Genomic DNA, 57,671 nt, shown 5'->3' with positions numbered 1-57,671 from the left:
TATCAGCCGGAATAAGCTTCAAAAAGATGCACAAACGCAGGAATTTCATGATTGGGGCTATTCCAAGCCTCCAAAAGATGCACAATTGCAGGAATTTCATGATTGAGGTCAAAAAGATGCACAATTCGGGGGTATACCAGTATCACTAGAGCAGGATAACATCAAGCCAATGAGCAAGGTGACGGAAAACGAGCGCCAACATGAGCTTTGAAGGCGGTTTTCTTGCACATAGAAAAAGGAGCTGCCCTCAAGTAGGTTTACCTACTTATAGGACAACTCCTTTTTGAATTTTCATCTGCAAATCAAAGGCCGATTTAGTGAATATCTTTCTTCTTGAATCTTCCGCCCTTGACATCATGGATGTTCCCGATAGCCAGGAATGCCCGCGGATCCAGTTCGTCAACGATGGATTTTAATTTGGCTTCTTCAAGGCGGGTGATGACGCTGAAGATTACTTTTTTGTCATCGCCGGTAAAAGCGCCTTCGCCTTTCAGGTAGGTAACGCCGCGGCCCAAACGGTACGTGATGGCTTCTCCGATGGTTTCGTATTCATCGCTGATAATCCACACGGATTTGGATTGGTCCAGTCCTTCAATGACGATGTCAATCATTTTGAAAGCGATGAAGTAAGCAATCAGCGAGTACATGGCATGATCCCAGCCAAATACGAAGCCTGCGCTTCCTAGGATGAAGAAGTTGAAGAACATGACGATTTCACCAACAGAGAATGGTGACTTTTTGCTGATCAAGATCGCGACAATTTCGGTTCCATCCAAGGAACCGCCTGATCGAATGACAAGCCCGACACCAATACCTAAGATGATACCTCCGAAAACAGCGGCTAATAACGGATCAATCGTTATGGCTTGAACGGGGTGCAGCAAGTAAGTGCCAACCGACATCAGTATGACCGAAAATAAAGTGGATAAGGCGAATGTCTTACCGATTTGTTTGTAGCCCAAAAGCAAGAAAGGCAAGTTCAGCAAAATTAAAAATATACCTAGCGGGAAATGCGTTAAATGAGCGAGGATAATGGATATCCCGACAATTCCGCCGTCGATGATGTTGTTGGGGACCAGGAAAATTTCCAGTCCAACAGATACTAAGCCAGATCCGAGAATCATGAATAGGATTCTTCGCAGAAATTTGGAGCGAGTTAATTTGCGATGTTGGGAGCTTGCGTGTTCTGCTCCGGATAATGTGTTTGACATGTAGGTTCCTCTTTCCCTAATTCAATTCTTTTTCTAGGTCGAAAAATAATGAATGAGGCCCGTATAACCCGAAACGAATTTGAGAAAGGCGAGGAGTATTTCTTTTAGTCGCAGCCATATTTTGGATAAGATATAAACAATAAAAATGACAAAAACGGTGATATCATATTGGGCGAAAAAATCGTTCAGCCATCGAATTTTATCGATATGCTGGAAAAATGTTTTTTTGGTTAGTGAATGTTCTTGTATGCTCAAGACTTGAGTCGTATTCGCCAGTACAAGTATCTCGTTATCCGATGAGAAATGATGGGAAATCGGTGGTGTCAACGGAAAAATAAATAAACCGAGGATGATCCAAACCAAGATTTGCCACTGATACTTTCGTAGAAAAAGACGCAAGGAGTATCCCCTCCTGATCCTAACTTTGAACCAAATTTGCTTGAATTGTAGCATTTCAACTTGTCAGAGTCAAACCTTGCAAAAGGTTTTTTCACTCTTGACCGTTCTTTATTTCATCGCTTGACCTTAACGTAAGGTTAAGGTTTATCGTTAGGGAATAACAAAGGAGGTCATGAAGATGTCAAGAGAAACTGAAATTTATCAAGATAATACGCATACGTACGATGAATTAATTAGCAAGCAGCCAACTTTAGATAAGGTAGTCAACGGTATAAGACCTTATCATCAACTGGATGTTGTGGATTTGGGAGCAGGAACGGGAAGATTCGCTTTATTTCTGGTGGAGCAAGTCAATTCACTACTGTGCTTGGATAATGCGCAGCCAATGTTGGCAGTATTAGAAGAAAAGCTAAGCCAAACCGCTTATACGAACTGGCAAACGATGGTTTCAGACCACAGAAAGCTGCCGATTGCGGATAACAGCAAGGACTTGGTTCTAGCCGGGTGGACATTAAGTTATTTAGCTAGCTCGAGTCTGGACAACTGGGAGCATAATTTGGAGCAAATGATGGCGGAGATGACAAGAATTCTTCGTCCGGATGGCACTGTCATCATCTTTGAAACGTTGGGTACTGCCGTTACAAGTCCAACCAAACATGATTATTTAACTTCTTATTATGATCTGTTGGAAAGCAAATATGGTTTTGAACATTCGTTTATTCGTACTGACTATACCTTCCATGATATGGATGAAGCTGTTCGGCTTACTTCGTACTTCTTTGGGGCAGAAATAGCGAAGCGAGTAGAAGAAAATGGTTGGCATATCGTACCAGAATTTGCCGGTATTTGGGTTAAACATAAGGGGTTGGAAGTAAAAATGGATTAATCATTTTTTTGAGAGGAATTTGTGTTAGCAATCACCAAATAATATCGTAATAACGTATAATAGACAATTTCATAAGAGTATAGTCCAATTGAACTATAGCCATACTTATGATTTCGTTTATTCATCAAATCAATGGTCCAGCAGCTTTGGGGGGAGATTGCTTGTATGTGGACTTTCATACAAAAAAATACGTGGTTTCGATATGTGATTGCTGGCATGGTCTCTTTTGGATTATTCCTAGGTTTATATCACATCATGACGGTTGAAGGGGCAGATAACAATCCGCGGTTCATGATGATTCGGTTGGAAGACATCGGACCTGGCGGTTATTATAGTACGCTCGAAGGCATCGGCAAGTTGAGAGCGGTCCTCTCCTATTTAAATGAGCAGAACGTGCATTACAGTCTGGCTGTCATCCCAAGGTGGAAGAATATAATGCCCGACGGGACCCGGTATGATCGCTCGATTGATCAGTTGGATAATAGCTATATTCAGTCGTTTGACAAGGTTCTTGGAGAAGCCGCTCAGTCCAACGGTACAATCGGCATGCATGGCTATACGCACCAAGTCGGGGATGAGCGCCGTGAAGATGGACATCAAGCTTCTGGCATTGGCAACGAGTTCAATGTTCCTGATGTGCCGGAGACGATGACGGCTGCATTCGCGCTGAACCGAGTCAAGGAAGGGCTGTTGCGCTTCCAAGCTGCCGGATTTACGCCTCATTTCTGGGAAGCGCCTCATTATCATACAACACCAGAGCAGGATAAGGTATTCCGATCTTATTTTGGGCTCCAGTATCAGCCGGATACGAATATCAACTCGAATCCGCCGTTTGCCCAATATGAGAATGTGATCAATACGAGCAATGGAATTCCATCTTTTGGGAATGTATACGTGCCAACTACGCTTTCTTATATCCCGAGCGGTAAGGATGAGAAATTTATTTTGAATCAGTTAGGTAAAATAGAGCGAATCAACTCTTTTTTCTATCATCCTTTTTTGGAATTTAGTCATTTGGAGCCTGTATTGGATGAATGGGGAAGCCCAGTTGTCAAAGACGGTATTCCCGCATATCAGTACATGCATGATAACAAAAGTGTCTTGCAAAAGTTGATCACACAACTGCATCAAAAGGGCTATCCATTTTACTCGATTCACGATTATATTCCTTTTACGCCTGCTCAGCGACTGAAGATAGGAAGTGCCAAGTCGACGTTGGTTCAGGTCGGTCATGTAACGGGAAGAAGTGAAGCTGATATTGTATCTTGGGATAAGAAAACCGGTAATATCGCGGTAACACAAGGGAAGTTTTCGGCTATCCGCAATGAAAGCCAACCAACACCGCAGACAGCCGCCACAATTCCTTATGTCGATGGCTCGGCTTTTGCCTTAAACAGTCGCGACAATAAGCGTAAAGAAGGGCTTTGGGTAGTTACACCAACTGGGAAGCTTGAAGCGTATTCATCATCGGCCAATGGGTTTACGAAAAAGCAAAGCTGGAAAATTCCTGCCAACCGTTGGTATGATCTATATGAGCTGCGCCAGCCAAATGGAGATTGTATCCTTGCCGGACAGTCTATAGACCGCAGTCAGCTTCTTGGCGTTTATGTGCACGGGAATGAAGTGAAGGCTATCAAGCCCTATACGTTCCGAACCAGCTCTTCCCGAGATCTGATCGTTAGAAATGTCAAGAAGCAAGATCGGCAAAGCTTATTATTATTTAAAGAAAATACGTCGCAAGGCGTGGAGTTTGAGCTGGATAAAACAGCTATGCAGTGGAATCTAAATAAAGTGTTCTTAGATATTCCTGAGGAGCTTGGCAATATCCGATTTGGTGATTTTAACGGCGATGGCAAAGAAGATGTTTTACGCTATGATGCGAAAAATATGACCAGCCGCGTGTACCAAGCAACAGCGGAGAATGAGTATCAACTGCTGTCCGTGTTTGGACCGTGGGGCAAAGCGAATGGACGTATAGTTGTCGCGGATTTCGATGGCAATGGGAAAGATGATATGGCCAGGTTTCCCAGCGATGATGCTTTTCTCGATGTTGCGTTGTCGTTTCAAAGCCAGAATGCCAAGGAATAGGATTTTCAAGTGGAAAGGGCACTCAGTCAGGGAGGAAGAAAGTGAGAGCACCGATTTTGTATGGGTCCGTCCATGTGTTATTTTATCGGGACGAAGAGGTTTTATTGTTAAAACGGCAAAACACCGGTTTCCAAGACGGGATGTGGAGTGTTGTGGCCGGCCGAATGGATGGCAATGAAGAGGTCGTATCAGCTGCGATCAGGGAAGCCAGAGAAGAAGCGGGTGTGGTCATCCAACCAACGGAAATTGAAGTCATCGGCGTAATGCACCGAAAAAACACATCCTCCGAATGGGTAGATTTCTTCCTAATCGCTCATCGCTGGCAAGGAGAAATAAGGAATGAAGAGCCTGAAAAATGTGAGCAGTTGAAGTGGTTTCCTGTGAATGAGCTGCCAAGTGAGATGATTCCTTACATTCGTATTGCTCTGGAGAAGGAATCACGAGGCGTTTGGTTTGAGAGTATAGGGTGGTAATAGAGCTATTTGCGATGAAAAGGACTGCATCCGTGCAGTTCTTTTCTCATTTCATTCGGACCAGGAGGACTGCGACTGCATACAGTGATAAAGATGATCCTATTTGGTGAAGGTGATAACGTGCGTAATGTGGTCGGCATTCTTCTGGATCGAAAGACGTACTTAGGTATTCCCAGTCAGCAAACTGGCTATGAACGCATCGATCTTTACAATAAAGCAGCTAAGAAACTAGGGATGACGCCCTTTTACATGTGTTTGCCGCAGATAAGCGGGAAGTCCTCGCTAGGTTTCCTCTATGAGAATAAAAAATATCGGCTGGTTCGAATGTCGCTGCCCAAAGTAACGCATAATCGTGCTATGTCGCTGACGTCTTATTTGACAAAAAAGTTATCTATGCTTTCAAGAAGCAGCAAGGTGTTCAACGAGCAAAATCGATACGATAAAATGCGCATTTACAAGCTGCTCGAAGCACAAGAGTCTGTCAGAGCGTATTTGCCTCTCTCGATGGCTTACGCCCCCAAACGGTTAGTGAAGGCGATGAGTCACTACTCATCTCTGTTCATTAAGCCGACGAATAGCAGTATTGGCAAAGGGGTTATTCAACTAACACGCAAAGACGATGAGAATTGGCAGCTTTGTTGGAGCAATAAGAAGCCAGCAGTAGTCAGCGAGACGAAGGCGATCGCTTTTATTCGTGAAAAGGTGGGCTCCCAAAGGTATATGATTCAAAAAGCGATCGCTCTTGCCAAGTATCGTGGAAGACCTTATGATCTTCGGGTGTCGGTCCAGCGCGGAGACGAAGGGAAATGGCAAGTGAACGGCATTGCAGGAAAAGTAGCCGCAGCAGGACGTCACGTCACGAACTTGGCTAAAGGCGGAGCAGCGAGAAATTGTGAGGATTTATTTCGAAGCAGCGGATTCGATCCCGCTCGGATGAAGAAATCGATTGAACAAGCTTCGCTGCTTATAGTAGAAAGCTTAGCGCGGCGAATTCCTCAAGTGGCTGATGTGGGCTTAGACATTGGTGTTGACGAACAAGGCCGTATCGGATTAATTGAGGTCAATTGCAGGGATCAGAGGTATGAATTTAAAGAGCTGAAAATGAATGAATCATTTTATAAAACGTATGAAACCCCTATGAAATATGCCAAATATCTGATGAAGAAATGAACTTATGGAAGATCAGCCCTAAGACACTAGGGCTTTCTACATAGTAAAAGCCGGAGAAATGGGGCGTACCCCTATTTTAATTAGCTTATTCATCTAGGTCACAAGATGCCTGACGCGAATATACTTAACTATGGCGTTGTAAAGGTGGTATTTGATAGTGAAAAGAGTATTAGTGATCAAAATGAATTTATTGCCCTGGTACAATGAGTTAGATGATTATTTAGAAATCGAACATCCGGCGTTCCCAGAGCTTGTCCGTGAACGGATTACGAAGTTCGGACTTTATACGATTGTTAGCATTAGCCGTTATGAAACTCGGTTAAGAGAGGTAAGCTCTGAATCTTAATAAGAGGCTGTCTACTAAGTGAGACAGCCTTACCTATTTGGATTGCCTAGAATAGGCCCGATATTCTTTGTACCATTGAAACAGCCAAACGGCTAAGGTGAAGCAGAACCCGCTTGCCAAATATCCGCCAAATATATCACTAGGATAATGCACGCCTAGGTAAATTCTACTTGTCCCAATACAGAGAATCATTAAGCTGCTTAGGATGATTAAGCTGATTCTGCCTGTGCGGGTAGCAATATGACGCCATAGGAGAAAGGCAAGTGAAGCGTAGAGCGCGAAGGCTGCCATCGAGTGTCCGCTCGGGAAACTATAGCCCGTTACTTCGATAAGCCGATGCAGATCTGGTCTTTGCCGAACAAAATATTGCTTAAGCAGTTGATTGATAATGCCGGTCGCGCTCATCATGACCAGAAGGAAAATCAGTTCCAACCGGTGATGAAGCACAAAGTACAGGAAAAGAGCGGCCGCAAGTGTAATGACGACCACCATCGTAGTAGAGCCAATGAAGGTGAAAATTTTCATAAACGATGTAATTCCCGGAGATTCTAAACCTTGAATGAATGAGATGATGGATTGATCGAACTGGGCGATCCAATGTCCTTTGATCATAGATGCAACTAAGATGAAGCAGCAAAGCGATAAAAGGCTAAGCAGAAGGACAATTGTAAATTTTAGTTTTGGGCTCATGTTTGTTCACCTATCCATATGATTATTTACAATAATTTAACATATCAATAGTATAACAATCCCTAGCTTCATTCAAATTGTGTTGGGTTTAGGAAATATTATTTTAGAGATGAAACCTCTCGATCTGCTGCCATTGATTTTCAATTTGCATAATTTTCTTCTGTACAGGCCCAAACAGATCATAGTGCGGATATGAGGGGCTGTGATGAATATACTGCGGGTTAAGCCCATGAGAAAGACACCACTCTGTCAATTTATCTAAATCCGCGCAACCCACTTTGGTAACGGTCCGGATATCTGGAAAACGAGCATCTTGCCAATAATGGGTTAGGAATGCAATGTCGCCGCGGCTTACAGCAGCTTTCCAGGCTTGTAGTTCTTCTCTTTTTATGCCGAATGCCATAGGGGATTCCTTCCTTACGCAATTTTATCAATATAAAAGGCTTAGAATAAACAAAAGTGTGTTATAATTATACAATAACCAACAAAAAGAGGCAGGAAATGACCTGCTTTTTTTTATTTTCAAAATGAATTTCGCTTTTGTATTGCTTCATACGTATGAAAACAAGTAAAATAGAAGAGAAGCATTTCTATGTACGATGTTTAGCCGACTAGTGGATTGAATCCTTTTCAATGAAAAGAACCTTGCAAACTCAACAAGTTCAATACCCACAAGAAAATAAACGGTTTAATGGAAAAGGGGCATTTAAAGGTGAACGTTCATTTGAATTTTACGAACAAAGGCAAATTGGTGATTGAAAATTTTAATAATGAGGAGCTTATTGAGATTTTCAGCCGATACATCAACACGTTAACGAAGAAATATGCTGTTGATATCAAAGTACCTGTAGATGCAAATCAGAATATTGTAGAGGATGGCTCTTTTAAGGTTGTTCTATCCAATGTACAATGTGATGTTGAAACTTTTTTCAAAGAACTCGGCAGAGATATTAAAGTGCCTTTGAAGAAAAGGACAGACGGTAAACTGGAGAACGTGTTTAAAATTCAAGTGATTGAGTAAGTTACGGAGGCTTGTATGCTTAGTTTGGAAGAGAAGTTAGCAATCGTGGAATCATTCCCCGAGTTGCAACGCAAGGATGTTTCACTGGGGCGCATTAATTTTCATTATGAAGACAGCGTCTATGATAAAAAGTCGGTTGTTTATCATCTGCATCCTAATGGGAATGGCTATGTGTATGCCGAATTTATTAAAGGTTACGCAACGGATAACAAGGGTTTAGTCAACATTCGGGATTTCAACGAGGAGGAGCTGCGCTCCATCATCGAGAAATCGATCCTTTCTTTATCAGGAAAATCTTCCAAGAAAGCAGTCCAATCTGATCCGGTGACGGAAGAGAAATGGGTGGATGAAGAAGGCCACCAGCTTGCCGTTACATTCGTTGAGGATTTATGGTATGTCTATGCAGGAAGCAACTTGGATTGTGCTTTTGAAACCTATGAAGAGGTAGAAGAGTACATGGGAGAAGAAGGATTTACGAAAAAATAGACCGCAGCTGCAATTGGAGAACCTCATCGTCAGATGAGGTTTCTTTCTTATGTAACGGCAAGCTATAGCTGACTAATCAGGGAGGCCGTAGTGCTCAAATAACGGATTGTGCTATAATAAATGGAAAATGCCAGCTAAGTCTACTAGAGAGTATCGGAGGATGTCATGAAATTTCGGCCTTGCATCGATTTACATAATGGGAAAGTGAAACAAATCGTAGGTGAGTCGCTAGGTACGGAGGGCAAAGCGGTCATTGAGAACTTTGTATCTTCGTATGATTCAACCTATTACGCCGAAATGTTCAAACAGGATCGCTTAACAGGCGGCCATGTGATTATGTTAGGTGGGGGGAACAAAGAAGAAGCCGTGGCGGCGCTGCAAGCTTATTCAGGCGGCTTGCAAATTGGCGGCGGTATTACTGCTGAGAATGCGACTGAATACTTGGAGCATGGCGCTTCCCATGTGGTAGTGACCTCATATATATTCCGTGACGGACAGCTTCATCAGGATCACCTGCACAAGATTGTTTCGGAAGTTGGGAAGAATAGATTAGTGATTGATCTCAGCTGCAAAGAGAAAGACGGCAAATGGTTTGTCGCTACGAATCAATGGAAGCAATTAAGTGATTTTGAAGTCAATGAGCAATCCATTCGTTATTTGGAGCAGTTTTGTGATGAGTTTCTCATTCATGCTGTCGATGTAGAAGGCAAACAAAGCGGTATCCAGCAAAGTCTGGTCAGCTCTTTGGCGCAGTGGGTGACCATTCCTACGACGTATGCTGGCGGAGCCCGCTCTTTTGCAGATATAGAGCTGTTCCAGGGATTATCGCAAAGTAAGCTGGATATCACGATTGGCAGCGCATTAGACATATTTGGCGGGAAGCTTTCTTACAAGGAAGTTGTAACGTATATGAATGAGCTTGCCACTAGAAAGTAATCAGGCCAAAAGTAGCGGATGCTCTAGAGCTTAGAGTGTCGGCTGCTTTTTTGGCAAGAGGGGACGTACAGATCATGAGTCTTTGGCAAAGACTTTATTATGCGGGCATGGTGCTAACCCTGTTATTAGCAATTCTGGGTGAGTTAATCTGGCTGCCTGATCCTTTGCGAATCGGAACGAGCATTTATTGGATTGATCTCATTGATTTACTAATCTATGTGTTGGCTTTGGTGCCGTGTCTCTGGCTGGCTGCCGCGCTATTGCAGCTTGCCTCAAATAAACGGACCTGGGTGCGAATGAGATGCCTGGCAATCGCAATTGCCGCACTGGCATGTATAGCTATTTTGCTGACGATTCCGAAGCGAATTGAGTATTCGGCAACTGTTTTCGTTGCAACCTTGCTGCTTGTTTTTGTTGATTTGATCTTCCATGAGCGGTTGTATCGAAAGCTGCCTATCCGAAGTATTGTGGGATTCATCACCACGTTATGTCTGCTTGTCGTGTTGTTCTGGCCTACGAAGTACTTGGTGACGTATCCAGGTTTGACGCTTAATATGAACCGATACGCACAAGCGCCAAGCGGACAAACGCATGGAGAGATTTCCGGGGTCCTTGTGTTTGAACGTCCGGCTTTCCCCATTGACTGGCTGTATGCGAAGCTTTTTCCTAAGTATTCGTTTGAAGTCGAGGACTTGGGTATGTCACTGGGGGAATACAATCAAGAAGTTCGCATCATGAAGACGGACGCGAATACGGCCGGAAGTGCAATTGCCTTTCAGAAGATAGGTATGGGCAAAGGAATAACATCGCATGGCGTTCGAGTTACTGCTATTGTGAAGGACAGTCCGGCCGTGAATGTGCTACAGCCAAGCGATGTGATCGTGCAAGTCAGCGGTCAGGCCGTTACGATGATTCAAGAACTGACGGATGTCATGAAAACGACAAAACCAGGTGCTTCCGTTTCCGTTACGTTGCTGCGCGGCGGGCAATCGACCGTGCTTTCGGTGAATACGCGGGCTAATCCGGATGATCCCAGTCGAGCAGCTTTCGGCATCCAAGTTGCCAATGAGCTGCAATATGATGTTCCCGAAACGGTGAACTACCATAACTATTTATTGCACGAAGGCGGTCCCTCGCATGGAGCTATGCTGGCTCTTACGCTCATTGATCAACTTACCCCTTGTGGTGTTACTTATGGCCATCATGTCGCTGGCACCGGGACTATAGAACCTGATGGTTCAATTGGCCCTGTGGGCGGATTAGAGCAGAAAGCCTATACGGTGAGCCGAACAGACGCTGATGTTTTCTTCGTGCCGGCTTCGAATGAATCCGAGGCGAGAAAAGGGGCAGACAACTTATTGATTGTCCCTGTACAAACCCTGGATGATGTCTTAAATTGGTTGAAAAGCCATCCGAAAACGGCAAGCAGCGCTTCTTGTTCTTAATCTCTTGCCGCTTCATAAAGCTTGCGTGCAATTCGTTTGGGATCGTATTGGACGGTGGACATATGATCGCCATTCGTTTGAATAAGTCGGAACAAACCCAAACGACTAGACATATGCGGATGCCAGCCATAATCGGGACTGCCCAAAGGCAAGACCGTGTCATCGGTTAGGAATAGATAGCTTCTTGGTACGGTCAAACTGTAAAATTTCTTCAGATCCAGTTTCTCATAGAATGGTCCTGCCGGTTCGGGTGTAATGGCTTTATACAGATGCTGGACCTGCTCCATGCTTGCCAAATTGGCAAAGGATTCTCTATACAGCGGGAACGGAAGCATAATGGTATTGTCTTTGGTGCTTTTGCGGAGCTGTTCAAACACGGATTTAACAGGTGGGGGAAATTCATCCGCGAGCATTTCTCCGTCTTTCAGAACAAAGGCATTAAGGAAAACGAGCCGTTTCAAACGATCGGGTACCTGCTGCGCCACCGTTTGCACGAGCGACCCTCCGAAGCTATGTCCGACAAGAATGATGTTGTTCAGTTGGTTAGATACGATATAGTCAGCAATGGATTTGGTTATCATCGCATGTGTAACAGCTTTGTTAGGGTCTGCCCCATGTCCTGGATACTCAGGCACATAGACGGTATGGCCCTTTTTGCGCAGCTCAGCAGCGAGTCCCGCCCAGTAGCTGGTATCTGCCCAGGAGCCGTGGATGAGAACAAAGGTAAGCGGCTGCTCGCGTTCACGAAGGTCGAACTCATCGTCGGGAGCCCAGGGAGCCGGTGTTCGAAAAGGCCAACTCGAAGTTGGGTAAGGCGATTGCCCTGGTTGAGGAAACGGCCAAGCTTGAGGCTGAAAGTCAAAGTTGCGAAACATAGTGTACTTCCTTTCAAATAAGATGTAACACTATATGCCCAGTTTCCTTCATTTGCTCTTAGAAACAGAAAAGACGTCCGAGTTGGACGTCAACGTTAGTGCACGCGTCCAGTGAAATTATCACCTTTTCGTGCGGCAGGCAGGTGAATCGTCTTTACATGTTCACTATGAATAATTGACTTTCCGGTTGCTGTATGAACTTCTAAAAATGGATGCTCAGAGGGAGAGAGAACGCCGATCTTGTTCGGATTTTCACCGAGATCAAAGACAACAAACATATTCTCAAGCTTCTTCAACTGCTGCTCAAAAGTCCGTGAGAAGGTAACTTGCGCGGGTTGTACAAGAAAATGTTCTAATTTCATGGCGTATGGGGTTGTATTGGGTTGATAAGGAACGACATATTTCACATGCTTCATGGATATAAAAATGGTATGGAAAATCGGAGAATGAAAGGCAAAATAATCATTCATGATATGGGTTAAATAGCCATGTATACTTTGGTTGCCTGTAATATAGACCTCAACGAACATTCCTTTGGCGCTCATTAGCATTTTGCGATAGGAGATGGCGGAGGATTCAAGATCAAACGGATATTCCGTAGGAGGATCTATGAATTTGCTTGGATTCGGATCGGGCCGAACATATTGCAAATGGATCGTTGGAATATAGTAAAAATTCAATTCGTCATAAATAACAATAAGATCACTGCTAACCTCCAGTAAAACTCCTCTAATAGGCTTCTGTCCCCCGGAAAAGGTAAGCTCTATTTGTTTATCTATCATCGTATTCAACGTTTCCATAGTTTCATTCCTCCTCTCAATCTAGTAGAAAGTCTAAACTGTATGAAGTGTAAGTAAATACCCCAAAAGGCGCGTTGGTTGCCGAAGCAATCAACGCGCCTGCGACGAGATTGGGGTTATTCGATATAGGAGGAGCTTATCGCGTGCGATATTTTTTTAATAATAGTTTGATAGCTACGATTTGAGCTGCTGTGGCTTTATTGCTTTTGTGGGACTTATTGGATTTATTGGATTTGTTGCCGCCGCTGCTGTTATTTTTATTGATCGCATTAATGCTTTTGATATGGAAGATAGGAATTCGAACGATCTCATTGTTAACGACAAGCAACAAGTTGTTATCCCAAGTTTCTACGACGACACCTTCAATTTTCTCAGGGCCACCCCGATTGATTTGGACAAATGTATATTTAAATTGAGACAAAACACCTTCAAAGCTGTGAGCTTGATCAACACGTGCTGTAGATCTATAAGATCTGCTTACGTTTCCATTCGTTGCGCTAAGGCTTTTGATGTGTTGCAATTGGATGTAAACAATTGTGCCATCTTTCAACTGAAGGACAAGGTAATCGTGATGAACAACGACTAATCTACCGACGATGGAATCAGGACCTCCACGATTGACTTTAACCTCAGTACCAATTAATGTACCCAAATAGTTTAAACTCATTTTGTCATTTCCCCTCTCAGGATTGTTTAGTTTGTACTCTCTAATAAGCAGCAGTTACTAGTGTCTGTTCACCTCCTATACGTTCGTCATTGCTGCTCATTTGTAATATAAGTATATGTATCCTTGAAAGATTGGTACTAGATTTCAATCTATTTTTGAGTTGATTGCGAGATATTCCACATTGAACTAGAACGCATTGAAATGAGATATTCTAATTATTTTTGTCTATATCAACCAATATCTCTATCCGATTTAAGCCTCCTATCATACACTACACTATTAAACTATAAGGAGGTTTTTCATATGTTGGTTAGTGTTTCTAACAAATGTGATTGTGACAAATCAAAAGGCAACCGAACGCAAGGCGGCAAATCGAAAGGGAACAAAACACAAGGTCAAAGGTCAAAAGGCAACAAATCCGAGCACCACAAAACACAAGGCCAGAAAAGCAGAGGCAACAAATCCAATAGATCCAATAAATCCAATAAATCTAACAGATCAGACAATCACAAAACACAAGGCGGCAAATCTCACGGAGATAAATCACGAGGGAACAAAAGCCGTGGCAATTGTTCTTAATCTCGAATAAATTATTGTAGGTTGAAAGTCTATCTCCTGTAGATAGGCTTTTTATTATGTAGAAAAGGCGGTGTAGAATGATACCGACTCGACATCTCGTAATCCCGGAAAAGCTGCTCAAAAAGTTGAATGCAGATATATGGAGCAAGCAATTCGTGAACGGAGTCCTAATTTCCAGAGGAAACCGCGGTGCGATTAAAGTTCGCTATCGAGGCGGACATACGCGCGACTATACGAAGAAATCATACGAAATTGTGAGCAGGGGAAAGACCTACCATCTCAATGCGGAGTATGACGATCCTTCTATGATTCGGAATGCGCTCTCATTTCGTTTTTTTCAAAAAATTGGGGTGCCAAGTCCACACACCAAGCATGTGCATTTGAAGCTTAATGGCGTGAGTCAAGGGATTTATTTGGAAATTGAGGCCGTCGACAAGCATTTCTTTCAATTGAGAAAGATAGGTGCGCAATCACTCTTCTATGCTGTGGATGATGAAGCTAACTTCGAAGCTATTCATCCTGAAACGAAGAAAATGAAAAGCTCCATGCTGGCAGGATATGAACAAGTTATGGGTGTCAGCAGCGAGAAAAAAGAGTTAAGTACATTCATTGCACAAATAAATAAATTATCCGGCAAGCCTTTAGCCGACTATTTGCAAACTCATTTGGATGTTGATAATTATTTACGCTGGTTGGCTGGCGCTGTCTTTACGGGAAACTTTGACGGATTTGATCAAAACTACGCTATTTACAGGCATAAAGCAACGAAGTTGTATCGAATCATTCCATGGGATTATGAAGGTACATGGGGTAGAAACTGTTACGGCAAAGTTTGCGGAAGTGACTTAGTTCGAGTCAATGGGTATAACGGACTTAGTGAGAAGGTGTTAGGGCTCAGAAGCGGGAGAATTCGATATAAACAAATATTAAATCATATTTTACGTTCTTCCTTTACTTGGAAGCGTATCTCTCCGATAGTCGAACATTTGCATGGGAATATTGCCCCTTATATGCGAGAGGACACGAATCGCAAATGGCCCTATTCCGAGTTCAAAGATGAACCTGATTTGATAAGAAATTACGTGAAGGAACGGAGATTAATTATTAAACAAGAAATGGAGAAACTATAACCAGCCAGATGCTCACAGCATGTGGTTTTTTTGTGTTTCTTTATTCGGGCTGTTTAGACAATAGTGGAAAATTGGAAGGATGAGGGTACCTGTTTATAGCAAACTACATAGGGGTTCCGTATACATACTGTATCAATATCTACTAATGATAGATGGTAGTAGATGGTAGAAGGGAGGGAGTGACAATGGTCGTTCTTTTCATCATTTTGTTGGCTGGAATTCTATTATTTTTCGTCGTTAAACCGCCATATACCGAATATGAAGCTGAAGAAGCCTATGAGCAAACAGCTGCACCTGATTTATCCATGTCAGACATTGCGTACATTAAGAGAATGGATGTCTGATTCATTGATGTACGAATGAAATGCGATAATTTCTCTGGAATTGGGGTGAAAAATTCATGATTGGTTCCGCAACGGTATCCCTTACGATTGCAGCATTTGTAATGACGGTTATACTCATTCTATGGCGCCCTAAGGAGATTAATGAGGCGATTCCGGCCACAGGAGGGGCCATTCTTGTCCTTTTGAGCGGGAGTGTTTCTTTAACAGATTTACTCAAAATAACAAATACAATCAGTGATGCGGCAATCACTATTATGGCCACAATCGTTATGGCGATTGTTTTGGAGAGCTTTGGATTCTTTCAATGGGCTGCCGAAGGGCTGATGGCCCGTGCCAAAGGTTCTGGCATTCGCTTATTCTGGTATGTTAACTTGCTTTGCTTTCTGATGACCTTATTTTTTAATAATGACGGCAGTATTATGATAACAACACCGATTCTAATCATTGTCCTCCAAAATCTAGGCTTGAAGAACCATCAAAAAATACCGTATCTACTCTCAGGTGCCCTGATTGCTACCGCTTCAAGCGCACCGATCGGCGTCAGCAATATTGTTAATCTTATCGCACTCAAAATTGTTGGCATGGATTTGTACATGCATACGTTAATGATGTTTATTCCATCTACACTCGGCTTGCTGTTTTTCTTGCTTCTCTTGTTCCTCTGCTTCTATCGCACTCTTCCCAAAAAACTGCCAAGGATAGGTTCTGGCAAACATCCTTTGTATGTCAAATCTCCAATTCTTCTCCCCGTTGCCAAAAATAGAACGAGATTCATGACCAATATCTTACTATTTGTTTTCATGGTGCGTGTGAGTCTATTCGTAGCCTCATACTTAGGTATACCGGTTAGCATTGTAGCGGTTTCAGGTTCCTTTGTTCTACTTCTATGGCGTTGGTTGTATTTGAGAATATCCCCCGCTGATATGCTAAAGAAGACGCCGTGGCACATACTCATTTTCGCTTTTGGAATGTATGTCATTATTTATGGGTTAAACAATATCGGTCTTGCGGATATGCTTGTCCGTTATTTAAAACCATTGGCTTCCGGCGATATGCTAAATAGCAGTTTGTTAATGGGTGGACTCGTCACGGTAATGTCAACCCTTGTTAATAATCATCCAGCTCTGATGATCGGCACGATTACCTTAACAGGAATGGCGTTAGATCCACTTACTCTCAAAGTAACTTATTTGGCAAGCGTTGTGGGTAGTGATCTAGGGTCATTATTGCTTCCAATTGGTACGCTAGCCTCCTTGATCTGGCTTCATATTCTGAAAGAAAACAAAGTGAAAGTGAGCTGGAAGGAGTATTGCAAAGTTACGTTTATAACAATTCCTCCTGCTTTGATTTTTACGCTTGTATGTCTTGCATTTTGGGTTAGCTGGCTCTATTAAACAATGTTGGTCAAAAGGAGGTTTTCAATCATGATGGTTTTCAATCTATATATTGGCAAATTGGTGCATATAGAATTACTTGGAGATCGGGATAAAATGGGCTATTTAATTGATGCAGGGACGGATATCATCGTCATTTACATGGATAAGAAATATGTGTACCTACCAATCACGCATATCAAAAATATTGAGTTAAATACAGAAGGCAATGCGAATCAGGATGCACCACCCGATCCGATTAGTCAAACAGGTCACATCAATTTTGTTGACGTACTGCATACTGCAGTTGATAGATTTGTAGAAATTTACTTGTCTGATCATCAAACATTACACGGATACGTGAAATTTATTGCGCAAGATTATTTGGTCTTCTACTCGGCACTTTATCCAAAGCTGTATATTCCAATCATTCATATCAAATGGATTAGTCCCTATGAATCTCATCAAACGCCATATTCCATGAACCAAAAGAAGTGGACAACAGATACTGCGGATTCTTCGTTGGACACACTTCCTCTTACATTCGAACAAGTATTGAAAGGATTAGAAGGAGAAATGATTTGCTTGGATGCTGGATTACATGCGAGCCAAATCGGATTGCTTGAGAAAATGAATGATTCTTTCATAGAGCTTGTAACAGCTGATGAAAATAAGCTTCATTTCAACGTACAGCACATTAGAAACTGTATTTCCTTTGTGAAGTGACAAGCAGTGTATTGAAAAAGCCAATTACCGACTCGCATCGGTAACTGGCTTTCTTTTTGCCCAGCTCTCACTTTATGGTAAGATAAAAGTAATTTTTTCCATACTAGGAGCAGGGTAGGTTCAAGTGATGTCGCAAATCGAACAACAGGTTTATCGTTATAGCAAAGCTCCGATCTGGGAGCTGCAGCGGGCTTATTATGAACAGCAAGGCATTGGGGCATGGCAGGGGGATGAGGTTCCGTCTTATATAACGAGTAATCCGCTGCTCGCTGCTTCGTATGCCGAGATGATTTTTGGTTTTCTGCAGGATCGTGCGAGGTTGGGGGATCAGTCAGAAACAGTTACCATTCTTGAACTCGGTGCCGGATCAGGTCGATTAGCCTTTCATATCATGAAAGAACTGTCGCAGCTAACTGCCTATGCAGGCATTCCCATTCCACCTTATCGTTATGTGATGAGTGATTTGGCCGCAGGCAATGTGGCCTTCTGGCAGCAGCATCCAGATCTACTTCCGTTTGTAGAGCAAGGGATTTTGGACTTTGCCGTATTTGATGCGGTAGAAGATACAGATCTTATTTTGATACAGTCAGGAATGCGAATTCGTCAGGGGGATTTGCAGCAGCCGCTGTTCATCGTTGCCAATTATTTTTTTGATAGTATACCGCAGGAATTAATTTATGTAGAGGATAATCAAATCTATGAATGTCTGGTTACGATGGAGCTTCCCGAACATGCCGCGCAGCTGAGTGCTTCTGATAAACTGAAACAGATTGCTTGCGAGTATCAGTATCGTAAATCGGCTGAATACGAACAGCATTCCTATCGTTACAGAGCACTTATGGAGCTATACGCAGCTAAACTTGAGGACTCGCATGTTCTCTTTCCGGAAGCGGGACTTCGATGTCTGGAACGGCTCGGCCAGTTTTCACAGGAAGGCTTTCTTCTACTAACTGCAGACAAAGGCGATCATCGCTTAGAAAGCTGGGAATATAATGAGCCACCGGAGCTGATTCACCATGGAAGCTTTTCTTTGACAGCGAATTATCATGCAATCTCGACGTATTTTGAGCATAACGGGGCTTTGAGTTTATTCACTCAACACGCATACCACCACCTGAATGTTGGCTGTATTCTTATGCTGGCAGAACCTTTGAGCTATGGACATACGCGCCTAGCCTATCGTCGATTCGTCGAACAGTTCGGACCTGATGATTTTATTACCGTGAAAGAGTGGCTGGATCCTTATGCAGATGCTTTGAACATCCCGCAAATGTTAGCCTTTTGGCGATTGAGCGGCTATGATACGCAGTTCTTTTTGCAGAATTCGAAACGGTTGGCTGAGTTGCTAATAAGCGGGGAAGAGGCTGACTTTGGGGGGATCGCGCAAGGCATCGCTTTGATGTGGAGAGGGTATTATCCGCTGGACAACGCGCATCACTTGGCGCTAGAAAGTGCTTCGCTTCTGTATGGGATGGAGATGTTTGAAGAAGCCTTACCGTATTACCTACTAACATTGAAAACTTATGAGGATGTTTCCATTCTCTATGAAATGGCGATTTGCTATTATGAGTTAAATGAAGCCGGAAAAGCAAAAGAATTCGCTCACAGGACTGTAGCTTATGATCCCACACATGAAGGTGCACTTGCTCTACTAAGTCTTTGATAATCAAGGTTCAAAACAGATAGAAATGGTGATACGATGAACGAACAGGAAGTTGCAGCAAAAGAGTTATTTATGTTATACCGAGGTCATTTCATCCAGATGCACAAAAATGGCGTGCTCGAAGCATACAAAAAAGGCGGAATTGAAAGAGAGATAGAAATCACCTGGTATCATGAGATAATGGATAAGCTTACCAGCGAATTATCCATTCGAGATTGGGAAGCGATGACAGGGCTAGAGGCACTTGCTAAGTATTATCAGGATGCTCGCATGCTGGAAGGCGTAATGACTTTTGTAATCCGCCACATGATGGGGGCTGATAGTATCGTGAAGCTTATGTATGCTGAGAGATTACTCTCCATTCTTCAATCTTTAAAATCGGTTTTACCGGATGACAAACGATATTTGGCCTATCAACAGACGCTTAAGATTTTAGAAGATATAAGTCTTAAACCTTTGATTATAGATCCAGGGCATGAGCTGGAGCGGTTTAATTTGAAAGATAAAAAATCGCTGAACAATCGTGTGAAGAAGTCCATGGATGAGATCAAAACGATCCGTTTTACGAAGCTTTTCTCCAAAGAGTGAACGAACCAAACGAGCAAAGGACACACATGTGAATTTAAAAAACGCTCAACCCCGAACTAAGCAAGGGTTGAGCGGCTATGTAAGAAATAGTGTTTTACATTCTACGACCTGTAATATAGTGGCTTGTCCAATAGGCATTCGTGAAGTCTGAAACGACGATGCCCTGATTAGGCAAATTATTGATGAATTGCCCATTGCCCATGTAGATGCCGACATGATCGACTACGCCTGGCGTCCCTACGCTGAAGAAGACTAAGTCTCCTGCTTTCAGATTGTTTTTGGCCACATAGGAGCCTGCTTGCGATTGTGCTTTGGAAGAACGCGGGATGTCAATACCGTTAAGCGCAAAGACATATTGCGTGAATGATGAGCAATCTAAACGAAGGCGCTGTAGATCCTTGGAACCGAATACATAGGTAACTCTGCCTTTGAAAGAATTAGCTGTATTGATGAGTTTAGTAGCTATACTAGAAGCAGGGGGGGTTGAAGGTGGTTTGCTATTCTCGTGAACGGTAACATAAGACCGCGAAACATAGCCTTGTTTACCTTTGTAATCAACCAAAACCCAATAGTCATTGGCGGCTTCAACGGAAAGGGTTGTCCCGGCATTAATAAAGCCCAAAACCGCGGCATTGGTGCTTTGATCAGCTCGGAAGTTAACCCCTTTATTCACAGTTGCCGTTGCAACGGGAGCAGCTAGCGCACTGGCTGAAAATCCACCAAGCATAGAAAGTGTAAGACCTAATGATAAAATTGCTGTTTTTCCAAAGTAGTGTTTCTTTTTGTGCATGAAAGACTTCCTCCTTATGGAATAAATGATGGGCGATTTGCGCCATCTTCTCTCACTTTACCACAAGTAAAAACTCCTAGAATTTACCGAGGACAACGGAAAGTCATGCCATGCCTAGTATTTTCAACCATTATTAGAAATTGCTTAAAAATTGATGAGTAAATTTTCCTTGACAGGTAAATGAAGAGCTTCTTATCATTGTAAGCCTTTTCATGGTTGAAGCTGGGGGAGGGCATAATGACAGCTTTACAATAGCTTAACAATAATAATGAAAAATACTTGCAACATTATGCAAACAGGCAGCGTTAAGAAGATAACTCGAAAGCGAGGATGACTACAAACAACTCAAAGGAGAGAAATCGCATGAAAAAAATAGCAACTTTAACCGTAACCACTTTACTGGCAAGCAGTTTGACTTTTGGTACCGCATTTGCCTTTTCCGATGTGGAGGCTGGACAAGCGGAGGCTGTGAAGGCATTACAAGAACGTGGGGTAGTAAGCGGATTTGATAATGAGCATTTTGTGCCAAAGGGTAAAATCAGCTATGCGCAAACGGTGCAAATGATCGTCAAAGGGTTGAACCTGAACTTGGATACGATTCGTTTCATCAAGCAACCCCTAGCTTCTGACACATATACCAACATTCCGAATGATGCTTGGTATGCGGATGCTTTCATTATTGCTCACTATAATGGATTGGAAATTCCTAAGGATGTCAATCCGAATGCGACAATTACCCGAGAGCAATTCGGAGATTTGTTAGTACGCGCACTTGAGAAAAAAGGGAACTTCCCATTGATCAAAATGTTCATTGAAATCAAGGATGCAGACCAAATTAATGTCGATTATCAAGGTACATTGCAGCGTTTGCTGCTCTATAAAATAACGAAGCTGGATCAAGATGGCAAGTTTAATCCCAAAGCTGAAGTGACTAGAGGCGAAGCGGCTAACTGGCTGTACCAAGCAACGAAAGTTATGGACGCTCATGCACAAGCACCTGTACCCGCTGAAGAAATATCAGTTAAGATTGATAAAGTGAATGATGATGTGAACAAGATTACCCTTTCCAGAGGCGATAAGCCAAATCCGGGGTACACGATCGAAATTACCGGCATCCAGTTCAAAGATGATGGTCAAGCGGTGATTACGTATACGCTGCATGATCCGAAACCTGATATGATGTACGCTGAAGTGATAACAGAAGCGAAAGCAGAGACCTACGTTTCTTCCAAATTTAAAGCCACTGCTGAACCTGCGGCAGCAAATAAATAATTAACGAAGTGCTGTTACCTTTGCGGAGGTGACGGCACTTTTTTTGTGTCATGACACCCTGCTATTTGACCTGTCCAAAGCTGAATTTCTCGCATACGATATAGCATTCCTATTTTAATAGGAGGTGAGAGAAATGAAGGTTAATTACTACACATTAAGCCTAGGTTTATTAGGGGCTGCCAAACTGATCTTGAACGCATTTGGTCTTGATCTTATTCAAGACGATACTGTGAATGCTATTGCCAATGGGGTAGCAGCCGTGCTTTCGATTGTCGGTGTCTACGCGAACCATCAGAAATCAGAATAAGTTTATGATTGGAGATACGGCCCTGGGTATTGACTCAGGTCTTTTTTTTGTTGGAAGGAAGAAGGGAGTTGATAGTTGTTGCCGAAAAGGTAAGTGAAAGTGATATTACATAGAAATCAGTGAGACAAACTTCGGGAAAGGAAGAGATCTCGATATGCGTAATGAAAAAGCAGATCTGGCACAGCTTTTGGATTTTGCCAATGCCAACTCAGGAATTAGGGCCGTTCTGTTGAACGGGTCACGGGTCAACCCAAACGTCAAAAAGGACGTTTTTTGTGATTAAGACGTCATTTATGTCGCACAAGAGCCGGAATTGTTTCTTCAAGACCAAACATGGATTACTTATTTTGGCGAGTTGATTATCATGCAGCAGAGGGATGAGAATGAGATTTGGGATGCTTTATTTGAAGCCTTGCAATTAACGAGAATAATGGGCACAGAAATTGCGCAGCAATTAGGCTGCAGTTATCCCTTGCAGGATGATGAGCGTGTGGTTGCTTACTTGAAACAGGTTCGAATGCTTCCAAGAGATGCACAACAATTGTGAGGTTGTTCGCTTCAGTTACCCCTTCTACATGTATGAAAATGAATGGAAAGCAGGGGCATCCTCCTCCCTTGAGAAGGGATGAAATGAAAGGCTGGTTGCATTGGAATATTTCCAATGCAAGCTAGTTTTAAAAGCTAGAAGGAATTTCAATGGAAAAACTCCAATGTATAATCTGAAAAAGCAGACATTTTTGAGATTTTTCGGATTTTCATTGGCATATTTCCAGTGAAAGTTCTCAATTTGGCCTTTGATAGTTGATTTCATTGGACAAATTCCAATGGGAAGATGTCAAGGATCTGCCATCTCTTAAGGACATCGAAGACATGAATAACCAGAAACACTAAAAAGGAGTTTGCTGTTTATGATTCAATATCGAAACGAACACGCAACCGTGTTCCAGAGCGTCCTATATCAAACGACATCTACTGTAGTGCAAACCGAAGATCTTATACTTGTCGTGGATCCCAATTGGTTGCCAAATGAAGTGGAAGAAATTCAGCAGTATGTCAATAGGATCAAAGGAGAGCGGGATATTTACTTGTTGTTCACGCATGGGGACTTTGATCATATTATTGGTTATCAAGCATTTCCCGATGCCCAAACGATAGGGAGTGCTGGGTTGCAGCAGCATCCGCAGAAAGAACGTAAGCTCCAATTAATCCGCGAGTTCGATGCCAAGCATTATGTAGTAAGGAATTATCCCCTATCTTTTCCAGAGCTGGATCTTGTGATCCACAAGGATGGCGAAAAGCTTCAAGTTGGAAGCACGACGCTCACCTTTTATCAAGCTCCAGGTCATACGGCAGATGGGTTGATCACGATCGTTGAACCGCAGGGAATTGTGATTGCGGGTGATTATTTATCTGATTTTGAGCTGCCTTTTATTTATCAAAGCGCCAAAGGCTATCGTCAAACCTTGGATAAAGTCGAGCATCTATACGAATCACATCGTGTTAATTTGCTCGTACCAGGCCATGGGGCGGCTACCGCGGATTCAGTTGAAATGCAGAGGCGTCTTAAGATGGCATCCGATTATTTGGATCGTCTCTGCCGGGCAGTCATCGAAAACGATGAGCTGGCACTGGAAGCTCTAAAGCAGGAGCATGCTTTTCCATCGAGCTTTACAGAGGAATGTCATCAGGAGAACATTCAAGTGATCCGAAGGGAATTTATTGATGCCCATGTATAAGAATAGCAAGAGCGGACATCCTACTGTATGACGGTGAAACAAGAGAGGTGTGGTTCCGTTGAGCATTCAACGAGATAAATACCAGGGAAGTTGTTGTTGAATCCATATAGAAGCGAGGAGATGTGCCGCAGACACTTCAGTGTAGTACACGTACTGCATAAAAGGATGAGGTAAGGACCAAGCCAATGTAAGGTTCATCGCATAAGTACCATCTATCAATTCACCGTCAAAAAGGGGCTGTCCTTTAAGTAGATTTATCTACTTGTGGACAGCTTTCTTCATCCTGAGAGCGGATATTTTTTGGGGAAAGAACTTAATATAGTTCATAGGAATATGGCTTGAGCGACGTTGAGTTGTGCCGAAGCTGAAAGTGCCCGTCTATTTCTGATAATTCCTGCGAAAATGCATCTTTTTCGCCTTGCGAATAGGCAAAATGGTGAAAAGCCTGCGATTATGCATCCTTTGGAAACCTTTTTTCCGTTCCATGACGAAAATGCATAAAAAGCCTGCATAATTGCAGGAATTCTCATATTTTCACTCGATTTGATGGGAAAAAGCTGCACTTATGCAGGCATTCCCAAGTGAGCCAAGGATACTGCTTATAGGTGGCACATTCAGGTTGGGGAGTATTTTACAATAGGAGGGATGAAGATGCAAGAGCTGGCGGGTCTTTGTCGCGAATGCAAGAAAGAAATTTATTGCATGGAAGGTTTTCTTACTGGAGTTCTTACAGAAGATCAAACCTTGCTTTGTTTTATTTGTTCAGACAAGGCGCAGTCCACATGTGGAGATGATGCTGCTCCTAGGGAATAGAAGTTATGGGCTATTTGCTACTTATAAGCGAGATTGCAAACGCACGGGGAGTGCGTTTTTTGGCGTTTAAAAGTGCCCTCTGTTTTTTAAACAAAGACAACGGTTTATTAGATGGGAATATTCGCCAATTGCGACTATGATCAGAATTATATTTGAAGTTAGGAGGTTGGCACTTTATGTAACCTGCGAGAACGAAGTTCATGGCGAAGGATGGTGATGATGAAATACGCAGTAAAGCGGCTATCTAGGAAAGAATGCTTTTAAGTATTGAAAACGCATACACGACAGGCGGGTTAATTCTGTACAAGGTCATTGAAACAACAGAGGAGGCATGACTGTGAAGATTCACTTGAAGCGAATGATGTTGATTGTCCTTAGTTTGATGATGTTGATCTATACCATTGCGGCCGGAATTCCATTTCAGGTACAACCGGCGCATGCTGCTGGCTCCCAGCAAACATGGAAGTTCGATTTTGGGACGGCGGCTAGTCCAACCATGGAAGGCTTTACTGCCGTTCATGATAAACTCCTGTACACGCCTGAGCTTGGCTACGGTTTAACGGCTAATGTGAATTCGAGATATCGAACAGGGGTTGGCGATAATCTGACAGCGGACTTTTTTATCCCAGGTGCTTCCAATCCTTATACGTTCAAAGTTGATGTTCCTAATGGAAGCTATGATGTAACGGTTTATTCCGGTGACTTGCTGACAGGTACATCGACGACGAAAACATCTGTCACGATTGAAGGTCAATTGATGGGGACTATTCAATCGCGTCAAGCGGTTAATTCTGCGACTTACCGCGTGAGTGTGAGCGATGGTCAAATGACGCTGGATTTTGGCAATAATGGCTATGTTAACGGAATCACGATTGCGCCAGTTCTTCATGTGCCGCCGGCTGTTCCAGATGGACTAGCTGTGACCCAAATTACAACTACTGGCACTACGCCGGCTGTTACGCTGCATTGGAACAGCGTGACAGATGCCGTGTACTACGATTTATACCGAACAACCGTGGGCAATACGGTTAACGCTCAATTGATTCGAGTTACTGGACCAGATTATGTAGATACCAGTGTTACTGTAGGCTATAGCTATTCTTACCAAGTTGCTGCTGTTAATGCAGGAGGAGCAGCTTCAGCTCAAAGCGCAGCTGTTATAGCAGAGGTTGCACAGCCAGCGCTTCAAATTCCGGCGGCGCCAACCAACCTAACGGTAAGCAAGGTGGAAGCGCAAGCGGTGAGCTTGCAGTGGACAGCTTCGAGCGGTGCGAATGGCTATCTGATTTATCGAGCTAGCTCGCTAAATGGCGAGTTCGCTAATGTTGGGCAATCAACCACAACAACTTTCACCGATGCGTCGGCGGATGCCTCAACGGTTCAGTATTACCAAGTGAAAGCAACGAACAGTGCAGGTGTTTCGGCTGCTTCGAGCACAGTTTCCAGCACGAAGTATGTGCCAGCCCAGCCGCTTCCTGAAGGCTCGCCATTCAAGTTCGACTTCGGGCCCGGCGCCTTAGCAGATGGGTATATTCGGGTAACCTCTGCCTCCGCTTATTCGGCGCAGATCAAGTACGGATTTGCGAACACGCTGCTTGTCAGTGAAGGTGATCGGGGAACGGCAGATCCACTGAAATCGGATTTTGTTTCACCTGCGGGAACAGCCTTCCAAGTTGATTTACCGAACGGTGATTACACGGTAGCGATCCAAGCAGGCGATGCAGCCGCTGCGACAGATGTAGCGATCAAAGCTGAGTCCATTCAGAAGGTCGTTCAAACGTCGAAGGAGGCGGGGCAATTCCTGGAAACTTCTTTCGACATTGCCTTGGTTGACGGCCAGCTAAACTTGGAGTTTAGCGGGACAGCGCCGAAAATCAATTCGCTTGTTATTACGAAGCAGGAGGCTCGTCAAGCCGGTGAAATTCCTACGATTTATTTAGCCGGGGATTCAACGGTACAGACCTATGAAGAATATTGGAAGCCGCAGGCGGGCTGGGGGCAAATGATTCCTCGTTATTTCACGGATAACGTGACATTTTCCAACCGTTCCATCGGTGGTCGAAGCTCCAAATCGTTTATTGTAGAAGGGCGTTTGGACGAAATATTGCGTACCATCAAACCGAATGACTACTTCTTCATACAATTCGGCCATAATGATGCAACGATCAGCGTCCCAGAACGATATGCCTCTGTACCAGATTACAAAAACTATTTGAAAACCTATGTGAATGGCGCACGCCAACGTGGTGCAACACCGGTACTGGTTACGCCGATGGGACGTCGGGATTTCAATGCAGATACTGGCAAATTTAATGTAAGCTTCCCCGAATATGTGGCGGGTATGAAGGAAGTCGCCCAAGAGCTGGATGTCAAATTAGTCGATTTGAGCACACTCAGCGTTGCCTATTATGATTCGATTGGACCTGCGGCTTCTCTTTCTGTGTTCCTTCATTTGGAACCAGGTATTTATCAAGCCTTTCCTAACGGTTCGGCAGATAATACGCATTTCCAAGAGTACGGAGCGATTCAGATCGCACGCTTGCTCTCTGGAGGTATTAAACAATTAGGATTGCCCATATCGGCATTCGTCAAAGATGCCAATCTACCAGCTGCAATACCTGGGAAGCCAACAGGTCTTACGGTTGGAAGTATTAGCAACGCAGGTGCAGTGTTAAAGTGGGATGCGGTAGAAACAGCCGAAATTTATAAGATTTATCGCAAATTGTCCACGGATTCAGCCTACACATTGGTTGGAACAGCAACCATACCTACAACCAGCTTAGGCGGAATGAAAGAAGGATTTGCCTACGACCTGCAGGTAACAGCAGTGAATGGGCGGGGAGAATCCGTACCTTCGGATGTCATTTCACTTACGACCAAATCTGCGGTGTATAAGTATGATTTTGGTCCTGTTGGAAGCCCGGTTGCCGAAGGCTATACAGGTGTTACTTTAAACACGCTATATACACCTGCGCTTGGTTATGGAATCAAGTCGAATGTCGGCATGATTACGCGTGATCGCGGTGCTGGCGGCAATGATTTGGTTCGAGACTGGCTAGGCTATTTCAATGTCGGCTGGGAGTTCATGGTTGATTTGCCCAATGGGACCTACTCGGTCAAAGCCTATGTAGGAGATCTATCCGGCTCAGCCAAAACTTCGTTTGTAATTGATGGCAAAGACTACGGCACTGTGTCCGCAGCGAAGAATTCGATCTCAGAAGCGGTATTTAACCAAGTGCAAGTCAGAGACGGTCAAATGAATTTCGTCTTCGGCAGCAGCACAGCGATTGTGAACGGCCTTGAAATTACTCCTGTTCTGCAAGCACCCACTGGCTTGAAGCTGGATAGTCTTGACTTAGAAGCGGACCAACCACAGGCGAGTCTTTCCTGGCATGCTTCAGAAGATGCGGTTGCCTACAGGCTTTATCGAAAGGCTGATGAAGCTCCGAATGCTGCGAAGCTTGCAGAAGTGTCTCAACCCACTTTTATAGATAAGACCATCGATGTTGGAATTCCATATACTTACACAGTGACTACTGTAGATAAAACAGGGAGTGAATCGGTCACATCACTGCCGCTAGCTGTTTCTACGATTGACCCAAGCAAGCCGAAGCCGGCAGCGCCTACAGAACTTATCTATACATCTGTTAACAAAAAGGACATCGGCTTGTCCTGGCAACCAGTCATCAATGCGAAATCCTACACGATTTATCGCGCTAAAAAAGAAAGCGGCCCCTTCACTCTGGTGGGAAGCTCCAAAACAACCACCTTCACGGATTCGACGGTATTGACAACGGTTCCCTATTATTACCGTGTAGCGGCCGTGAGCGTGGGCGGTATTTCGGAAATGTCGGCAGTGCTGGCAACACCGGGAACAACGAAGCTGGTCAGACAAATGGAATACTTGGACCGCTCGCTTGTGGCCGTTAAGACAGACAGAGGGGTCTATGTCGGTTGGCGATTGCTGGGGACAGATCCAGCTTCCATAACCTTTAATCTTTACCGAGATGGACAGAAAATAAATGCGCAGCCGATTACCGGAAGTACGAACTATGAGGATGCGGAAGGAACAGTGACTTCCAACTACGAGGTTAGGGCTGTCAACGACGGAGTAGAAGAAGCGGCAAATGGCTCCGTGCAGCCATGGAATCAGCCTTATTTTGATATTCCAATCCAAAAACCGGCAGACGGTGTAACTCCTGCTGGAGAAGTCTACACGTACAGTGCCAATGATGCCAGTGTTGGTGATTTGGACGGTGATGGCAAGTATGAAATTATTTTGAAATGGAATCCATCGAATGCGCATGACAACTCGCAGGCGGGGTATACCGGCAATGTTTACATGGATGCCTATAAAATGGATGGTACGCGGCTATGGCGTATAGACTTAGGCAAAAATATTCGAGCCGGCGCTCATTATACCCAATTTATGGTGTATGACTTGGACGGTGACGGGAAAGCGGAAGTAGCTTTCAAGACAGCCGATGGGACGATAGACGGCACTGGAACCGTCATTGGAGATGCCAATGCAGACTATCGCAATGCTACAGGTTATATTTTAAGCGGACCAGAATTTCTGACGGTTTTCAATGGGTTGACTGGCAAAGCGATGGTAACAACTAGCTACGAACCGCCAAGGGGCAACGTAGCCGATTGGGGCGATAGCTATGGAAATCGGGTGGATCGTTTCAATGCGGCTATTGCTTATTTGGATGGCGAAAGACCAAGCCTAGTCATGGCGCGCGGATACTACACGAGAACTGTACTAGTGGCCTACAATTATCGAGATGGTCAGCTTTCCAAGCTATGGACCTTCGATTCTGGCGAACCGGGCAACTCCGCTTATGCCGGTCAAGGGAATCATGGCATCAGTGTTGCCGATGTCGATAACGATGGTAAGGATGAAATTATCTACGGCGCCATGGCACTGGATGATGATGGCACAGGCTTATACAGCACAGGACTTGGTCACGGGGATGCGATGCATCTGGGCGACTTAGATCCGGATCGTCCTGGTATGGAAGTATGGGCTGTACATGAGCATTATCCGAACCCTTCCGGCCTTGAATTCCGGGATGCGGCCACGGGTGAATTAATTTGGGGAGTTGCTACGAATTATGATGTGGGCCGAGGCATGTCAGGCGATATTGATCCCCGCTACAAGGGTGAGGAGACATGGGCAGTTGGTTCATCTGAATGGAACTCAACTACGGGAGGTATTTATACAGCCAAAGGGGTGAAAATCTCCGATACGATTCCAGGTGCCAACTTTGGTATCTGGTGGGATGGAGATCTGCTTCGCGAGATTCTGGATCATGACTACAATGACGCGATCGCTGCAGGTGTCGGCAAAATTGATAAATGGGACTATATGAATAACAAGCCCGTTAATATAATGAAGGCACAAGGGACTTATTCGAATAATACAACCAAGGGAACACCCAATCTTCAGGCTGATTTATTCGGTGATTGGCGAGAGGAAGCCATGTGGAGAACAGAAGACAGCAGCGCACTCCGCATCTATACGACTACAGATAAAACCGACTATCGCATCTATACGCTAATGCACGATCCAGAGTATAGATTGAGTGTCGCTTGGCAAAATATTTCTTACAATCAGCCGCCTCATCCGAGCTTTTATTTGGGTGATGGCATGACCATGCCGCAAGCTCCAAGCATTACTGCGGTTGGCCAACCGCTGGGTGATGCCGTATTTGCCGCGAATATCAGTAAACCGACGAATACAGATGTTACGGTTACAATCAGCTACCCATCAACTGCGTATGTGAAGGAATTTAGGCTGGGTGCAAATGGTCCATGGAAACCGTATACGGCTCCAGTCGTCATTACTGAGAATACGTCGTTGTTTGCAAGAGGAACTGATGCTTCAGGTCAAATATCGAAAATAAGCAGCTTTGTTGTTAGTAATATTGATAAAATAATTCCTACAGCAACGGTAGCCTACAGCCAAACTGCGCCAACTGCCGGAACCGTTGTTGCTACACTTACACCGAGCGAACCTGTAACAATCACGAATAATCAAGGTTCAATCAGCTATGCCTTTTCCTTTAATGGCAGTTTTACCTTTGAATTCGTTGATGCTGCGGGTAATAAAGGAACGGCTGTGGCTCAAGTAAGCAACATCACATCGAAAAGTACAAACAAACCGGGCTTTCCTGTTCTTACAGATGACAATGGGTATGACTCTGGTCTTCAAGATGGGGATTACAAGATAACGATGAACATGTGGTACGGAGATAACGGCAATGTGTATAGGCTGTATGAGAATGATGTGCTCATTGATACTCAGACGCTTACCGACAACTCGCCAAATGCACAAACAGCAGCAACGTCGATCAGCGGCAAGAAAAATGGCACCTATCGCTACTATGCAGAGCTGACGAATGCATACGGTACGACGAAGAGCAGTGTACGTACGGTTGTAGTGACCAAAGCTAATCCGGAGAAACCCGTCCTGTCGAACGACAATTGGGATGGCGATGGGAACTTCAAGATTAGCATGAACATGTGGTGGGGAACGAACGCAACAACGTACAATTTGTATGAAAATGGTGATCTCGTCTATACTCAAGCATTAATTAGTTCAACACCATCGGCTCAATCGGCCGTAACAACGATTGCTAATAAGGCCAAAGGCAGCTATGACTATCGTGCTGAACTGATTAATGGTGCAGGAGCAACCTGGAGTGATACGATGAATGTTAAGGTAACGAAATAATGGCATGTAATTTGGACCCGCGGCTTCCGCGGGTTCTTTTCTTTTTGTGTGTACTAGGAAACAGGAGTAGTAGTTCAACTTTTTTAAAATAGACTATTACTCTCTCACATTAATGAATATATCCAAGCAAATGGTTGCTAAACACATAATCTATAACATGATGATTCATCTCAGATGAATCTTCAATCTATTTTTCATACAAAAGGGGGGAATGATGTGGCTTGCAATTGTAATCCGAATTGTAATCAAAATGCCAATGGGAACTGTTCACATGCAGAGGGATTAAGTACATTCGCCAACGGTGTAGCATCCCATGCCGAAGGCTTTCAAACAATTGCACAAGATAATACGGCTCATGCGGAAGGAAGCACGACGTTTGCGGGCGGATCTGCTTCACATACGGAAGGTTATTTGACTATGACAATGGCGGATACGGCACACGCGGAAGGAAGCACAACAACTGCGGGAGGAGTCGCCTCGCATGCAGAAGGATACTTGAGCGTAACGACAGCGGATATTGCACACGCGGAAGGGATGGCAACTTTAGCAACGGGGATTGCTTCGCATTCCGAGGGCAGCAATACCTTCGCCAATGGTCAAGCCTCGCATGCGGAAGGAACAGGCACACAGGCGCTGGGGAATTTCTCCCATGCCGAAGGGCAAAGTACTCTCGCTAGTGGATCACCTGCTCACTCTGAGGGGCTGATGACTGTCGCCAGTGGGAATTTAGGTTCTCACGCGGAAGGACTTCAGAGCGCAGCGCTTGGCAACTCCGCGCATGCTGAAGGGGAAGGGAATACAGCAAGCGGAAGAGCTTCGCATGCGGAAGGCGGCGGCGTAGACACCCTCGGAACCCCTGCTCCTAACATTGCGAGCGGGTCGAGTTCACATGTCGAGGGGACAGGCACGCTTGCCATTGGATTTGCCTCCCACGCCGAAGGGGGGACGGTAGATGTTACGAGCTCAACAGGTCCAATGGCAATTGGAGATTTCTCCCATGCGGAGGGACTAAGCACGATTGCAAGCGGTACCGCATCCCATAGCGAGGGACAGCAAACGACTGCCAGTGGTAATGTGGGTTCCCACGCAGAGGGACAACTAACAAAAGCTACTGGAGCAGCTTCCCATTCAGAAGGATTTCAAACAACAGCCAGCGGGCCCTCTGCCCATGCCGAAGGGGCGAATACGCTGGCTAGTGGTCCCTTTTCGCATGCGGAAGGCGTAGGAACAACGGCGAGCGGTAATTACTCGCATGCCGAAGGGGCAAACACAATCGCTGATGGTCAGGTTTCCCATGCTGAGGGATTCCAAACAATGGCTTTGGCGGCAGAGTCCCATGCCGAGGGAGAAAATACGACAGTGACATCCGCACATATTGGTTCTCATATCATGGGACAAAATGGCTCATCCCGATTTCCTTATTCTTGGCACTTGGCCAATGGGATTGTAGACGGACCGACGCTGAATTCAGCTGTTATTGAAGGCGGTACAGGAAATCTATATTTGGATGGGACCGTACTGTCTCCGAACGCAGCGGATTATGCGGAAATGTTTGAAACCACAGATGGCGGGCCGATTGATGTAGGTTATTTTGTTACTTTTGACCATGCAAGTGATAAAATTCGAAAAGCAAATACAATGGATAATTACATCCTCGGGGTCGTCAGTGCGAGACCAGCGATCATTGCGGATTCGAGCGAACTAAGATGGCATGACCTTTTTGTCACCGATGAATGGGGAAGAATTCAATATCAGGATGTGGTTGTTCACGAGGTAACGAATGAACTCGGGGTGGTCATTCGACCGGCCTTTATCAAAGAGGAACCTATCATAAATCCAAACTGGGATGAATCACAAGTGTATATTCCTCGCTTACAACGGCCGGAATGGGTCGCTGTTGGAGTCGTAGGTAAACTTCGAGTCCGTGATGACGGCACTTGCTTGGCTGGTGGATACTGTATGCCTAATGATGACGGTGTAGGGAAAGCGGCGGCTGCCGGTTATCGGGTCATGAAACGGACGGGGCCTAATCAGGTTCTAATTTTCGTGAAATAAGAGTTGGTTTGACTGAACGCCGAAAGGCGTTTTTTTATTTTCGTTCATTTTAAATTTATAGACAAAAATGCATTTTATCTATAAATTTATTATAAATACATTGAAATTTAATAAACATTAATGTAATATGTCTATTTATTGGTGGTAATAAAATAAAAATGTTTACTTTATTGCTCCGAAAATAATTTTAAAGGGAGGATATGAATTCACATGTTTTCAAATCGTTATGTACGAACCATCTTCGTATCCCGTGTGCTCTTGCAGCTGGGTATTTGGATCCGCAATTTTGCTGTTCTGCTATATGTCGCAGAGTGGACGAATAATGATCCGCACTATGTATCTCTGATTTCGGTTGTCGAGTATGCGCCTATGTTTGTGTTTGCTATAATTGGAGGCTCATTCGCTGATCGCTGGCAGCCAAAACGAACCATGGTCGGAGCGGATTTCATTTCTGCCTTATCTGTACTCATTGTTCTTATTGCTTTTCACTACGGTTCATGGATTGCGCTGCTCTTAGGAACATTCGTATCGGCAAGCTTATCTCAATTCTCACAGCCTTCTGCCATGAAAATTTACAAGAAGCATGTAACCATGGAACAATTGCAAGGCGTGATGGCGATGAATCAAACCTTAATTGCGATATTTATGGTCTTGGGTCCGATTATTGGCACTTTTATCTATCTTCAGTTCGGTATAGAAGTTTCTTTGATGCTCACACTTGTTATGTTCTGTGGCTCAGGCGTCATCTTACTGCGGCTTCCTCGCGATCACAAAGAACCAAAATCCGAAAGCTCAAGTCATTTTATGAAAGATATGATGTCTGGACTTCGGTATTTATGGTTTAATCCTTCACTGAGGACGCTAAGCGTAACCTTTGCTGTCACGGGAGTGGCATCAGGCATCATTCAACCCCTATCGTTGTTCATCGTCATTGAAAATCTGGGGTTAGACAAATCATTTTTACAGTGGCTTTTACTGACAAATGGGGCAGCGATGCTGTTAGGCGGTATTAGTATCATGGGGATCGCCAAAAAGATTAAACCACAAATTTTGCTTGCCGTTGGTTTACTTGTTAGTGCTTTTAGTACGATACTAGTTGGCGTATCACACAACATTGTGTTGACTATTGTGCTTCAAATTATTGCCGGTTTATTTTATCCATGCGTTCAAATCGGTATTCAAACCCTTATGATTAGAAATACCGAAAGTGCGTTCATGGGACGGGTCAGTGGAGCGATCACATCGATTTTTATGGGGATGATGGTAATGGGGATGTCGGTTTCTGGCTATTTGAAAAATGAACTATCGCTACTCACGGTATATATCGTTAGCGGCGTTTTACTTGTCATAGGAGCAGCACTGTTAAGCCCACTCACCCAAAAAAGCGGCAATCATTCTAGTTCTCCAGACTGAGACAATTTAAATCCCCAAGTCGGATGAAGGAAGTTCATTTTGGTTTTATGCTTATAGAGAAGTAAGAAGAAGCAACCAATATGGATGAAGATGAGGTGTCCTTTTGAAAACGCAAGGAAATAATAAGAAACTGGTTCTTATCGGATTGCTGTTAGGTCTGATATTCTCGGAACTGGACCAAACGATTGTATCCACAGCTTTGCCAACCATTATTAGAGATTTGCACGGTTTATCGCTATACGGGTGGGTTGCCGGTATCTACATGCTCTCCATCACGATGTTTATGCCGATTTTCGGCAAACTGGCTGATATTTACGGTCGCAAGAAGATTTATTTAAGCTGTGTGGCTTTGTTCTTGATCGGGTCCATCATTTGCGGTTTCGCAGATTCCATGACGATGCTTTTGGTTGGCAGGGGCGTTCAGGGCATCGGAGCAGGTGGGCTCATGCCCCTTGCCATGATCATCATCGGAGATACATTTCCATTGGAACAGCGAGCGAAAGTACAAAGTTTGGTAGGCCCGCTGCTTATTCTGCCACAACTGCTTGGGCCGACGATTGGCGGCTATTTTGTCAGTCATATTAGCTGGCATTGGATTTTTCTCATCAACATTCCGGTTGCAATTGCCTCAGCGTTTGTTGTTTCCAAAGGCATGCGCGAGTCTGTCGGGACAGAGAAAAAGGTCATTGATTGGGCGGGAGCTTTCACGCTTGTACTGTCGATGCTGTCCCTGCTGCTTGCTCCTGTTCTCATTGATGTCAAAGGGTATTCATGGGGTTCTCCCATCATCATTAGCTTATTAATAGCAGCTGGAGCGCTGATTATCCTCTTTGTGCGGATTGAAGCGAGAGCGAAGGAACCGATTATTCCACTAGTCTTATTTAAAAATCGCTCGATTATCGTGTTATCTGTTATTGTTTTTCTTACAATGCTGGGCATTATGGGCGGTATGTCGGGATTCCCTTTCTTCGCTCAAAATGTGATGGGCTTATCACCAACAGCATCAGGCTATTTATCGTTAGCCTTCATGGCCGGTGCCATACCAGCGAGTATCGTTTGCGGGAATTTGATTACCAAAATTGCTTACAAGCATCTTTTCATCGTTTCTTTTGTCTTTCCTTTCATTAGTTTTATTCTGCTGTCCCGCATAGGTGTCGATACGACCGTTCTCTATGTGATCGTTGCCTTTTTCATTCTCGGACTCGGTATTGGCGTACTATTCGGCTCGGATAACTTGATTGTGCAGGAATCTGTGCAGAAGGAGCATAGCGGGGTAGGAGTTGCAACGGTTCAGTTGTTCCAGGCAATTGGAACTACGCTTGGTTTCAGCATCTTTGGCAGCTTGCTGTCCAGAAATATCTCGAGTGGGATCTCGGGATTATCCGCTCAGTTTCCCGAGGGAACGAGCGAAACGATTATGAATGGCGGCATTCCGAAGGGGATTTCTGCGGAACTGCTGATGAATATTAAGCTGATTTTCACTGGAGCTTTCCAACATATTTTTGCCATCAGCATTGCTTTCGCGATTGTAGCCTTTCTTGCTTGTTTGTTCATGAAAAAGGAAGTACTTTCGACCATGGTAAAATTCGTTTCCACCAACGAATAGGGGGAGCTGCCATGTGGAATCTATATGAGATAGAGAAAAGATACGAGGAGCAGGTCAAAGAGATAGAGAGACGCTCGCGAAATGCACACTGGTACGATAAGGCAGAGAAAAGGAGTTTCAGGCCCCTTCCGATAGCTGGGGGGCTTTCACTGCTTGCCTTGGTTGCGATCGGTTATTTTTTATATTAGACATTAGCACGGTGATCATGTTTACATCAATGCCTTTTCCTTTTATATTCTACTTGACGAGCTTCTCAGCAGCAAAAAGCAGCCGGAAGCCTCATGAGCCTGCCAAAAAGGCAGTCTCATGAACTAAAAAAGCCCCAACCCCCGAAAAAGCAAGCTGAGCCCGCCGAAAATGCCGTCTCAGCAGCAAAAAGTAGCCGGAAGCCTGCCGAGCCTGCCCAAAAGGCAGTCTCGTGAGCTAAAAAAGCCCCAACCCCCGAAAAAGCAAGCTGAGCCCGCCAAAAATGCCGCCTCAGTGGCAAAAAGTAGCCGGAAACCTCCTGAGCCTGCGAAAAAGGCAGTCTCATGAGCTAAAAAAGCCCCAACCCCTGAAAAAGCAAGCTGAGCCCGCCGAAAATGCCGTCTCAGTAGCAAAAAGTAGCCGGAAGCCTGCCGAGCCTGCCCAAAAGGCAGTCTCATGAGCTAAAAAAGCCCCAACCCCTGAAAAAGCAAGCTGAGCCCGCCGAAAATGCCGTCTCAGTGGCAAAAAGTAGCCGGAAGCCTCATGAGCCTGCGAAAAAGGCAGTCTCATGAACTAAAAAAGCCCCAACCCCCGAAAAAGCAAGCTGAGCCCGCCCCAAAAAGCCGTCTCAGTTTTTTTACCTCTAAACGCGGTCACTCATCCATTGAGTGGTCGCGTTAGAGGCTTTTTCATTTTCACAATAAAAAGATTGCATTCAATATTCGTATGCGATATATTGCATATAACAAATCAACGATCTATACGAGAGGATGCATCCCTATGACCGACAAGAAAGACTTGAGAATTCGCAGTAAAGTGATAAGCGAAGGCGTGAACCGCGTTCCCAACCGTGCGATGTTGCGTGCGGTTGGTTTCAAGGATGAGGATTTCAAGAAGCCGATGATCGGTGTTGCCAGCACTTGGAGCGAGGTTACGCCTTGCAATATTCATATTAATGATCTCGCTTTGCACGCCAAGAAAGGCGTTCAGGAGCACGGGGGAGCCCCGCTCATATTCAACACGATAACCGTCTCCGATGGCATATCCATGGGGCATGACGGAATGTTGTTTTCTTTGCCAAGCCGCGAGGCCATTGCCGATTCCATTGAAATCGTTACTGGCGCAGAACGCTTTGACGGTTTGGTTGCAGTTGGCGGATGTGATAAGAATACACCAGCTTGCTTAATGGCCATTGGCAGAATGAATCTGCCTGCGGTGTATGTGTATGGAGGAACGATTCAGCCAGGGAAGCTGGATGGGAAAGATGTGGATATCGTCACCGCGTTCGAGGCTGTGGGGCAATATCATGATGGGCGCATGACGGAAGAAGAATTGCACAAAGTGGAATGCAGTGTTTGCCCTGGGGCAGGAGCATGCGGCGGCATGTACACCGCGAATACGATGGCTTCAGCCGCAGAAGCTTTAGGAATGAGTCTGCCGGGTTCCTCTTCTACACCTGCCATCTCGGCAAATAAAGCCTTAGAATGTGTCAAAGCTGGCGGAACGGTTATCGACTTATTGGACAAAGGCATCTATCCACGAGATATTATGACGAAGCGAGCTTTTGAAAATGCGATCACAGTTGTTATGGCCTTAGGCGGATCAACCAACGCTTTCTTGCATTTAATCGCCATCGCTCATTCTGTAGAAGTTGAGTTAACGTATGATGATTTTGAACGGATTCGTATGAAGGTCCCGCATATTGCTGATCTGAAGCCCAGTGGTAAATATGCGATGCAGGATTTGAATGATATTGGCGGAGTGCCAGGTGTCATGAAACTGCTTCTTGCGCAAGGACTGCTTCATGGTGATTGTTTGACCGTAACAGGGAGAACGTTGGCTGAAAATCTAGCGGAAGCTGCACCGCTAAGGGAAGATCAGGATATTATTTATCCTTTTGATAAACCCTTGAAAGCTACAGGTCCTCTTGTTGTATTAAAAGGAAACTTGGCGCCGGAAGGAGCCATCGCCAAAATGTCCGGCATGAAAAAGCTGCGATTTACCGGCCCAGCTCGGGTATATGACAGCGAAGCCGCGGCAACGGAGGCGATCCTCAGAGATGAAATCCAAAAAGGCGATGTGCTAGTCATTCGCTACTGTGGTCCCAAAGGCGGACCCGGTATGCCGGAAATGCTTTCTGTCACGGCTTTAATAGTAGGAAAAGGTCTGGGCGGTGAAGTTGCGCTGATGACGGATGGCCGATTCTCGGGGGGATCACACGGCTTTGTTGTCGGGCATGTTGCCCCTGAAGCGCAAGTTGGTGGACCGATTGCTTATCTCCAGCATGGCGATGCGATCACGATTGATAGTGAAACCCAGGAAATTTCCTTCCAGATCACAGCTGAGGAATTAGAAAAGCGCAAGCAAGCTTGGATTCAGCCGCCATTAAAAGTAAGCAGAGGTGTGCTTGCTAAATATGCGCGGTTAGTTTCTTCGGCCTCCAAGGGAGCCGTTACTGATTTATAGGGATGGTTCAGGATCACCTTCAAAGGGTAATGATGACTAATTCGTTATTATCCTTCAGGAGGTGCCATCATTTATGAATCAAATCAATCCAACATTTCGGGAAGCGGAAGAAGAAGTCGTTGTCCAAAAACAAGGGAACAGCTATATCTTAAATACGATAACCGGCACGGTAGGGGAAATCACTTATAAGCTTGTTGATGTGGATACGTGGGTCATTGATCATACGTTTGTTGACCCGCGTTTCCGCGGGCGGCATCTTGGACATCAGTTGCTGAATTTGGTAGTTGAAGAAGCGAGAGAGAAAGGCCGCAAAATCATTCCATCTTGTTCATTTGCTCTGGAAGAATTTCAGCAAAATCCCGCATATGCAGACGTTTGGGAGAAGTCAGATACGAAATATTCGGATGTGTACAGCTCGGAAAGTGCCCAAAAGCAGTAGCTGATGAATATAAATAGCTTAGCCTGGTAAATGAGGAAAAGCTGCAATAGTGCATCTTTTTTCGCTCAGAATGACCCATATTCTTAAATTCCTGCAAAAGTGCAGGTTCTTGCGGTACTTTTTAGATTTTAGTCTGAAAAAGGCCAAAAAGCCTGCACAATTGCAGGCTTTTCCTCTTTTTCGGTGATACATTGAAAAAAGCCTGCATTTTCGCAGGCTTTCAGTTGCAGCGGCACACTAGTGCCTGGGATGTCAGGCTTTTTGATGATCGTATGGATCAGCAACAATTTATGGAGGCTGCCGGCACAAACGGCAGCCTCTTTTAACGGCCAGCTTAGTTTCAATGAAAACTTGCGAAGCAGCTTTTATTGCTCGCGCAGCCATGCGTTCGCGAGCAGTATCGCCCCGCGCGCCGCGGCGGTGTCGGCCAAGGCATTCAGCATCACGAAATCGTGGATGATGCCTTGGAAGCGCACGGCGGTGACAGGCACGCCGGCTTCGCGGAGCTTATTCGCGTAGGCTTCGCCTTCATCGCGAAGCACATCGGCTTCGCCCGTGATGATCAGCGCGGGCGGCAGGCTGCTCAGCTGCTCGAGCGTTGCGCGCAGCGGCGAAGCCGTAATCTCCGCGCGTTCGCGGGGATCAGCCGTGTATTGATCCCAAAACCACTGCATCGCATCGCGGCGCAGGAAATAGCCTGTCGCAAACTGTTCATAGGAATCCGTCTCGAAGGAGGCTTCGGTTACCGGATAGAACAGAAGCTGCTTCCGAATGGCCGGACCTTTGCGTTCCTTGGCGACCAAAGTAATCGCAGCAGCCATATTCCCTCCAACACTATCGCCTGCAATGGTGATGCGCTCTGCGTCAAAGCCTTGATCGCGGCTGTTCTCCGCAACCCATTGCAATACGGCATAGATTTCTTCTAAGGCCGTTGGGTATTTAGCTTCCGGCGATAAGCTATAATTCGGAAAAACAACAGCAGATTGGGATCCAACGGCTAGTTCACGAATTAGCCTATCATGTGTATGCTCGTTGCCAAACACCCAACCTGCTCCGTGGATGTAGAGGATGACAGGGAGCGGATCGGGAGCATTTTTGGGACGTAAAACTCGCACAGACACGGGCCCGATCGGACCTTCCTTTATCGTAAAATCTTCTATATCGACGGGTTCTTTATGTACGGGCTCTGACTGCACCTTGTCGACCGTTTCTCGTCCTTTTTCAGGACCAAGGTCAAAGAGGAAAGGGGGTTTTGCATTGTCATCGGCAAATTTCTGAGCAGCAGCCTCAAGGTGAACTTTATTGGGCATAGGTGTATCCTCCTTTATTACTTGCTTACTACTAATTAAACCAACAGCTTGCTAATGAAACTACGAATGTAGGATGCCCATCATAGAGGAACTGTGCTGCCGAAAGGCGGCTTTTTTCAATGTTGAAGTTCAAAGACGTTTATTTCCTTATTTTAACAACTTTATATGCTGCAAGACGTCTAATGAAGTGGATCTTGTATGTACGTTTTGACAATATAAATAACGAGGTGATTTTTTTGGAAAAGTATAAAAAACAAGTCCTTTTGACTTTACTTTCCCTCCAAATGGTTAGTACATGTGCAACAGCTTCAGGTGCTAGCAGCGAATCGTTTTCTGATATATCCAATTCTTTCTGGGGATATCCGCATATTCAATGGGCACTTGATCATGCCGTTATTGAAGGATATCCGGATGGCACATTTCAGCCAAATTCGGAAGTTGATCAATTTGAATTTATTGCGATGCTAATTAGAGCCTATCACCCTGCAGATTTTGCACCAAGTCCAGAATCTTCGAATTGGGCAACACCCTATGCAACCTACGCAAATAACATGAATTGGAAAACTGTTGCTCCATCCTCCTTGGGGGGTCATGCAACGACACATATGAGTATGTCCAGAGGAATGGTCGCTCAAATGCTAGCGAATGCCACAGGAAGGAATTATAGCAGAGAAGATTCAATTCGCTATGTACTTGATACTGGATTGGCTGAAGGGAAGACTGAGCTAAGTGTAGACGGGTTTCATAGCGGTGACTTTGTTACAAGAACCGAGGCCGTCACATTTATTGAGCGAATGAAGGTAAAGTTTGACCATTTGCAGGCGAACCCGCCCAAAGAGGAACACTATCAGCCAATCACGACCATGTTGTATGAAAATGATACTTATCATTTTTCACTTCAGCTGCCTTTAAGCTGGTCTGACAAGTATGACATCGTTGATCAAGCGGTTTCCTATGGTCACAGTATTAATTTTATTAACAAGGCAACTGGAACAGGTATCTTATTTACCCTCGCTGTATGGGATAAAGAGGAATGGAATTTAAGCAAAGAAGAAATAAAAGGAATCATTCCGATCTCGGAAATAGGCGAAAAAGGGAATCAGGTATTTCTCTTTTTTACGCCAACAGATGTTCAATATGATCCTAGCGATGAGAAGGGGATGGTTGATTATTTAGCCATGTTTCAAAGTGTTAAGATGATTAAGCTCACTTTTAAAATTATCAATGAGTAAAGCCAATGAAGTCATTGCAAAGGCTCCTTTTTACGAGAAAATGTGTTATTATGCTCTTCATAAGCAAGCACTGATTATTTCATAGATGCAAATGGGAGGGTTGTCATTGCCAAAGATTAATCCCAACGAATTGGTGACTACGGAAGAGGAGCTTCGCTCGATACTTGGCTATCCGAGCGAGCTTGTGAATAAAAAGGTCATTTCTCACATTGATGCACATTGCCGTGATTACATTGCCAAGTCGCCGTTTGTATTCATCTCAACTGCGGATGCGCATGGCAAATGTGATGTTTCTCCGAGGGGGGACGCAGCTGGTTTTGTCCACATTGTCGATGAGAAAACAATAATCATTCCAGATCGTCCGGGGAATAAAAGAGTAGATACCTTTCGAAACATGATCAGTAACCCGGAAATCGGATTGCTTTTTCTAATTCCTAGTTTCGGCGAGACTTTGCGAATAAATGGTCGAGCCTTTATTACGAAGGATAAACAACTGCTTCAAGCGATGCGGGCGAGTGATAAAGATCCGCTTCTAGGCATCGTGGTGCAGGTGGAAGAGTGCTTTCTACACTGCGCAAAAGCGTTTAAGCGTTCAGGCTTGTGGGAGCCAGAGTCCTGGCTGCAAAGAGAGATGCTGCCTTCAGCGGCCACAATTTTGGCAGATCATGCCAAGCTTGAAGGGATAACTGCTGAGGTTATCGCAGATCGTTTGGCAGAAGGATATTCCAAACGATTATATTAACAATTGAAATAGGTGGCTGTTCATATGAACAAAACGGATCGGTTATTAGCTATCGTCTTGGAACTTCAGAGCAAAGGAACGCTGCGTGCTGAGGATTTGGCAGATACGTTTGAAACCAGTCGCAGAACGATTTATCGTGATATTCAGGCTCTAAGCGAAGCGGGAGTGCCGGTCGTCGGGTCGACAGGAATCGGCTATTCCTTAATGGAAGGTTATTTTTTGCCGCCACTCAGCTTTACGATTGAAGAAGCGGTATCGCTGCTGATTGGGACGGATTTTGTCGTACAGAAATTCGATTCCAGCTATGGGGCGAAGGCGCAGACAGCCCAGTCCAAAATTGAAACGATTTTACCAGAACGTATTCTCGATGAGGTACATCGAATTCGCAAGACAACCAAAGTTGTAGATCCTAACCTAGCTGAGGTCAGTTATAAGGAGAAGGAATATCTAGCCATACTGCGTCAAGTCATATTGACGCTTACCAAGGTGCAATTTCAATATTCCAAAATTAGGGCTGATACCGAATCACATCGCCATCTGGTTCGTAAAGTTGCGCCTTATGGCCTTATTCTTATTAATGGTTCTTGGGTATTAATTGCTTTTTGCGAGCTGCGGCAAGAGATCCGGCATTTCCGCTTGTCCCGAATGAGCGATCTGATCGTTACGACGGAAACCTTCTTGCTTCCTGCTGAATTCAATCTTCAAAATTACAAAACCGTTGATGATCGCAATATTCATGTACGCATGCTTGCGAAGCAGGGGATTGCGAACCGCATCAAAGAATCGAATAATTTCTACTTGGAAGAAATGGCGGTTAAAGATGAACAGTTGGAACTGACGTTTCGCGTCCGACAGATTGAAGATATCCTGTCATGGGTACTCAGTTGGGGCTCGGATATCGTAGTCATGGAACCAGAATCTTTACGCATTCGAGTTCGTGAAGAAATTGAATTGATGTCCAAGAGCTACTGACAGGATGCTGTCAGTAACTAAGGTGTATGATGAGGCTATAAATCAAGAAGGAGCTGTTTATAACCTATGAATACGACACAAACATTACAAAAGCTTGAAGAGATCATCCACTTGTATGAGGCAGAATTAACTGAGTTCAGCATGGAGCAGTTGACACGCCAGCCAAGTGAAACGGAATGGTCATTAGGACAAGTGTATGTTCATTTAATCCAAACGTCGCTGTATATGCAAATTCGAAATATCGAGACATGCTTACAGCCGAGTGAAGCAACCGTAAACGCAATCGCAGGAAAAACTCAGGCTGGTGAAGCTGTTTTTGAAGCAGCAAGCTTTCCGCCGATCAAGATTTCTGTTCCCGCGTCACCGCAATACACGCCTTCGCAGCCACTCGACAAAGAGCAGATCATGAATGGTTTGCAAGCTGTGCTTAGCAAGCTGAAGGAAATCCAACCTCAACTGGAGACAGCTCCAGTTCATCAGACGGCTGCACATCCTAGATTCGGCGGGCTTCATGCGAAGGAGTGGTTTCAGTTGATCGAAATGCATTTCCGTCATCATCGCCTGCAGATTGATCGTTTGAAGCAAGAGCTAGAAATCAGCATTTAGAATGGCTTGACGTAAGCCTCTGAGCCCACAGCTAATGGGTACTCAGGGGTTTTATTTTGATTTTGGATAAATGAATAGTTGCCGTAATGCTTCTAATTACCTATAATTTCCCTTAAGGAATCATTAGTTTAGAAGGAGAAAAAGAACATGAATAGTCATGAGCCGGTCATATTGACCAAAGGCGAACCGGGCGTGTTGTGCCCAATTGCCAAGACATTAGATTTAATTGGGACCAAATGGACCTTTTTAATTGTTCGCGACCTATTAATAGAAGGAACGCTGCGCTTCAGCGATCTGCTGAAATCTATGGATGGCATAAGTCCCAAGACCCTCTCGCTGCGACTTAAGGAGTTGGAAGCTAACGACCTATTGGTTAGAAAGGTGTACCCAGAAGTGCCGCCACGCGTGGAGTATACGTTAACGGATAAAGGCAGGCGTTTGGAAGGCATCTTCGTGGAGTTGAAAAGATTTGGTTTACAGTTATAAAGGAGAAATGTGATATGAGTTTATTTCGATTCGTGGCATCTGACTATCCGCTTCCAGAAGTCAATCATGCAGATAAAAAAGCGAATTCAGAGGGATTGCAAGTCTGTATTTGCAAAAACCCGCCTTACGGTTTGGAGCGATACATTAAGAAGAACTATATTTATTGGCTTGGCGGAAGTTTCGATTCAACATGTTTAGATCAACTAACTGACTATGTGCTGTCCATCATGAAAAAGGAAACTGCTATTGAACTGTGGGCAATCTCTTATGGAGAGGAAGAAGATAACCAAAAGGTTGTTCATCGAAATTATAAAGCAGACGATGTTGATCGGACTATTTTTGAAACTTTTAGCACGTATGGGTTCTGTTGCTTTACTTTTTGGAAGTCCGCGGTTCAGATAGTACCATGGGCAGAGACGGACTTTGACCTGCTGCATCAATTAAATATTCCCGAAATGCTGGATCATTTAGGGGGACCTGAGACGGATGAGCAGGTGCACCAACGACATAAGCGGTATTGCGACCTAAGTGCAGTGGGGAAAGGACGAATGTTTAGCATCGTACTTATGCCTGAAGGTGTTTCCGTCGGAAATGTAGGTTACTGGGAAACCAGTTGGCAAGGAGAAATGGTCTACGAGATGGGATGGGGGGTACTTCCTCCATTCCAAGGCAAGGGCATTGCAGCATTGGCAACCGCTGAAGCCATCAAACAAGCCAAAGCTGAGCAAAGGCTGAGGTTCATTCATGCTTTTCCTTCTGTCGATAATCCAGCCTCCAATGCGATATGCCGCAAGCTTCATTTTCAACTGGTGTCCGAATGTTCGTTTGAATACCCGCCGGGAACTTTCATGCATTGCAACGACTGGCGTTTGCCTATTATGGAACAATAATCGCAACGGCGAAGGTAGTTAGAACTAGATATGATCAGAAAAGGGGCTGCTTCTATAGGCAGCTTCTTTTTGTTCTTAGGTTTTAGCTACCACTTTGAATTCCATCTTGGTTCCTATTTATATAAATTTTGCTATTTGGTAAGGTTAAGCTACCTTCTAGGTGCAACCAACATTTGGCAGACAAGGAACTGATATTTGATCTTGCAGGCATCACTGATGTACCTGTCGTGCTGAAGGAGGTCCATTCATTCTCATCCATAAGGAATACCTCATTACAAGTGTGAGGAATCCTTACATGATTAAGTCCTTTTTGTGGGATTATTATTAATTTTTTGAAAAAAAGTTATGAGACAAAAGAATGAATTCTTGTCTGGTGCTTATCTCCTTCCCTAAAAACGATTTGTAGCGTAAGTAGGCCAATGTGATCAAAATAAGTAGATCAGAATGCCTGAAAATTGCATTTTTCCATTTTTTGAGACAGAAAAATACATTTTACACGAACCCTATAGGAATAAGTCATGGACATAATTGTAAAAATTTTACTGTTTTGTTCACTGTCATCTTGGGTATTGTTGAAGAAGTAATCTAAATAATGACGGGATTGGTCTGTAAAAAATTAAATAACAGGTAAGGGATGGTTATACGAATGAGAAGAATGTTCTCAGGTGAGGGGCAAGTCTTTTACTTGTATCGATATATTTCTTTAGCTGTTACTTCGTTTGTTTATGCGATTGAAGATCGCGGGCCCCCAATAGGGCTGAAGATGTGTATTATCCTCTCTTTATTCTTATTTGCCAAATGGATAACAGACATGTATACCAAGAGTGGACAAGCTTCTAGGGTTGTTAAAATCACGGTTGGCTTGGAAATGGCAGGTATGATGATTCTGCATCTTCTCAGCGGCGGAATGGAAAGTCCATTCCTGTGGTGTGTTTTCAATCCTGCTTGGATGGCAGCCAGTTATCTTTCCTCCGTATATTGCTGGTTTATGATGATCAGTTATTTCTTATTTGTCACCGCTTTTTCCTTCATCTTTGTTAATCCGAATCACCAGGCATTAGGTCATATGTTGATTAGTGATAATCATTTCTATCTGGTCCTATTGTTTATGACCTTATCCATCCAATTACTCGTCGGTGTGAAAACCAGACTGGAAATTGCCAATACGCGTACGACGGAAACGATGGAGCACATGAAATCTCTCTACCAAATTGTAGAAGCTGCTACGCACAGCGAATCGGAGAACCTGAAAATTATTTTCGCTGAATTTGCTCTTAAACTAACGCGATTGAGGATGTCATTTTTCTGGGATGTGAATGGACATGAGCGGGATGAGCGAATTATTACGCAAGGTGTAACCCAAGCAGGCGTCGAAGCGTCGCTCAGTGCAGCCATCGAAAGCAATGTCACAGAGTTAAGACAGTTGGATAGCTGCATGGTGATGACACTGCCTGAACATGGCGAGTTTCTGGTTATTCCGATCAAGTCGTCGACCCGGTTCTGGGGTGTCATGGGGGTGAAGATTGAGCGTTCAAGTTATGAAGAAGGAAGGCATTGGTTCGTTAAGCAGTTGTATTTTCTGTCAGAGCTCTGTGCGGTGATCTTGGAAAGACACCAGTTGGAGCGAATAGAGAACCAATTAATGATTATTGAGGAGCAGAATCGGATTGCCGATGAGATGCATGACAGCGTCTCTCAGTACATGTTCGGTATCGTCTATGCTGTACATTCCCTGAACCGCAAATGGGATGATATTTCGACAGATCAGATTAAGGAACAATTGCAAGTGATTCAAGAATCGTCGGTGGCCGCATCGCAAGAGCTTCGCTCAACGATTTATAGTCTAAGCTCACGGAAAAATGGCGGCGATTTCTGGATTACGACCGTCAAATCCCATTTGGACAGCTTGTCCAAGCTCCATGCGGTCAAAGTGAATTTTAAAGTAACCGGTGACGATCATGGTTTACCTCTTAATTATCAAAAGGCGTTGTTCCGCATCATCTCCGAAGCAACAGGAAACGCCATTCGTCATGGCAGCAGTACGCAAATCTATGTGGAATTGAGTATTAAAATGAGTGAGATTCATTTATCTGTTTTGGATAATGGACGTGGATTCTCTGTAACTGAACGGTTAGCAGATCCGATGTCATCCGGACTCGGTGTCAATAACATGAAGCTGCTCGTCCATTCATTGGGTGGAACGATTGACATCACCAGCAATGAAGGGAAGGGCACGCATATCCAAGTGGCACTACCCATACAACAGCAAGAACAGAAAGTACCGGATGAACTTCAAGCGATGGGCTAGACAAAGTAAAACCCCATTCTAACGAAAGCAGGTGTTACTGTGAAAGTCATAATCGTAGATGATCACCCTTTAGTGCGTAAAGGTTTATCGGCCGTATTAAAGCTGGAAGCGAATGTGGAAGTGACAGGCGAAGCAGAGACGGTTGAACAAGCTATGGAGTTAATTCATAAAACAAAGCCCGATTTAGCCATCGTGGATCTTAAACTAGGCAATCGTTCCGGGATCGAAGTGGTGGAACAGATTCGCGAGTCGTCCTGCCGCAGTATTATTCTAACTTCATCGACCATGGAGCAGGATGTCAGGAAAGCGGAAGCTGCTGGAGCGGACGGATATGTGCTGAAAGAAGCATTGCCGGAAGAGCTGCTGTTAGCCATTAAGTTGATTTTCAAAGGCAAGAAATACTATGATCCGGGTCTGATGGAGATGTTGTTCAAGAAAGAGGATGAAGACAGCTTCAGCAAGCTAACCCCCAAAGAGCGGGAAGTATTGATTGGGCTTGGGGAAGGGTTGTCGAATCAAGGGATGGCCAAGAAGTTGATGGTTACGGAGTTTACGGTGAAGAAGCATGTCAGTCAAATTCTTAATAAATTAAGTGTAAATGACCGTACCCAAGCGGCTTTGTTAGCACAATCTAAGGGATTAGTCAGCAGTTTTCAATAACCAAACCGAAGCTCGTCTGGTCCGAAAGTATACCATTGCTTTCTTACATATAGCCAATAGTGCATATACCAAATAGACCCAAAAATCACAATATTGAGTAATATCATAATTCTGAGAATTCATATAAGCTTGATATACAACCAAATAAATGACAAAAAGCGGCATTCTTTCTTCCTTCTGACACCATACGAATTCTGGGATGTTAACCTGCTAATACTGTCGAAAGAGATTGAAGAATGCTCTGAATAAAGGAGTGATTGAATGTCTGTTCGATCGTGGGGGTAAATCAAATGAAACGCTTTCATTACAGTAATAATAGCTTAGAATAGTTGGAAAATCAATGATGTTTCTTGGGATTTAAAATCTTTTTTTCGGGAGGGTGTCATGGAGAAATCGCTTCTGGATTACTTTATGCTCATTCGCAAAAAGCTGTGGATGATTGGCTTGTTCGTTCTTCTCTCCTGCCTGACAACCTTCTACGTCAGCAAAACTTTCGTGGAGCCGGTGTATAAGGCCAATACGCAAGTTTTGGTAAGCAGTATGATCAAGAGTGAAGAGGCAATGGATCTAAACGAGGTAACAAAGAACATAAACCTGATCGAGAGCTACAAGGAAATTATTAAATCGGATCACACGATTAACTTGTTGCTGCAGAGTCACCCTGAATTCAATCTGACGCAGAAGCAGCTGCTGAAGAATCTCAAAGTGAGCTCAACCGACAAGACACAGATTATCAAAATTGAGTTGGAAGACAAGAGCTATGATAAAGCGGTGCTGATTACCAACGCGCTTGCTGACACGTTCATAACCGAAATTCCAGGCCTAATGAACATGAACAATGTCAAAGTTCTTTCTTCCTCCGATCCGAAGGTGAAGCCGCTCCCTGTAAATTCAAGTATGGTCATCAACCTAGCCGTGAGCTTCATTCTCTCCGCTATGGCAGCTATTGGTGTTTTCTTCTTCCTAGAAAATATCAATGATACCATCCGCTCTGAAAAAGAAGCTGAACATGTTATTGGTTTACCAGTCCTCAGTTCCATTGGAACGATCAAGAAGAATGGTGTGGGTAAACCGGCTAAAGCAGCGAGTAGAGAGGTAGGCGAACAAACCTATGCCACAGTTAAGTAACGTGCTTGTCACGGAGCTCGATCCGGTGTCACCGGTATCAGAAGCGTTTCGCGCTTTGCGTACTGCAATCAGACACAAGAAGATCGTACCTGCGGATAAGGGCATCGTGCTCTTGATTGCCTCGCCCAAATCGCAGGAGGGCAAAACAACGACAGCAGCCAACTTGGCGATCACGTATGCCCAAGAAGGCAAGTCCGTCGTTATCGTAGATGGCAATTTACGCCAGCCTGCCATCCATGAATTGTTCGGTGTTAAGAACACTAAAGGTCTGCTCCACGGCTTAAACAAAGGATTAAGTTTGGCAGAAATTGTAACGCCAACTGGAATTAGAGGTCTTGATCTGATTGCGGCAGGCGGTCAACCTACGAATCCGTCAGAGCTTCTAGGTTCAAGGGGCATGTCAGAGCTGCTCAGTCAGTTGAAGCTGCAATATGATGTGATCCTCTTGGATTCCCCATCAACGTTAGATTATACAGATGCTAGTTTATTGACCGAGTACAGCGATGGCGTTGTCTTGGTAGCGAAGAACGGCAAGACCAAGCGTGAATGGGCGAAGCAAGCCAGAAGTCAGCTAGAACAGTCGGGAGCCAGAATGCTTGGCATCGTGTTCAGTCAATAGGTTGAGGCTAGACTTTCCATAATCGATAGGAGGATGAGATTAGATGAAAACGGTGAAAAAAGCAATTATTCCGGCTGCAGGATTAGGGACGAGATTCCTGCCTGCCACGAAAGCGATGCCCAAAGAGATGCTCCCAATCATCAACAAACCCACTATCCAATACATCGTGGAAGAAGCCATTGAATCGGGTATTGAAGATATTATTATCGTGACCGGAAAAGGGAAGCGTGCGATTGAGGATCACTTTGACAACGCTTTTGAATTAGAAAATAAACTGTTGGAGACGGGGAAGCTGGAGCTTCTTAAGGAAGTTCAGCGCTCCGCTAAAGTTGAGATTCATTACATCCGCCAGAAGGAACCCAAAGGCTTGGGACATGCCGTCTGGTGTGCAAGACGATTTATCGGCAACGAACCATTCGCCGTGCTGCTCGGTGATGATATTGTTACAGCTAAGGTGCCATGCCTAAAACAGCTCATTCAGCAATATGAATTATCTGAAAATTCAGTTATCGGTGTGCAGTCCGTGCCGTCTGAATTAACCAATCGATACGGTATTATTGATCCCGGCGTACAAAATAACCGCTTGTATCAAGTTAATGATTTTGTAGAAAAACCTAAGCTGGGTACAGCTCCATCCAATCTTGCCATCATGGGCAGATATGTTTTCACCCCTAAAATTTTCGAATTCTTGGAGCTTCAAGAGAAAGGTGCAGGTGGAGAAATCCAACTGACCGATGCTATTCAGAAGCTTAATCAAATAGAACGCGTTCTGGCTTACCAATTCGATGGAACTCGCTATGATGTGGGTGAACGCCTTGGCTATATTCTTACAACGATGGCTTTTGCCTTAGAGAGCAAAGATTTGCGCTTTGATGTGATGGAAGCTATGGCTTCGATTCTGATCAAAGAAAACTATGCACCGCTGTTAGAGATTATGGGAGGTGGCGATAATGAGTTTGCGCGAACTGCAGGAGGATTATGAGTATTTGGGCCCGCAGCAAAGCTATTACCAAGCTTCGAGAGTCCCACGCGGGAAGAGCCTGTCATCCTATTTGTTCGTAAAGCGCACACTTGATATCCTTCTCTCATTCCTCGGAATGTTGTTCTTATCACCTTTATTTCTCTTGATTGGTATCTGGATTAAAGTCGAGGATCCCAAAGGATCGGTCTTCTTCAAGCAGAATCGGGTCGGGAAAGGTGAAACCTTGTTCGCAATGTACAAGTTCCGCTCCATGGTGTCGAACGCCGAAGAGCTGAAGAAGCAACTAATGGATCAAAATGAAGTCGAAGGTGCGATGTTCAAGATGAAAAACGATCCACGTGTTACACGTGTAGGTCGATTGATTCGGAAAACAAGCATTGATGAATTGCCGCAATTGTGGAATGTGTTCATTGGGAATATGAGCTTGGTAGGACCTAGACCTGCTTTGCCCAATGAAGTGGAGGAATACACGCCCTATGAGAAACAGCGTTTGGCGGTAACGCCGGGCTGCACAGGGTTATGGCAAGTAAGTGGAAGAAGCAATGTCAGCTTTCAGCAAATGGTCGAGTTGGATTTGACTTATATCAAAAAACGCAGCTTGCTGTTCGACATTAAAATCGTCTTAAAGACGGTCGTTGTGCTGCTTGGTTCCAAAGACGCCTTTTAAGAAAAAGGAGTAGCGAAGGGAGGATCGCCATGGTACGCAACCCATCCAAACCTAGGGTATCCATCGTCATCTGTACGTACAATCGAGCGGATTTATTGCACATCACGTTAGAATCCTTAACTCAGCTTGAGGATTTGGCACAGGCGGAGATTCTGATCGTGGACAATAATTCCACAGATCACACCTTGGATATTGCAAACTCATTTATCCATCGTCATGTGGGAACCTTGAACGTTCACTACGTTTTCGAAGCGAAGCAAGGGTTGTCTGCTGCGCGCAATAACGGCATTGAGACGGCTCAAGGCGAGATCGTGGCATTTCTCGATGATGACGCCATTCCTTGCAAGGGATGGATTCGTACCATGCTGACTACCTTTGATTCACGGAGCGATATCGATGCCTTGGGAGGCAGGATTCGGCCCATTTTTGAAAGCAAACGTCCTGCATGGCTGATTCCAGGCTTGGAGCTGCCATACACGATCGTTGATTTAGGAGAAGCTGTCAGAACGTATCCGGCTAATCTCCACCCATTTGGTGCGAATATGGCGATCCGGAAATCGTTTCTGGCAGATCACTTATTTCCAACTCACTTGGGGAGAATCGGCTCCCTGCTGTTATCCGGTGAGGAATCTTGGCTGTTCGGTGAAATGAAGAAGGCAGGCAAAGGCATCTTGTATCATCCGTCGCTTATCGTCGATCATTTCATCCCAGACAGTCGGTTGACCGAAGATTGGATCAAGAAACGGTATTACTATCAAGGGGTCACGAATGGCTCTATGTATAAGGGGTACTTCGCAAAGCTGGTGTTACTTGGCAAGGTTGCGGCTAAGGTGTTTTATATTTCAGTAGAGGCCTTATTTGCCCGGACAGTTGGGAGCAAGCTGCTTGTCACATGCCGCATGGAGAGTATTCGTGGCACACTTGATACGATGCGGAAACGCAGAAAGATGCAATTGACTAGGTGAGGGCGCATATGACGGAACTTCCTATACATGTGAAAAAACCAGTATATTACGGTGTCGTCTTCCTCATCATAGCTATTCTTATGGGGGTAGCAGCCGTTTATCAGCCCATAATCAGTCTAATGGGGATGGTTGTACTCCTTTTGTTAGCTTTATCCGTCCATAACCCCGAGATTGTCAGTTATCCTGTGTTGATCTCGACGGCGATTTCGATTAACTACATCATCATAGCGAATGTTGGCGGAATCGAAATTATTTCTCTTTATAAGCTGGGGATATTGATTCTACTTATTCCTTGTATGCTGCAAAATGGGCTGCGACTGAAATTCGTTTATCCTATTGCCGCTTTTATGATCATGTTATTTCTGACCTTTTTCTTCTCGGATTGGCATCCCAAAATGACAACGTCGCTTACACTCAAAGCTTTCATAGGATTAACGCTGCCTTTCTTCTTTCTTATGATCAAATGGAAAAAGGAAACTGCGAAACGGCACATCCAAATTCTTTGTTTACTACCACTGATCAGTGTAGCAACGGGAATCGTGCTGCAGCTTGCGCATCTCTACTCTTTCCTTAATGTTGAATTCACAGGAGCCGTTAGAGTACAGGGGGCAAATATTGCTCCGCACTTAGCGATGCTGGCCTTTCTAGGCATTACGATTGCACTGATGGAATCCAAGCGCGAGCCTGAGCGGGCCAAGTTTTATTACTGTACACTCGCGTCTAATTTTGCGATTCTCATCGCAACAGGCACAAGAGGACCGATCTTAGCCATGCTGGCGATGGTCGTCTACTATTTCTATGACATGGTCAAAGATTACATCAAAGGTAAATTAATCTTGATTATTCCGCTCGTTTGCTCACTGGCATTAATCGGCGGAGCCGTTTATGTGCAGTGGGATAATATGACGAAACGCTCTTTCGAGCGTGAGACAGGAACAGGTATTGATTTGTCCGGAAGAACCGAAGCCTGGACCTACTTTCTGAAAGGTGTCCAAGATTCGCCCTTAGCAGGAAGAGGCTTGGGAGCCGTTACCGTAGCTAATGACGGAAGCTTATACGAAGGTTTTGTGGTTCCGCACAATGAATATATTCGCTTCTATTATGATGCTGGCTATATCGGCTGTATTGCGCTTTTCTTTTCATTATTTATCGTGTTTGCAATGATTTACCGAGTCGTACCACCGAGAATTAAAATTTACTACGCAGCATTCATCTTGGCGTTTTTTCTATATTCCTTTTCGGATAACACGTTATCCACCGTGCAATTCATCATTCCTTTCTGTTGGTACTTGAATGGTTTGTATATTCAATCAACGACAAATCCGAATAAAGAAGAAGTGATTAGATGAGTAGAGTGACTATGTTCGATGTTAATTTTGATAATTATGATTTTCTGGATCTGCTTGCCTTCATGGACGAGAGGATTCGCCAGAGAAGCCATTCTTACATTTTGACTTGCAATGTCGATCATTTGATCAAGCTCAGAAAGGATGCTGTGTTTCAGAAGGTCTATTCCGATGCAGGAGCCATAGTTGCAGATGGCATGCCCATCATCTGGGCATCAAAGATGTTAAGAAAGCCGTTGAAACAGAAAGTATCCGGTTCCGATTTGTTTGCCAAGCTGGGTGAAGCGTTCGCGAGTCGGCAGTACAAATTGTTTTTCCTTGGATCTGCGGAAGGAATCCCGGAGCTGGCGATCAAGAATTTGAAGCTAATCTTCCCCAAACTGAATATTGTTGGCCACTATTCACCTTCCTTCGGTTTCGAGAAGAAAGAGGAAGAAAATGAACAGATTGTGCGAATGCTGATTGAAGCGCAGCCTGATATTGTTTTCGTAGGGGTAGGTGCTCCGAAACAAGAGAAGTGGATCTATGATCATTATTTGAAATACGAAGTTCCGATTTCAATTGGTGTAGGAGCGACCTTCGATTTCATCTCCGGTTCTGTGAAGCGAGCACCGAATATCATGCAGAAAACAGGCTTCGAGTGGTTCTGGCGCCTGGCGCAGGAACCGCGAAGATTGTGGAAGCGATATTTAATCCATGATTCATTATTTATCGTCATGCTTGGTTTGGAGTGGATGAAGCAATTCAAGCTGAAAAGGGAGGGGACGGGGGTTAACAATGGACTATCTAAGCAAAATGAGTAAGCTGCTGGTAGCGGGATGTTGCTCACGAACCCTATATGGGAAGCCAGTAAGGAGATATCCGTTATGAGGACGTTAAAAGCGCGGTATCCTTTTGTATCCATGTTTGAAGGAAGGGCTGCTCTGGTATGGTTGTTCGCTGCGTTGGCTGCATCCTTGGTTATCGGCTACGGGAGCGCGACATTAGGCCATGAGAATAAATCGCAAATTGCCATATTGGCGATGCTGCTCTTTCCGGCATTTATGCTGGCTTTGTTGGACTCGCGCAAGTTAATCCCTTATATCCTGTTAGTGTGGGTCGTTTGTCCAGAAATACGAAGATTTGAAGATTGGGTGGAAGGGACGTATCATTCGGTATCGTTGCTAAGCATTGCACCGCTTCTGACAAGTGCTGTGATGATCATTCCGGTCCTTTCGAAAATACATCAACTGGAATCAACGCTTTATCGCATGCTCATCTATTTCTCCATTGCCTTATTGTATGGAAGTCTCATCGGTTTGACGAAGAATGGCATGGGCACCTTCTATGACTTGGCTAATTATCTCATTCCGATGCTGCTCATCCCCTATGCGGCTTTATCGAACTATGAAAGCAAGGATCTTGATCGCTTGCTTGTTGCCTTCTCGAATACAGCAATCCTGATTGCTGTGTATGGCATCATTCAATATGTAATGGTGCCGCCTTGGGACGCATTTTGGATGAATCATGTGGAAATGACGTCAATCGGCCATCCGTACCCACTGGAAATTCGGGTGTTTTCCTTCCTGAATTCGCCTGGTCCTGCCGGGATGTACATGGGGACAGCCTTGGCTCCTATGATTTTGGAAAAGAGATGGCGGGGTCCTCTCGGGTGGTTAGGTGTCATTTTAGTTACGGTAGGCTTGTTAATCACACTCGTTCGATCCGCTTGGGTCATGCTTTTCATTGATATTGCGATATACACGGCAGTCTCTGCTGGGAAGCAGAAGTGGAAGCTGATCGCTCAATTAACAGCGGTTATCGCTGCCATGTACTTCATTATACCTAAGCTGCCAGGGGCGCAAGGCTTGTTAGCACGGCTGGATACGATGACAGCAATACAAGATGATCATTCATACAATGAACGTTTGGATTTCTTCCACACCGTATTCCCGATGTTGTTTTCCAAACCGCAAGGGCTCGGGCTAGGCAGTATTGGGGTAGGAACCAAGTTAAGCAATGATGGGGCTCTTGGGGAATATGGCATTTTCGATAATGGGTTTGTTGCCATCTTTCTCACATTCGGCATTATCGGAGGTCTCTTGTTCTTCTGGGGACTATGGCTCGTTATCAAATACCTGATATCCCAAAGAAAGCAATCAGGAGGCTTAACTCCTTACACCAGGCTCGCCCTGTCCGCATTGGAAGGGAGTATCGTTTGTCTTGTTTTCGAGAATGGCTATACAGGTTTGAAGGGCTTTCTCCTATGGTTGGTTGTAGGAATAGGCATCATGGCACATCGAAAGAGCACCCAAGAAAGGAGGCCAAGAACGGATGCAGCAGCCAGTCAATTTAAAAATAATCCGCTCTAAACCTCTATTTACGATGATCAAATCGTTCTACACAAGCAAAAGCAATATGGCGAGCTCGGTCAAAACGATGTTTTTCAGTGTTCTCATTCTTCTGATCAATATGTTGACGGGAATCTTGACGGCGCGTTTTCTTGGACCTTCGGGCAGAGGGGAACAAGCCGCTATGGTGCTTTGGTCACAATTCCTTGCCTTCAGCTTCACCTTCGGTATTCCTTCTGCGATTATTTACAACGTGAAAAAGAATATGAAGGATTCCGCCAAGCTATACACAACAGCCGTCATGATGGGATTAACCGCAGGTGTGCTTGCCCTGGGCATTGGGATATTCATATTGCCTTATTGGCTTCGGACTTATTCCGACAGCGTGGTTTTGTTCTCACAGTGGTCAATGGTGCTTGTTCCCTTAATTGTGCTATCGCAAATCAATAACGCAATGATGCAAGTCAGAGGCGAATATAAGCTGTTCAATCTACTACGCTTTCTGATTCCGTTAAGTACGCTCGTGGGATTAGGTTTACTGATTGTAACCAAAACGATGACTCCTTACACATCGGCTGTTGCGTATCTGGCTCCAGCGATTCCCTTTTATATATGGACAACCATACGCCTGCTCACACAGTATCGCTTGGAGTTAAAAGGTGCATTTCAATCCTTCCGAACTTTGATTCGTTATGGGATTGGCTCCTATG

53 protein-coding genes and 1 pseudogene (1 of these 54 only partly in view) are annotated in these 57,671 nt (G+C 44.5%); 44 read left to right on the top strand and 10 right to left on the bottom strand.

Features of this window, described 5'->3' with window-relative positions; translation table 11 throughout:
- Positions 1 to 314: 314 nt before the first annotated feature.
- Positions 315 to 1,211 (bottom strand): YitT family protein, encoded by an 897-nt coding sequence (locus tag HQN90_RS16355; RefSeq protein WP_173220530.1) that lies wholly within the window; start codon positions 1,209 to 1,211, stop codon positions 315 to 317.
- A 33-nt stretch (positions 1,212 to 1,244) separates the two neighbouring features.
- Positions 1,245 to 1,610: a hypothetical protein gene (locus HQN90_RS16350; RefSeq protein ID WP_173220528.1), complete on the bottom strand. Its 366-nt coding sequence runs from the start codon at positions 1,608 to 1,610 to the stop codon at positions 1,245 to 1,247.
- A gap of 178 nt (positions 1,611 to 1,788) precedes the next feature.
- On the opposite strand from HQN90_RS16350, the gene HQN90_RS16345 reads away from it, so the two are divergent.
- The 5 genes from HQN90_RS16345 (at position 1,789) to HQN90_RS16325 (ending at position 6,573) form a co-directional block, all read left to right on the top strand.
- The gene (locus HQN90_RS16345) at positions 1,789 to 2,496 is read left to right on the top strand and encodes a class I SAM-dependent methyltransferase (protein ID WP_173220526.1); all 708 of its coding nucleotides are present in this window, start codon (positions 1,789 to 1,791) and stop codon (positions 2,494 to 2,496) included.
- 165 nt (positions 2,497 to 2,661) lie between these two features.
- A complete protein-coding gene (locus HQN90_RS16340) occupies positions 2,662 to 4,584 on the top strand; it encodes a DUF2334 domain-containing protein (RefSeq protein WP_173220524.1) in 1,923 nt (640 codons plus the stop codon).
- 41 nt (positions 4,585 to 4,625) lie between these two features.
- Entirely contained in the window at positions 4,626 to 5,057 is a 432-nt protein-coding gene (locus tag HQN90_RS16335) for an NUDIX domain-containing protein (RefSeq protein ID WP_173220522.1), read from the top strand.
- 120 nt (positions 5,058 to 5,177) lie between these two features.
- Positions 5,178 to 6,227 (top strand): YheC/YheD family protein, encoded by a 1,050-nt coding sequence (locus tag HQN90_RS16330; protein ID WP_173220520.1) that lies wholly within the window; start codon positions 5,178 to 5,180, stop codon positions 6,225 to 6,227.
- Between the two features lie 157 nt (positions 6,228 to 6,384).
- Positions 6,385 to 6,573 carry a hypothetical protein gene (locus tag HQN90_RS16325; protein WP_173220518.1) on the top strand — a complete coding sequence of 63 codons (189 nt, stop codon included), beginning with the start codon at positions 6,385 to 6,387 and terminating at the stop codon, positions 6,571 to 6,573.
- Positions 6,574 to 6,606: 33 nt separating this feature from the next.
- Here HQN90_RS16325 and HQN90_RS16320 read toward each other — a convergent pair whose 3' ends face one another.
- Positions 6,607 to 7,263, bottom strand: coding sequence for a phosphatase PAP2 family protein (locus tag HQN90_RS16320; protein ID WP_173220516.1), 657 nt, complete (start codon positions 7,261 to 7,263; stop codon positions 6,607 to 6,609).
- Between the two features lie 103 nt (positions 7,264 to 7,366).
- Positions 7,367 to 7,666, bottom strand: a complete 300-nt coding sequence (locus tag HQN90_RS16315) for a hypothetical protein (protein WP_173220514.1) — start codon at positions 7,664 to 7,666, stop codon at positions 7,367 to 7,369.
- Between the two features lie 309 nt (positions 7,667 to 7,975).
- Here HQN90_RS16315 and HQN90_RS16310 point away from each other — a divergent pair, with 309 nt between their 5' ends.
- The 4 genes from HQN90_RS16310 to HQN90_RS16295 all read left to right on the top strand — a co-directional run bounded on the left by HQN90_RS16310 (position 7,976) and on the right by HQN90_RS16295 (position 11,151).
- Positions 7,976 to 8,284 carry a hypothetical protein gene (locus tag HQN90_RS16310; protein ID WP_173220512.1) on the top strand — a complete coding sequence of 103 codons (309 nt, stop codon included), beginning with the start codon at positions 7,976 to 7,978 and terminating at the stop codon, positions 8,282 to 8,284.
- A 15-nt stretch (positions 8,285 to 8,299) separates the two neighbouring features.
- Positions 8,300 to 8,770: a hypothetical protein gene (locus HQN90_RS16305; protein WP_173220510.1), complete on the top strand. Its 471-nt coding sequence runs from the start codon at positions 8,300 to 8,302 to the stop codon at positions 8,768 to 8,770.
- A gap of 165 nt (positions 8,771 to 8,935) precedes the next feature.
- Positions 8,936 to 9,706, top strand: a complete 771-nt coding sequence (hisA, locus tag HQN90_RS16300) for a phosphoribosylformimino-5-aminoimidazole carboxamide ribotide isomerase (RefSeq protein WP_173220508.1) — start codon at positions 8,936 to 8,938, stop codon at positions 9,704 to 9,706.
- A 74-nt stretch (positions 9,707 to 9,780) separates the two neighbouring features.
- Positions 9,781 to 11,151, top strand: coding sequence for a PDZ domain-containing protein (locus HQN90_RS16295; RefSeq protein WP_173220506.1), 1,371 nt, complete (start codon positions 9,781 to 9,783; stop codon positions 11,149 to 11,151).
- On the opposite strand, the gene HQN90_RS16290 is transcribed toward HQN90_RS16295, so the two are convergent.
- The 3 genes from HQN90_RS16290 to HQN90_RS16280 all read right to left on the bottom strand — a co-directional run bounded on the left by HQN90_RS16290 (position 11,148) and on the right by HQN90_RS16280 (position 13,493).
- Positions 11,148 to 12,026: an alpha/beta hydrolase gene (locus HQN90_RS16290; RefSeq protein ID WP_173220504.1), complete on the bottom strand. Its 879-nt coding sequence runs from the start codon at positions 12,024 to 12,026 to the stop codon at positions 11,148 to 11,150. The two genes, HQN90_RS16295 and HQN90_RS16290, sit on opposite strands and share 4 nt — an antisense overlap.
- 95 nt (positions 12,027 to 12,121) lie before the next feature.
- Positions 12,122 to 12,826 carry a DUF2642 domain-containing protein gene (locus HQN90_RS16285; protein ID WP_173220502.1) on the bottom strand — a complete coding sequence of 235 codons (705 nt, stop codon included), beginning with the start codon at positions 12,824 to 12,826 and terminating at the stop codon, positions 12,122 to 12,124.
- A gap of 136 nt (positions 12,827 to 12,962) precedes the next feature.
- Positions 12,963 to 13,493 (bottom strand): spore coat protein, encoded by a 531-nt coding sequence (locus HQN90_RS16280; protein ID WP_173220500.1) that lies wholly within the window; start codon positions 13,491 to 13,493, stop codon positions 12,963 to 12,965.
- A 656-nt stretch (positions 13,494 to 14,149) separates the two neighbouring features.
- Between HQN90_RS16280 and HQN90_RS16275 the strand changes: the two genes are divergently transcribed.
- The 6 genes from HQN90_RS16275 to HQN90_RS16250 all read left to right on the top strand — a co-directional run bounded on the left by HQN90_RS16275 (position 14,150) and on the right by HQN90_RS16250 (position 19,896).
- Positions 14,150 to 15,202, top strand: a complete 1,053-nt coding sequence (locus HQN90_RS16275) for a CotH kinase family protein (protein ID WP_173220498.1) — start codon at positions 14,150 to 14,152, stop codon at positions 15,200 to 15,202.
- A 185-nt stretch (positions 15,203 to 15,387) separates the two neighbouring features.
- The gene (locus HQN90_RS16270) at positions 15,388 to 15,546 is read left to right on the top strand and encodes a hypothetical protein (RefSeq protein ID WP_173220496.1); all 159 of its coding nucleotides are present in this window, start codon (positions 15,388 to 15,390) and stop codon (positions 15,544 to 15,546) included.
- Between the two features lie 56 nt (positions 15,547 to 15,602).
- Entirely contained in the window at positions 15,603 to 16,940 is a 1,338-nt protein-coding gene (locus tag HQN90_RS16265) for an arsenic transporter (protein WP_173220494.1), read from the top strand.
- Between the two features lie 30 nt (positions 16,941 to 16,970).
- Positions 16,971 to 17,645: a hypothetical protein gene (locus HQN90_RS16260; RefSeq protein WP_173220492.1), complete on the top strand. Its 675-nt coding sequence runs from the start codon at positions 16,971 to 16,973 to the stop codon at positions 17,643 to 17,645.
- 127 nt (positions 17,646 to 17,772) lie between these two features.
- The gene (locus tag HQN90_RS16255) at positions 17,773 to 19,308 is read left to right on the top strand and encodes a tetratricopeptide repeat protein (RefSeq protein ID WP_173220490.1); all 1,536 of its coding nucleotides are present in this window, start codon (positions 17,773 to 17,775) and stop codon (positions 19,306 to 19,308) included.
- A 36-nt stretch (positions 19,309 to 19,344) separates the two neighbouring features.
- Complete coding sequence (locus HQN90_RS16250) at positions 19,345 to 19,896, top strand: hypothetical protein (protein ID WP_173220488.1); 552 nt, start codon at positions 19,345 to 19,347, stop codon at positions 19,894 to 19,896.
- A 94-nt stretch (positions 19,897 to 19,990) separates the two neighbouring features.
- Here the strand turns inward: HQN90_RS16250 and HQN90_RS16245 are convergent, their stop codons facing one another.
- Complete coding sequence (locus tag HQN90_RS16245; protein WP_173220486.1) at positions 19,991 to 20,686, bottom strand: C40 family peptidase; 696 nt, start codon at positions 20,684 to 20,686, stop codon at positions 19,991 to 19,993.
- Between the two features lie 363 nt (positions 20,687 to 21,049).
- Between HQN90_RS16245 and HQN90_RS16240 the strand changes: the two genes are divergently transcribed.
- The 12 genes and pseudogenes from HQN90_RS16240 (at position 21,050) to HQN90_RS16185 (ending at position 39,718) form a co-directional block, all read left to right on the top strand.
- Complete coding sequence (locus HQN90_RS16240; RefSeq protein WP_173220484.1) at positions 21,050 to 21,958, top strand: S-layer homology domain-containing protein; 909 nt, start codon at positions 21,050 to 21,052, stop codon at positions 21,956 to 21,958.
- A 133-nt stretch (positions 21,959 to 22,091) separates the two neighbouring features.
- Positions 22,092 to 22,265 (top strand): hypothetical protein, encoded by a 174-nt coding sequence (locus HQN90_RS16235; RefSeq protein WP_173220482.1) that lies wholly within the window; start codon positions 22,092 to 22,094, stop codon positions 22,263 to 22,265.
- 154 nt (positions 22,266 to 22,419) lie between these two features.
- A pseudogene (locus HQN90_RS16230) lies at positions 22,420 to 22,641 on the top strand (aminoglycoside 6-adenylyltransferase); the annotation flags it as partial.
- On the top strand, positions 22,630 to 22,812 hold the full coding sequence (locus HQN90_RS39345) for an aminoglycoside 6-adenylyltransferase (RefSeq protein WP_275942587.1): 183 nt from the start codon (positions 22,630 to 22,632) through the stop codon (positions 22,810 to 22,812). The pseudogene HQN90_RS16230 and the gene HQN90_RS39345, both read left to right, overlap by 12 nt.
- Before the next feature lie 361 nt (positions 22,813 to 23,173).
- Positions 23,174 to 24,001 carry an MBL fold metallo-hydrolase gene (locus HQN90_RS16220; RefSeq protein ID WP_173220476.1) on the top strand — a complete coding sequence of 276 codons (828 nt, stop codon included), beginning with the start codon at positions 23,174 to 23,176 and terminating at the stop codon, positions 23,999 to 24,001.
- Between the two features lie 651 nt (positions 24,002 to 24,652).
- Complete coding sequence (locus HQN90_RS16215) at positions 24,653 to 24,814, top strand: hypothetical protein (RefSeq protein WP_173220474.1); 162 nt, start codon at positions 24,653 to 24,655, stop codon at positions 24,812 to 24,814.
- 337 nt (positions 24,815 to 25,151) lie between these two features.
- Positions 25,152 to 31,553 carry a rhamnogalacturonan lyase family protein gene (locus HQN90_RS39340; protein WP_338042331.1) on the top strand — a complete coding sequence of 2,134 codons (6,402 nt, stop codon included), beginning with the start codon at positions 25,152 to 25,154 and terminating at the stop codon, positions 31,551 to 31,553.
- 216 nt (positions 31,554 to 31,769) lie between these two features.
- Complete coding sequence (locus HQN90_RS16205) at positions 31,770 to 33,608, top strand: peptidase G2 autoproteolytic cleavage domain-containing protein (protein ID WP_338042330.1); 1,839 nt, start codon at positions 31,770 to 31,772, stop codon at positions 33,606 to 33,608.
- Positions 33,609 to 33,818: 210 nt separating this feature from the next.
- Complete coding sequence (locus HQN90_RS16200) at positions 33,819 to 35,021, top strand: MFS transporter (protein ID WP_173220471.1); 1,203 nt, start codon at positions 33,819 to 33,821, stop codon at positions 35,019 to 35,021.
- A 103-nt stretch (positions 35,022 to 35,124) separates the two neighbouring features.
- Positions 35,125 to 36,627, top strand: a complete 1,503-nt coding sequence (locus HQN90_RS16195; protein ID WP_173220469.1) for an MDR family MFS transporter — start codon at positions 35,125 to 35,127, stop codon at positions 36,625 to 36,627.
- A gap of 966 nt (positions 36,628 to 37,593) precedes the next feature.
- Positions 37,594 to 39,279: a dihydroxy-acid dehydratase gene (ilvD, locus tag HQN90_RS16190; protein ID WP_173220467.1), complete on the top strand. Its 1,686-nt coding sequence runs from the start codon at positions 37,594 to 37,596 to the stop codon at positions 39,277 to 39,279.
- Between the two features lie 61 nt (positions 39,280 to 39,340).
- The gene (locus tag HQN90_RS16185) at positions 39,341 to 39,718 is read left to right on the top strand and encodes a GNAT family N-acetyltransferase (protein ID WP_476739326.1); all 378 of its coding nucleotides are present in this window, start codon (positions 39,341 to 39,343) and stop codon (positions 39,716 to 39,718) included.
- A 128-nt stretch (positions 39,719 to 39,846) separates the two neighbouring features.
- Here HQN90_RS16185 and HQN90_RS16180 read toward each other — a convergent pair whose 3' ends face one another.
- On the bottom strand, positions 39,847 to 40,062 hold the full coding sequence (locus tag HQN90_RS16180) for a hypothetical protein (RefSeq protein ID WP_173220463.1): 216 nt from the start codon (positions 40,060 to 40,062) through the stop codon (positions 39,847 to 39,849).
- Between the two features lie 21 nt (positions 40,063 to 40,083).
- Complete coding sequence (locus tag HQN90_RS16175; RefSeq protein WP_173220461.1) at positions 40,084 to 41,028, bottom strand: alpha/beta hydrolase; 945 nt, start codon at positions 41,026 to 41,028, stop codon at positions 40,084 to 40,086.
- 236 nt (positions 41,029 to 41,264) lie between these two features.
- On the opposite strand from HQN90_RS16175, the gene HQN90_RS16170 reads away from it, so the two are divergent.
- The 17 genes from HQN90_RS16170 to HQN90_RS16090 all read left to right on the top strand — a co-directional run.
- Entirely contained in the window at positions 41,265 to 42,260 is a 996-nt protein-coding gene (locus tag HQN90_RS16170; RefSeq protein WP_173220459.1) for an S-layer homology domain-containing protein, read from the top strand.
- A 100-nt stretch (positions 42,261 to 42,360) separates the two neighbouring features.
- Positions 42,361 to 43,002, top strand: a complete 642-nt coding sequence (locus HQN90_RS16165; protein ID WP_420851052.1) for a pyridoxamine 5'-phosphate oxidase family protein — start codon at positions 42,361 to 42,363, stop codon at positions 43,000 to 43,002.
- A gap of 24 nt (positions 43,003 to 43,026) precedes the next feature.
- Positions 43,027 to 43,974: a helix-turn-helix transcriptional regulator gene (locus HQN90_RS16160; RefSeq protein ID WP_173220455.1), complete on the top strand. Its 948-nt coding sequence runs from the start codon at positions 43,027 to 43,029 to the stop codon at positions 43,972 to 43,974.
- Between the two features lie 66 nt (positions 43,975 to 44,040).
- The gene (locus HQN90_RS16155; RefSeq protein ID WP_173220453.1) at positions 44,041 to 44,580 is read left to right on the top strand and encodes a DinB family protein; all 540 of its coding nucleotides are present in this window, start codon (positions 44,041 to 44,043) and stop codon (positions 44,578 to 44,580) included.
- Positions 44,581 to 44,727: 147 nt separating this feature from the next.
- On the top strand, positions 44,728 to 45,066 hold the full coding sequence (locus HQN90_RS16150) for a winged helix-turn-helix transcriptional regulator (protein WP_173220452.1): 339 nt from the start codon (positions 44,728 to 44,730) through the stop codon (positions 45,064 to 45,066).
- A 335-nt stretch (positions 45,067 to 45,401) separates the two neighbouring features.
- Complete coding sequence (locus HQN90_RS16145; protein ID WP_338042335.1) at positions 45,402 to 45,956, top strand: GNAT family N-acetyltransferase; 555 nt, start codon at positions 45,402 to 45,404, stop codon at positions 45,954 to 45,956.
- Positions 45,957 to 46,602: 646 nt separating this feature from the next.
- Positions 46,603 to 48,264: a sensor histidine kinase gene (locus HQN90_RS16140; protein ID WP_173220450.1), complete on the top strand. Its 1,662-nt coding sequence runs from the start codon at positions 46,603 to 46,605 to the stop codon at positions 48,262 to 48,264.
- A 39-nt stretch (positions 48,265 to 48,303) separates the two neighbouring features.
- On the top strand, positions 48,304 to 48,924 hold the full coding sequence (locus HQN90_RS16135; RefSeq protein WP_173220448.1) for a response regulator: 621 nt from the start codon (positions 48,304 to 48,306) through the stop codon (positions 48,922 to 48,924).
- Between the two features lie 384 nt (positions 48,925 to 49,308).
- Complete coding sequence (locus tag HQN90_RS16130) at positions 49,309 to 50,052, top strand: YveK family protein (RefSeq protein ID WP_173220446.1); 744 nt, start codon at positions 49,309 to 49,311, stop codon at positions 50,050 to 50,052.
- On the top strand, positions 50,036 to 50,671 hold the full coding sequence (locus HQN90_RS16125) for a CpsD/CapB family tyrosine-protein kinase (protein WP_173220444.1): 636 nt from the start codon (positions 50,036 to 50,038) through the stop codon (positions 50,669 to 50,671). The genes HQN90_RS16130 and HQN90_RS16125 overlap by 17 nt, the downstream gene beginning before the upstream one ends.
- Positions 50,672 to 50,714: 43 nt before the next feature.
- The gene (galU, locus tag HQN90_RS16120) at positions 50,715 to 51,653 is read left to right on the top strand and encodes a UTP--glucose-1-phosphate uridylyltransferase GalU (protein WP_173220442.1); all 939 of its coding nucleotides are present in this window, start codon (positions 50,715 to 50,717) and stop codon (positions 51,651 to 51,653) included.
- Positions 51,622 to 52,320 (top strand): sugar transferase, encoded by a 699-nt coding sequence (locus HQN90_RS16115; RefSeq protein ID WP_173220440.1) that lies wholly within the window; start codon positions 51,622 to 51,624, stop codon positions 52,318 to 52,320. The genes galU and HQN90_RS16115 overlap by 32 nt, the downstream gene beginning before the upstream one ends.
- A 29-nt stretch (positions 52,321 to 52,349) precedes the next feature.
- Positions 52,350 to 53,285, top strand: coding sequence for a glycosyltransferase (locus HQN90_RS16110; protein ID WP_173220438.1), 936 nt, complete (start codon positions 52,350 to 52,352; stop codon positions 53,283 to 53,285).
- 8 nt (positions 53,286 to 53,293) lie between these two features.
- Positions 53,294 to 54,634 (top strand): O-antigen ligase family protein, encoded by a 1,341-nt coding sequence (locus HQN90_RS16105; protein ID WP_173220436.1) that lies wholly within the window; start codon positions 53,294 to 53,296, stop codon positions 54,632 to 54,634.
- Positions 54,631 to 55,434, top strand: coding sequence for a WecB/TagA/CpsF family glycosyltransferase (locus HQN90_RS16100; RefSeq protein WP_173220434.1), 804 nt, complete (start codon positions 54,631 to 54,633; stop codon positions 55,432 to 55,434). Before HQN90_RS16105 ends, HQN90_RS16100 begins: the two co-directional genes overlap by 4 nt.
- A 63-nt stretch (positions 55,435 to 55,497) precedes the next feature.
- Complete coding sequence (locus HQN90_RS16095; protein ID WP_173220432.1) at positions 55,498 to 56,982, top strand: O-antigen ligase family protein; 1,485 nt, start codon at positions 55,498 to 55,500, stop codon at positions 56,980 to 56,982.
- Positions 56,945 to 57,671, top strand: the 5' portion of a protein-coding gene (locus tag HQN90_RS16090; protein ID WP_173220430.1) for a lipopolysaccharide biosynthesis protein. Its footprint extends 650 nt past the window's final position; the window shows 727 of its 1,377 coding nt (coding positions 1-727); its start codon is at positions 56,945 to 56,947; its stop codon lies off the right edge, out of view. Before HQN90_RS16095 ends, HQN90_RS16090 begins: the two co-directional genes overlap by 38 nt.

Source organism: Paenibacillus alba, assembly GCF_013204855.1.
GTDB classification, from domain to species: Bacteria; Bacillota; Bacilli; order Paenibacillales; family NBRC-103111; genus Paenibacillus_E; species Paenibacillus_E alba.
Note: the sequence above shows the minus strand (reverse complement) of the source record. Positions and strands in the feature narration are given on the sequence as shown.

Bases quoted from the DNA above. Each gene is read 5' to 3' on its own strand.
- HQN90_RS16355 (WP_173220530.1), bottom strand. From the start codon at position 1,211: ATGTCAAACACATTATCCGGAGCAGAACACGCAAGCTCCCAACATCGC.
- HQN90_RS16345 (WP_173220526.1), top strand. From the start codon at position 1,789: ATGTCAAGAGAAACTGAAATTTATCAAGATAATACGCATACGTACGAT.
- HQN90_RS16340 (WP_173220524.1), top strand. From the start codon at position 2,662: ATGTGGACTTTCATACAAAAAAATACGTGGTTTCGATATGTGATTGCT.
- HQN90_RS16320 (WP_173220516.1), bottom strand. From the start codon at position 7,263: ATGAGCCCAAAACTAAAATTTACAATTGTCCTTCTGCTTAGCCTTTTA.
- HQN90_RS16315 (WP_173220514.1), bottom strand. From the start codon at position 7,666: ATGGCATTCGGCATAAAAAGAGAAGAACTACAAGCCTGGAAAGCTGCT.
- HQN90_RS16305 (WP_173220510.1), top strand. From the start codon at position 8,300: ATGCTTAGTTTGGAAGAGAAGTTAGCAATCGTGGAATCATTCCCCGAG.
- hisA (WP_173220508.1), top strand. From the start codon at position 8,936: ATGAAATTTCGGCCTTGCATCGATTTACATAATGGGAAAGTGAAACAA.
- HQN90_RS16295 (WP_173220506.1), top strand. From the start codon at position 9,781: ATGAGTCTTTGGCAAAGACTTTATTATGCGGGCATGGTGCTAACCCTG.
- HQN90_RS16290 (WP_173220504.1), bottom strand. From the start codon at position 12,026: ATGTTTCGCAACTTTGACTTTCAGCCTCAAGCTTGGCCGTTTCCTCAA.
- HQN90_RS16285 (WP_173220502.1), bottom strand. From the start codon at position 12,826: ATGGAAACGTTGAATACGATGATAGATAAACAAATAGAGCTTACCTTT.
- HQN90_RS16280 (WP_173220500.1), bottom strand. From the start codon at position 13,493: ATGAGTTTAAACTATTTGGGTACATTAATTGGTACTGAGGTTAAAGTC.
- HQN90_RS16275 (WP_173220498.1), top strand. From the start codon at position 14,150: ATGATACCGACTCGACATCTCGTAATCCCGGAAAAGCTGCTCAAAAAG.
- HQN90_RS16270 (WP_173220496.1), top strand. From the start codon at position 15,388: ATGGTCGTTCTTTTCATCATTTTGTTGGCTGGAATTCTATTATTTTTC.
- HQN90_RS16265 (WP_173220494.1), top strand. From the start codon at position 15,603: ATGATTGGTTCCGCAACGGTATCCCTTACGATTGCAGCATTTGTAATG.
- HQN90_RS16260 (WP_173220492.1), top strand. From the start codon at position 16,971: ATGATGGTTTTCAATCTATATATTGGCAAATTGGTGCATATAGAATTA.
- HQN90_RS16255 (WP_173220490.1), top strand. From the start codon at position 17,773: ATGTCGCAAATCGAACAACAGGTTTATCGTTATAGCAAAGCTCCGATC.
- HQN90_RS16250 (WP_173220488.1), top strand. From the start codon at position 19,345: ATGAACGAACAGGAAGTTGCAGCAAAAGAGTTATTTATGTTATACCGA.
- HQN90_RS16245 (WP_173220486.1), bottom strand. From the start codon at position 20,686: ATGCACAAAAAGAAACACTACTTTGGAAAAACAGCAATTTTATCATTA.
- HQN90_RS16240 (WP_173220484.1), top strand. From the start codon at position 21,050: ATGAAAAAAATAGCAACTTTAACCGTAACCACTTTACTGGCAAGCAGT.
- HQN90_RS16235 (WP_173220482.1), top strand. From the start codon at position 22,092: ATGAAGGTTAATTACTACACATTAAGCCTAGGTTTATTAGGGGCTGCC.
- HQN90_RS39345 (WP_275942587.1), top strand. From the start codon at position 22,630: ATGCAGCAGAGGGATGAGAATGAGATTTGGGATGCTTTATTTGAAGCC.
- HQN90_RS16220 (WP_173220476.1), top strand. From the start codon at position 23,174: ATGATTCAATATCGAAACGAACACGCAACCGTGTTCCAGAGCGTCCTA.
- HQN90_RS16215 (WP_173220474.1), top strand. From the start codon at position 24,653: ATGCAAGAGCTGGCGGGTCTTTGTCGCGAATGCAAGAAAGAAATTTAT.
- HQN90_RS16200 (WP_173220471.1), top strand. From the start codon at position 33,819: ATGTTTTCAAATCGTTATGTACGAACCATCTTCGTATCCCGTGTGCTC.
- ilvD (WP_173220467.1), top strand. From the start codon at position 37,594: ATGACCGACAAGAAAGACTTGAGAATTCGCAGTAAAGTGATAAGCGAA.
- HQN90_RS16175 (WP_173220461.1), bottom strand. From the start codon at position 41,028: ATGCCCAATAAAGTTCACCTTGAGGCTGCTGCTCAGAAATTTGCCGAT.
- HQN90_RS16160 (WP_173220455.1), top strand. From the start codon at position 43,027: ATGAACAAAACGGATCGGTTATTAGCTATCGTCTTGGAACTTCAGAGC.
- HQN90_RS16155 (WP_173220453.1), top strand. From the start codon at position 44,041: ATGAATACGACACAAACATTACAAAAGCTTGAAGAGATCATCCACTTG.
- HQN90_RS16150 (WP_173220452.1), top strand. From the start codon at position 44,728: ATGAATAGTCATGAGCCGGTCATATTGACCAAAGGCGAACCGGGCGTG.
- HQN90_RS16140 (WP_173220450.1), top strand. From the start codon at position 46,603: ATGAGAAGAATGTTCTCAGGTGAGGGGCAAGTCTTTTACTTGTATCGA.
- HQN90_RS16130 (WP_173220446.1), top strand. From the start codon at position 49,309: ATGGAGAAATCGCTTCTGGATTACTTTATGCTCATTCGCAAAAAGCTG.
- HQN90_RS16125 (WP_173220444.1), top strand. From the start codon at position 50,036: ATGCCACAGTTAAGTAACGTGCTTGTCACGGAGCTCGATCCGGTGTCA.
- galU (WP_173220442.1), top strand. From the start codon at position 50,715: ATGAAAACGGTGAAAAAAGCAATTATTCCGGCTGCAGGATTAGGGACG.
- HQN90_RS16115 (WP_173220440.1), top strand. From the start codon at position 51,622: ATGAGTTTGCGCGAACTGCAGGAGGATTATGAGTATTTGGGCCCGCAG.
- HQN90_RS16110 (WP_173220438.1), top strand. From the start codon at position 52,350: ATGGTACGCAACCCATCCAAACCTAGGGTATCCATCGTCATCTGTACG.
- HQN90_RS16105 (WP_173220436.1), top strand. From the start codon at position 53,294: ATGACGGAACTTCCTATACATGTGAAAAAACCAGTATATTACGGTGTC.
- HQN90_RS16100 (WP_173220434.1), top strand. From the start codon at position 54,631: ATGAGTAGAGTGACTATGTTCGATGTTAATTTTGATAATTATGATTTT.
- HQN90_RS16095 (WP_173220432.1), top strand. From the start codon at position 55,498: ATGAGGACGTTAAAAGCGCGGTATCCTTTTGTATCCATGTTTGAAGGA.